We start from the raw sequence: 57,671 nt of genomic DNA, 5'->3' as shown, positions 1-57,671 counted from the left end.
CCGCGCCCTCGGCCGACATGCCGTCGACCGACCTGAGCGTGCGGAACATCGGGCCGTGGAAGAGGACGGCGCTGTCGTACGGGTCGGCGTGCCCGAACGGTCCCGGCTCGGCGAGGGGTGACCAGTCGGTGTACCACTCTTCAGCCACCGCGGGCGTCGTGCGGGCCGCCTGGCACGGTCTGCCCTCCTCGTCGGAAATCCTCAGCTCCGCGCCGCCCGTTCGCTCTTCCACGCTGAGGGTGAGCCGGCGGTCCCGGCCGGGTTCCACGGTCAGCCGCCGGAACACCCGCAGGTCGGTGAGAGCGGGTTCGCGGCGGGACGGGTCGAGCTCCCGGGCGGCGGCGAACAACCGGTCCAAGGTCAGCGCCACCGGCACCACGGGAATTCCGCCGATGGCGTGGTCGCGCAGCGCCGGCTGATCGGCCAAGCCGAACCGGAGAGTGGTCTTCCGGCGCGTCCCGGGGCCAGGCAGGACCCGGGCGCTGTCGGCCGCGACCAGGATGCGCCGGCCGGGCGCGGCCGCTCCCAGCGTCGCGAGGACGGCCTGGCCGCCCGCCTCGACCGGCACCAGGCCGATGCCGCTGTCCCGGAAGTGCCCGGCCAGTTCCGGCGTGACCATCCCGCCTTGCCACGGACCCCAGCCGATCGCCGTCACCGGGCGCTGCGGGCGGCGCGCGGACTCGGCCGCCGCGACCTGGAAGAGCACCTCGTTGGCCATGGCGTAGTCGCTTTGGCCCGGGTTGCCGAACTGCGCGGCCACCGAGGAGAACAAGTACACGAACGACAGGGGGTCTTCGGCGGTGGCGGCCAGCAGCGAACGCAGGCCCCGCACCTTGACGTCGAAGACGCGGTCGAACATCTCGTCCGTCTTCGCTGCCACGTGCTTGTCGGCGAGCACGCCGGCACCGTGCACGAGTCCGGTCACCGGTCCCCATTCCCGGCGAACCCGGGACAGGGCCTCGCCGAGTGCCTCCGCGTCGCAGATGTCCACCGGCAGGTACCGGACGGCACTGCCCGCTTCGGTCAGGGCGGTCACCGTGCGGCGCACCTCGCGTGCGGCGACGATCCGCCGCGCCAAGGCGCCGATCTCGGACGGTGCGGGCATCGGGCCGCCACCCCGCTTCCGGTCGGCCACGATCGCGTGCTTGACGGCCGTCTCGTCGCCGGCCGTCCGCACCAGCGGCGGCTCGTCGGTCAGCGGTGTCCGTCCGATCAGGACGATGCGGGGCCGGTGGGCTCGCGCGATCGCGCGCATGGCGGCGGCCGTGATGCCGCGCGCCCCGCCCGTCGCGATGACGACCGAGTCCCGGCCGACGGCCGGCCGCCCGGGGCCGGCACGCCACCGCGCCACCGGCGTCGGCGTCTGTTCGGCCTGGGTCACCAGTGTCGTGCGCCGCCCGTCGGCGTGCAGGCCCACGTCCGGCAGGGCGCCGCCGTGGCACAGCTCGCCGGCGAGTGCGTCGGCGATCCGGCCGGGGTACCGGCCGCCGCGCTCGCAGTCGATCGCCTTGACCGTCGCGTCCGGCCACTCCTTGGCGACCGTGCGGGCCAGCGCGGCCAGACCACCGAGCCAGGCGCGGCCGGCCTGCCGTCCACTGAGGCCGAAGTCCCCACCGGTGTCCTGGACGAGGACGAACAGCCCGCCGTGCCGGGTGAACCGGGCGGCCACCGACCGGGCGGCCGCGAAGGCCTCCCGGTTGACCGCGATCGCCTCCTCCGGGCCGGCCACGTCGCGCAGCCCGCCGAGGAACACCACGCCGTCCGCGTCGGGCGGCACTTCGCCGGTCACGGCCGCGTCGATGCCCCGGGCGGTGAGCCGCTCGGCGAGCGCGGCCGCGACGCCGCCGCCGTCCTCGGTGACGAGCAGCCGTCCGCGGCCGAGACCCGACGGCGCCAGGCTCGACAGCGCGGCAGGCGCTTCGCGGACGGCATAGCGCATGAGCCGCCCCGTCCCCGGGAGCACGGCGGCCGCCGTGCTCACCCACCCACCTCCGCCGTCAGCCGCTCGGCGATCTCCCCGATCGTCTGCAGCCGGCCGAGCTCGGCGGGGTCCAGCGTCGGCAGGCCCTCGACCCGGTCGCGCAGGGCCGAGAGCACCTCGACCCGTTTGATCGAGTCGACGCCGAGATCGGCCTGCAGGTGCATCTCCGGCCGGAGGATGTCCACCGGGTACCCCGTCTTGTCCGCGACGACCTCCAGCGTCAGCCCGATGAGCCGCTCGGTCGCCGCGTCGCCGCCGCCCGCCTCGGCGTCGTCGGCCGGCACGTCGGGCTGCCGAGCCGGCTCCGTCCGTTCGGCGGCTCGCGCCTCGGGCACCGGCGCCGGATCCCGGTCGGGCTCGGCCGCGTCCGCTGGGCCGGCGGATCGGCCTGATGACCACACGGGCTGGTGATCGTCGTCCGCGCCACCTGCCCCGAACTCGGCGAAGTCCGCGGTGAACGGCCGGCCGGCCGGCCCGGGCGGCGGCTCCATGGGCAGGGCGACCGGGGTGGCCGAAGCCGGAATCCCGTTCGGGCTCACCCCGTTCGCCGGGACCTCACGGCCCGTGGCCGGGCCCGCGGGCTCGTGATCCGCCGGCGGCGGCGGGCCGTCCTCGTGGTTCAGCGACCTGCCGACGGCCGAGAGGTAGGCCAGGTGGCTCTCGGCCGTCGTGCGCTGGTAGGAGGCCTGCGTCGCGGCGGCCAGCCGGTGGACCTCGAGCACGGTCTCCCACCACGCGGCCCGGCCGTCGGTGGAGTCGTCTTCGGGCCGTCCGGTCGGCCCGTTCACTGGCTGCGGCATGACAGGGGATACCTCCGGGTCGGCGACGGGATAGGGCTTGCCGTAATTGGTGCCGCAGATCCGCACGGTGGCGGAGGACTTCGGCGGTGCGGGCGGACTCTCCGGCGCGTGGCCTTCCCACAGGGGCGCGAAGCGCACCGGCACGCCACGGGCGACCAGCCTCGCGAGTCCGTCGTGCAGGGCGGTGAGGCTGTTCTTGCCCCGCTCGTCCAAGGCGATCGCCGCGTGGTCGCGGTGGCCGAGGTTCGCCCGCACCAGCCCGGTCAGGACCGAGCCGGGACCGACCTCGACGAACGTCCGGACACCGTCGGCGTACATCGCGCGCACCTGGTCGGCGAACCGCACCACGGACACCGGCTGCCGGGCGATCCGCTCGGCGATCTTGCCCGGGGCGGACGGGTACGCGGTGGCGTCGGAGTTCGCGTAGACCGGGAACTCCGGCGCGGTGAAGGGCAAGTGGCGGACGTGCTCACCCCACGGACGGGCCATGTCCTGCACGAGCGGGCTGTGGAAGGCCGCCGACACGTTCAGCGGGCGCGCGCGGATGCCGCGTTCGGCCAGCCGGCGCTCCAGCGCGGTGAGGGACCGGCGGCCGCCGGAGACCACCACCTGCTCGGGAGCGTTGTGGTTCGCCGGCCACAGATCGCGGACTCCCAGAGCGCGTATCGCGTTTTCGACGACCGGGGCCGAGGCCGGCACGGCGAGCATGCCGCCGGGTTCACGGGCGGCGTCGCGCATCAGCTCGCCGCGCCGCCGCGCCAGGCGCACCAGGGATTCGTCGTCCATGACGCCGGCGGCGTGCAGCGCGGTCAGCTCCCCGAGGCTGTGCCCCGCCACGCAGTCCGGGCGGATCCCCACGGCGTGCAGGACGGCCAGCAGCGCCGCGCTGTGCGCGGCCACCGCGGGTTGCGCCCATTCGGTGGCCGTCAGCTGCCCGGCCTGCGCATCCCTTTCCTCGTCGCCGAAAGCGGGGGCGGGGAACACGATCCGGTGCAGCGGCCGGTCGCCCATCTCGATGTCCGCGAGCCGGTCCCAGAGCAGGCGCGCCCGCGGCACGTGCAGGGCGACGTCCGTGCCCATCCCCACGTACTGGCTCCCCTGGCCGGGGCACAGGAACGCCAGGCGACCCGGGTCCGCCGGGCCGGTGCCGTAGTGCGTTCCGTCCGGCGTGTCGAACGGTGTTCCGGGGGCACTCCGGACACGCGCGGCGGCGTGCTCCGCCTGGCGCCTCAGCTCGTCGATGCCGGTAGCCACGATCGCGAGCCGCCGGCCGGGAACGCCGCCCGGACCCGGGAGGAACTCCTCCTGGGATTCGCGCGCGATCCGGGACAGCGGCCGAAGGTCCTCGGCCACGGCGCGGCAGCGGTCGAGGAGTTCTTCCGGCGAGGTGGCCGTCAAGACGACCAGTTCCGACGGGGCCGTGCGCGTGCGGTAGGCCCGGCGGCCGCCGTGGCGGGGAACGTACTCTTCGACCGTGACGTGGAAGTTGGTGCCACCGAAGCCGAAGCTCGACACGGACGCGCGCCGCGGGTGGGCCGAGCCCCGGATCCAGGGCCGGGTGGCGGTGTTGACCTCGAACGGGCTGCCGGTGAGCCCCAGCCGGGGATTCGGGCGCGTCACCTTGATGGTCGGCGGAAGCACCCCGTGGTGCACGGCGAGCACGGCTTTGAGCAGGCCGGCGGCGCCGGCCGTGGCCTTGGTGTGGCCGAACTGGGACTTGAGGGATCCCAGCGCGCACCAGGGAACCGGCGACGGCGAAGCCTCGCCGAACACCTGGCGCAGCGCCGCCGTCTCGGCGGCGTCACCGGCCCGGGTCCCGGTGCCGTGCGCTTCCACCAGTTCCACGGTCCCGGGCGGGTACCCGGCCGCCTGGTACGCCCGCCGGAGCGCCCGGACCTGGCCCTCCGGCAGCGGGGTGTAGACGGCCGTGCCGCGCCCGTCGGAGGAAGTGCCCACGCCGCGGATGACCGCGTACACGGCATCACCGTCGCGCTCGGCGTCCACCAGCCGCTTGAGGGCGAACAGCACGATGCCTTCGCCGAGGACCATGCCGTCGGAGTCGGCCGAGAAGGGGCGGCAGTCGCCCGTGGGGGACAGCGCGGGAGTCTTGCTGAAGCAGGTGTACCAGACGATGTCGTTGAGCGTGTCGACGCCGCCGGTGATGACCATGTCGGCCTGCTGCAGCCGCAGCTCGTTGACCGCCGAGGACACCGCGGCGAGCGACCCGGCGCAGGCCGCGTCGGTGACGAAGTTGGTGCCGTGGAAGTCGAACCGGTTGGCCACGCGGCCGGCCACGACGTTGCTCAGCAGGCCCGGCAGACTGGCTTCTTGCCAGGGGACGTAGTGCTCGGCGATGCGATCGCAGAGGGCCTCCACCCGGTCTCCCGGCAGGCCACCCTCCCGCAGGGCCTTGGCCCAGACCGGACGCTGCATGCGGTTGGCCATCGTGGTCAGCAGCTCCAGCGGCCCGGTGCCGAGGATGACGCTCACCCGTTCCCGGTCGTAGGTGGGCGGGCCGTACCGCGCGAGGTCGTCCAGGAGCCGTTGCGCCGTGAGCAGGGTCAGCGTCTGGGACGTGTCGGTGGCGGGCAGGGTGCTGGGCGGCAGCCCGTGAGCCAGCGGGTCGAAGTCCACCGGGTCGAGGAAGGCTCCCCGGTACCCGTAGGTCTTGTCCGGGGCGGCGGGGTCGGGGTCGAAGTAGTCGGAGCGCAGCCAATGCGTCGGGGGAACGTCGGTGACGAGGTCGTGGCCGCGGACCACCGTGCGCCAGAAGCCGTCGGTGTCCGCGGAACCGGGCATCAGCGCACTGACCCCGACGACGGCGATCGGCTGCTGCCGGGGACCGCCGGACGTTTCGGGCGGGGTCATCGGACCGCTCCGCTCTCGGCGAGCCGACGGGGAACGAACCCGAAGCCGGCCGGGGTCACGGGCAGCCCGCAGGTGCGGGCCTGGTGCGCGCGGGTGATCACCGCTGCTCCTTCCATCAGGTTGAGCGCGATCTGCACCACCGTCCGGTGTTCGAGCGCCGCGAGGAAGGACCCCGCGGCCCACCGGTTGAACGCCCCCATGGCCGGACCGCACCAGATCTGGTAGTCGGCCCGGCGCCCGGGGTCACCGGTGATGGCCCACCGGCTCGATCTGCCCAGGTACCACCGGAACACCAGGGCCATCCGGTGCTTCGCGTCCTTTTCCGCCAGCGTCACCTGAGCCGGGTCACGGGAGGCCCAGAACCGGGCGGTCTCCGCCCAGACCGCCTCCAGCGGCATGCGGAAGATCTGCTCCTCCAGCTGCGTACGGCGCCGGGCGGGGATCTCCTCCAGCGAACCGTGGGCCTGGTACAGCTCGTAGAGCAGCCCGGCCCGGCCCGCGAACATGGTCCCGCGCCGCAGCACCTGGAGGCGGACGCCCATCTCGAACATGTCGGCGGCCGGCGCCATCGCCGTGTCGGTGAGGTCGGCTTCGGCCAGCATCCGGCGGCCCTCCGCGGACGTCCCGGACTCGACCGCGGCCTGGTTCACGGAACCGGTGAGGACGTAGTCGGCGCCGAGGGCGAACGCGGCGGCGACCGCGGCGGGCGTGCCGAGCCCGCCGGCGGCCCCGACCCGGACGGGGCGCGGGTGGCCGTAGGACCCCGCGAGCCGGTCACGCAGCGCGCGAATCGCCGGCAGCATGATCCCCAGTGGACGGTTGTCGGTGTGCCCGCCGCTGTCGGCCTCGACCGTGACGTCCTCGGCGACCGGGATGCGGGCCGCCAGTGCCGCCTCCTCCGCCGACAACTCGCCGTCCGCCACCAGCCGGCGAAGCAGCGGCGCGGGGGCGGGGGACATGAACCGTTCGGCGGTCTCCGGCCGCGACACCTTCGCCAGCACCCGGCGCGGCCGGACCACGCCCCCCGAGCGGTCGGTGCGCAGGCCTCGGGCCACGCAGAGCACGAGGGCCGGCGTGAGATCCAGGTACGCCGACGCCGACACCGCCGGGACGCCCAGTTCGACGAGCAGCCGTGCGGTCCGCGTCTCGACGGCGGGTTCGCTGGGGGAGTGCAGGAGGTTGACCCCCCAGTTCTCCCGGCCGCGCAGGGACCGGCCGAGCCGTTGGACGGCTTCCCGGACCACCCGTTCACGCAGGCCGCCCGCGCCGAAAAAACCCATGAGACCCGCACCGGCGAGCTTTTCGACCATTTCCGTCGTGGCGATTCCCGTCGACATCTCGCCGGCCAGGTACGGAAACCGGGTGTGGTGCGCCGCGCAGAACTCGCTGCTCCCCAGCCATTCGGGATAAATGGCCGGAAGTACTCCCAGAAGTTGCGTCGAAGCGTGTGCGGCGCCGTCCGGCCGGAAATGCGGTTCCAGCCGGACGCCCCGACGTCCGGTGGACGGATCCAGCAGCAGGGCGAGCGGCCGCCGGATTTCGGCGACCAACGCGGTGATCTCCTCCGGGGCGAAGCGCGCCGCGGTGTCGTCCGAGGTGGGGGCGGCGCCGTTCGGGGAGAGCGCAATGTGCGGTGTCATGGTCACCATGCCTGTTCGCTTCGCGTACTCGGCGGCGTGGTCGGTCGGTCGTACATTCACTCAAACATGGGCGGCCGGGGGGCGACAGGAGCACTTCGGCCCCGGAAGAAATGCTCTGCGCCAGGCTTTCGGATGGTGCTTGACTTCGCCGAACGTCCTGGCGAATCTGGGTTCGGTTCTCGTTGCCGGATCCGGCAATGTGAAAAAGGTGAGCGGATGGCAAAGTGAACGAAGACGAACTGCTTCGCTGTGTGGGTGAACTGGTGCGGTTCACTCGCCACGGAGCGCAGTATCGCGGTCGCTTGCTCGGGGTCAACTGGAGAATCCAGGACAGTGGCCACCGGGATGTCTACGTCGTCGTGGAACTTCCGGTCACCCTGCTGAAACTGTCGATTCCTTCGCGTGATGTGGCGCCCGTCGAATCGCATCCTTGAGCCGCTGCCGACCGGGATCGAGGGGAGTTCGCGGTCATCGTGGCGAGGTGGTTCCTGCCGTAGCCGGCCGGATTCGTCACGCTGTCCCCGAATGGCCCAAGGCACCTGCCTCGAACGGGCGGTGCCTGTTGCGCTGTTTGCCGGGGCAACTTAACTTCGTCGTGTGGTCGACCCTCGGGACAAGGCGGGTGGTGGCATGCGAACCGACGAACCGGAGCTGGTCGATCACCATTGTCACGGCATCCGGCGCGGCGAGATCGACGCCCGCGCGGTCGGCTCACTGCTCACCGAATCCGACTCCTCTCCGCCGCCGGGGACGTCGTTTTTCGATTCCCAGCTGGGATTTGCCGTACGCCGTTGGTGCGCGCCGGTGCTGGGACTGCCGGAGCGGGCGGGGGAGGCGGAGTACCTCGAGCGGCGGCGGGAACTGGGCAGTGCGGAAGCCGGCCGGGCACTGCTGGCGGCCGCGGGCTTGGCGGTCTTGTGCGTGGACGACGGCTTCCCGGCCGCGGAACTGCTGACGGTCGCCGAGATGGCCGACTTGTCGGGCCGGCCGGCCCGGCGTGTGGTGCGGCTTGAGGCGGTGGCCGAGGCCGTCGCCGCCTCGGGTGGGCCGGCGGCGGGCTTCGCCGAAGCCTTCGCCCGCCGCCTCGCGCACGAGTGCTCGAGCCCGGAGGTGGTCGGGCTGAAGTCGGTGATCGGCTACCGGCTGGGCCTGGACTTCGAGGCGTGCCCGCCTGAACTGTCCGCCGTGGTGACGGCCGCGGGCGAATGGTTGCGGGCCAGTGCGGGAAAAGCCGGGGCAGCGCCGTTGCGATCCGAGGTGCTGCTGCGGCACGTGCTCTACACCGGCGCCCGGCACGGTGCGGAAAACGCCCTGCCGCTGCAGTTCCACACCGGACTGGGCGACACCTCGCTGCACCTGCGGCGGGTGGATCCCCTGCACCTCACCGCTTTCCTCCGTCAGGTACAGCAGCAGGGAACCCAGGTCGTGCTGCTGCACGGCTATCCCTACCACCGGCACGCTGCCTACCTCGCCCACGTCTTCCCCCACGCGTGGGTGGACGTGGGTCTTTCGCTGAACTACGTCGGCGCGTCGGCGCAGCGGGTCCTGTCGGAAGTGCTGGAGCTGGCCCCGTTCGGCAAGGTGCTCTTCTCCACCGACGCCTACGGATTGCCGGAGCTCTACCACCTGGGCGCGGTGCTCTTCCGCCGCGCCATGGCCGGACTGGGCGAGGAAGCCGTCCGTGCGGGCGATTGGAGCGCCGGCGACGCCGAACGCGTCGCGCACCTGGTCGCCGGCGGCAACGCCCGGCGCCTCTACCCCCGTCTCGGATGCTAGGCACGAGGGAGAACGGCTATGGGCGTACTGGCGCTGTGCAACCACACCACCAGCAACCTCGGGTTCCTGGCCGAGCGGTTCGAGCACCACGGGCTGGGCCCGGTCACCACCGTCTTCCGCGAGGATCCGAGCGGCTGGCCCGAGCCCACCGACTTCGACCTGCTGGTCAGCACGGGATCACTGTGGTCGGTGCGGGAGGACGAGCGCGCGGCCAGCCTGCGCCACGAGTGCGAGATGTACCAGCGCGCCCTGGCGGGGGCCGTCCCCGTGCTGGCCATCTGCTACGGCGCACATGCGCTGGGGGCCGCGCTGGGCGCCCCGGCACGGGCGGCGCCCCGGCCGGAAGCCGGGTTCGTGGTCACCAGCACCGCGGACCCGGCGCTGATCCCGCCGGGGCCGTGGCTGACGTGGCACAGCGACCTGCTGTCCGTGCCGTGCGGCGCCACCGTCGTGGCCCGCACCCCCGTCGCGCCCCAGGCGTACACCACGGGTCGCGCACTGGCCGTGCAGTTCCACCCGGAACTCACGGCCGGCGAACTCGTCAACTGGGTCGGCCTGGGCGCCGAGTGGCTGCGGGAGCACCACGTCGACACCGACGATCTTCTGGACCAGGCCGCACGGCACGAATCCGCCCTTCGTGAGCGGGCGCACGCGCTTTTCGACGCATTTTGGTCGGGCGTGGCGCTCACCGCGTGAAGCCCGGACGGGAGGAGCGGCTTGCCCGCGCGCATCACGATTCTTCGAGACGGGTGCCCCGCCGCCAGATCGCGCGGGTGTTGAGCGTGTCGCCGATGTTCGTCGTCGGGTCGCCGTCGACGAGCAGGAGGTCGGCGCGGAGCCCTTCGGCGACGCGGCCCCGGTCGCCGAGGCCGAAGCGGCGTGCCGTGGTCGCTGTCGCGGCGCGCAGCGCTTGGGCGGGTGTCAGGCCGGCGGCCACGAGGTACTGCAGTTCGTGGTGCAGGCTGGCTCCGTGGGCCAGGCCGCCGAAGAAGGTCTCGGCCATGGAGGCGTCGCTGCCCGCCAGGACGTCCACGCCCGCGGCGACCAGGGCTCCTACGGTCTCCAGGACGTCTTCGAGCTTGCCCTGCGGATAGCGGTTGTAGCTGGACCGCAGGGTTTCCTCCCACTTGGCGTCGAGGCGGCGGGCGACCCGGGGGTCGTCGGCGAGGTCGCTGCCGGTGATGCCCATCATCGAGGCGTCGAGGCAGACGCACGGCACGACGAACACGTCCGCGTCGGCGATCAGGTCCACGATCTCCGCGGTGTGCGGCTGGTCCATGAACACGTGGACGACGCCGTCGATGCCGGCTTCGACGGCCATCCGGGTGGCGTCGAGGGTCAGCGTGTGAGCGACGGTGAGGGCGCCGTGCTTCTTGGCCTCGGCGACGCCCGCGTCGAGCGTGGCCTGGTCGAGCATCGGCAGTCCGGGGTGTCCTTCGACGCTGCCGTCGTCGATCATGAACTTGATGTAGTCGGAGCCGCGCGCCAGGAGCTGCGGTACGTACGCGGCGGCCTCTTCCGGGGTGGTGGAGAACGGCATCAGCGGCCTGACCGGCGGCAGGGCGCCGGCCGGCCGGAACCCTTCCGGCATGAGTTCGCTGGGGTGACCACCGGGCGGCGTGATGGCGAAGCCGGACGACCGGATGTCGGCCACCGTGTCGTCCTCGGTGATGTGCGCCCGGTTCTCACGGGTGTTCATGCCCTGCATCTCCAGTTCGGTGGTGACGCCGAACCGCAGGGCCAGTGCCTGGGAGCCGGGACCGGAGTGGACGTGCGCGTCGATCAGTCCGGGCAGCAGGGTCGCGCCCCGGCCGTCGACGACCTCGGCGCCGTCGGGTACCTCGCCGCCGACCTGGCGGATCTTCCGGCCGTCGAGGACGACGGTCTGTACCCCCAGCGTCTTCTCCCCGTCGAAGACCCGGGCGCCGGTGATGGCGGTGGTGGCCATGGCGGCCTCGCTTTCGCTCGCAGTTACATACCCAATGCTATGTAGTTTCCGCCTGGTATGCAAATGCGTGGGGTACTACGATCCCTGAGGTGAGCCCTTCCGCTGAGGATCTCCTGCTGGACCAGATCGGCCCGGCCCTGTCCCGGCTGCGCCGGCGCACCCCGGCCTCGAGTCGTGACCTGTCCCGCAACCTGGTGCTGAACGTGGTCGCGGACGCCCCGGGTGAGATGACCGTCGGGGGACTCGCCGCGGAGATGGGCGTCGCGCAGCCGGTGGCCAGCCGAACGGTCGCGGCCTGCATCGCCGACGGCCTGCTCCGGCGGGCCGCCTCCCAGGCCGACGGCCGCCGGACCGTGCTCGAACTCACCGAACGCGGCGAGGCCGAGCGAACCCGTTTCGCCACCGGCCAGCGCGCGGCGTTCGAAGGCATCACGGCTGCCTGGTCGCCGGAGGAACGCGCTCAGTTCGCGCGGCTGCTCGTCCGCTACGCCGCGGACGCCGCCGCCTGGTCCCGCCGCCGAAGCTCGGACGGCGAATAGCGGCGGCTTCCCTCGGCGGCCGGACCACGGGATGCGGCCGGCGGAGGACCGGGGGCCGGCGAGCCAGGTGCGGGTGTCGACCGGGGATTTCCGGTCCCGGATCGGAGAACCCGGGTCTGACATTCGGTTGTAGGCGACCTGAGCCGGTGCGGCCCACTTCTGCCGGCGTCTCCCGTGCTTCGCGGGCTAGGGAATGCGGGCCACCCCGGCCAGGCCTTGGGCGTGCGGGAGGTCGCCGGCCGCGGGGTCGCCGGCCAGTTCGGGGTGCCAGTCGGGCAGCCAGACCAGGCCGGGCTCGATCAAGGGCAGGTCGCCGAAGAACGCGGCGATCTGCTCGCGGGTGCGCATGATCGCGGCGTGGTTGGTGCGCTGCTGGTAAGCCTGGGCGACCTGCCGGCCGGCCGCCTGGGTGGCGGCGTCGTCGGGGGCGACGTGGATGTGGGAGAGCGCCAGCATGCTCCCCGGCGGAAGCAGTTCCCGGTAGAAGCCGAGCGTGTGGTGCGGGCGCCGGGTGTCCGGCATGAAGTGCAGCAGGGCCACCAGCAGCATCCCGATCGGCTCGGCCGGGTCGATCAACCCGGTTTCGCGCACCTGCGTCCACAGGGCGTCGCGGTCGAAGAAGTCCGCATCCAGCGCCGCGTGACGGGCCGGGTCGGCGGTCTGCTCGAGCAGGATCTGCGCGTGCGCGCGGGCGATGGGTTCGTTGTCGATGTAGACCACCCGGCATTCGCCCGGGGCGACGAGGTCGGCGACCTCGTGCACGTTGCCCTGGGTGGGCAGGCCCGAGCCGATGTCGACGAACTGCCGGATCCCGTGGGCGATCATGTAGCGGACGGCGCGGCCGAGGAACGCGCGGTTGGCGCGGGCGAACTCGCGGATCTGCGGCAGCACCGCCAGCTGTTGTTCGGCGAACGCTTGATCGACGGCGTAGTTGTGGGTGCCGCCGAGCAGGTAGTCGTACACCCGGCCGACCGACACCTTGTCCACCGCCGCGCTCAGCCGGGCCGCCGCGTCATCGCCCATACCGCACCATTCCCCTGCCGGAGCCGGTTCGCATCCGGTGCCGCACCTTACCGCGTTCCGGCCGGTGCCCCGGTGCACCGGCAAGACGTCGTCACCCCTGGTCGAGGCGGGGGTAGAGCACCTCCTCGGCCAGCAGGAGGATCGCGGCGGCGACGGGGATGGCGACCAGGGCGCCGATGACGCCCAGCAGTGCGCCGCCGAGCAGGACCGCGACGACGGTGACCAGCGCGGGGACCTTCAGCACGTTCCCGATGATCTTCGGGACCAGCAGGTAGTCCTCGACCAGCCGGTAGACGATGAAGAACCCGACCGTCGCCAAGGCCACCGGCAGCGACACCGTGAGCGCGACGAGGCTCACCAGCACACCGCCGATCACGGACCCGACGACGGGGACGAGGTCCAGCACGGCGACGGCGATGGCCAGCAACGCCGCGTAGGGCACGCCGAAGATCAGCAGCCAGACCAGGGTGAGGGCACCGGCGATGACCGAGACGGCCAGGTTGCCCAGGACATAACCACCGACCTTGGCGAAGATGTTGTCGCCGATCAGGATCGCCCGCGGGCGGCGGGAGTGCGGGATCAGCCGGTACATCGCGGCGCGGATCCGGGGCAGGTCGGCGACGAAGTAGATGGTGAGGACGATCAGGATCAGCGTGTCGGTCACGATGCCGAAGACCGCTTTGCCGGCACCGAGAACGCCACCGGTGAGGCCGGAGCCCGAGCTGAGGGACGATTCGACCGCCTGCTGCAGGTGGAACCGCTCGTTGAGCCGGCCGAGGAAGGTGTTGTGGTCCTGCGCTTGGCGCAGGTACTGCGGGGCCTTGGTGACGAGCGCGGTGGCTTGTTCGACGATGACGGGGATGGCGGCGGCCAGGAACCCGCCGACGGCGGCGAAGGCGATGACGAACACGGTGGTGACGGCGAGCCAGCGGGGGAAGCGGCGGCGTGCGAGCCACGACACCGCGGGCTCCATGCCGATGGCGAGGAACAGCGCCAGCCCGATCAGGACGAGGATCTGCCCGGCGCCCAGGACGAGCTGGATCAGGCCGTAGGTCACGGCGACGCCGGCCGCGGCGGCCATGCCGACGAAGAACGGCGACCGGCGATCGAGCCGCTTGCCGACCTGGCCCAGCGGCTGTTCGGGGGTGCTGATTTCGGCCGCTTCGGCTTCGGCCTCGGCCACCGTGCCTTCGTCGTCGCTGTGGGGCTGGCCCACGAGCGGGTGGTGCCCCTCGGCGGCGGGGTCGGTTGGTGACGTCATGGGCACCGCACTGTCTCGCACCGGACGGTGCGTGGAGGAAGGCCGGCTCGACCTGGTGACGGATCTGCATCCCGATCGGCTGTGGGCTCAACCGCCCGCAGCGTAGCGGCTGAGGGCCGGACTTGACGCCGCGCGGGGGGCCCGGGCCCGGGTTCCCGGTTGTCCTCGACCCGGCTGCACGATCAGTGCGTCATTTCGCCGGCGGTGGCGGAGCCTGGTCGACGGCCACGAACCGGAGTTCGGCCGTGTACGCCTGGCCCGCGTCGTCGGTCAGCCAGGTCTGGTCGGGTGCCGGCAGCATCTCCGTGATCGTCAGGTGGGCGCCGGGGTCCCGGCGAGCCGATCGGCGGACCGCTTTGGCGAGGATGTCGACGTACACCGGGCTGTCGAAATCGACGTAGAAGGGCCGGGGTTCGGCCGGCGAAACCACGAACACGAACCGGGGCAGCCGGAGCTCCTCGCGCCACTGGCGGGCTCGGACGAACCGGCGGGCCTCGTCCTTGTCGGTGGCGAAGGTCAGGCCGGACGCCGGGGCGCGCCAGGTTTCGCGGGACACCACCATGCGGTCGATCGTGATGCGGGGGGAGTGTCCGGCCTCGGGCAGCAGGCGGAACAGGTCCATCGCCAGCGTCGTCAGCACGTGCGCGAAGACCTCGATGAGCGGGAACCGGGCGCCGTCGGGCAGGACGACCTCCAGGCGGCCGTCGTGGTCCTCCACCGCGACGTCCGCGCCCAGCACCGTGCGGGGGCGGCCCGGGTCGACCGTGTGGTCCACCAGACCCACGTAGTAGTCCTGGTCGCGCACCAGCGCCTGGCGGATCCGCGCGGACAGGCGCGCCTTGTGTTCTTTGGCCAGCACCGGGAACAGCCGCGGTTGCGGGTGGTCACGATCGGTCTCGGCGAGCAGTTCTTCCGGTGCCGGGTGCTGGTTGACGAACACCGAGAAGCTGATCGTGTTGGCCGCCAGGTGCAGTTCGCCGAGGACGACCTCGAAGTCGTTGCGGGCGACGGCTTCGGCGTCGCCGGCGATGAGGAGGTCCGGGCTCAGGTAGCGGGCCGTGCCCCAGCCCGTGCGCGGGGTGGCGAACGCCGTCTCGATCGCCGCCGCGATGTCCTCGCCCCGGCGGCGGATCCGGCTCGCGTCCGGTGGCACGTCGAGGATTTCGCGCCAGCGCCGCTGGAACTCGTGCTGGATCGACTCCGCGTCGGTGACCGCGTCGCCGTGCAGGATGGGCATGCAGGCGAACCAGAGCGCGGCCAGGTCCACCGGGCCCGCCTCGCGAAGCCGGTCGAACACCGGGCGGACCCGCTCCAGCACCCGTCGGCCGAGGGCCGAGGTCATCCAGGCCGCGCTGGTCAGGAGCTGCTCCAGGGGCGCGAACGTGGTGAGCACGTCGGGGCCGAGGCGGGCCCGGGCGGCGCGCACGCAGTCCGAGTAGACCAGCGCGCGGCACGGTGCCGTTCTCGAGCCCTTGGCCCGGGTGCCGGCGGTGTCGGTCAGTTCGGTGAAGTCCTGTTCCAGGGCCGACATCGCCGCGGACAGCGCGTCGGCGTCATTCCCTGCTTCGCGGATGCGCTCCCGGCCTCGTTCGAGCAGGTCGAGGCCGGCCAGGCCGCGGTCCCGTGCCGCGGGGTCGCCGACCTGGTTCAGCCACGTGCGCAGGTAGCGCTCGGGGCGGGCGTCGGCGGGGACCTCCAGCCGCCACACGATCCAGCGGCGACGGGCCAGCTCCGTCAGCTCGGCCTGCGCCTCGGTGCCGAACTCCCGGGCCGGCCGGACGCCGTCACAGGCCTCGAGGACTCGTCGTGCGCTCGGTGACAGGGGCTGGGGCGGGCGGCCGGAGACCATCACGGTGTCGCCCGCGATGCGCACGAACGGCACCCGCCGCGGCGCCGTCCACTCGCGCAACGCCTCGTCCGCGGCCAGGGTCTTGGCCAGGGTGTCGACGGCCCAGCTGGAGAAGTACAGGTTGGCCGTCGTGATCAGGCCCGTCCCCCGGTCGACCTCGACGCCGTGCGCCCCGGGGTCCCACGAACCCCAGCCGACCGGGCCGAAGAAGCCGATGCTGTCGTTCTTCACGCAGAAGCGTTCCCAGTAGTGCGCGACCAGGCCCTCGCGGTCGCGGTGGCGGCTGGTCCGGCCGGCCGCCGGCGTCCAGGCGAGGAACGGGCCGAGCCCGGAGTCCAGGATCGGCCGGTTCTGCCACGCCACGGCGGCCCGGAACGCCGGCTGGGCCGCGATGCGCTGCAGTTCGGCCGAGGTTTCCGTGGCCGCGCCGGCGAATTCGGCGGCGAAGGTGTCCCAGTCCGGTCCGGACAAGGCCGTGCCCCCGGGGAACTTGTCCGCGATCCGGGCCAGGCCGGGCGGGGCCAGGCGGAGCACTCCGTCGGCCGGGAAGCCCGGACCGCGCAGCGCGAACTGGGACCAGAGCCGCCAGCGCTCGCCCAGCCGCACGTCGTTCATGCCCCGCCTCCGACGACCGCGGCCAGTTCGGCGGGGGTCGGGTAGGCGAAGACCAGCGCCACCGGGACGTCGACGTCGAGGGCGTCCTGGACCTGCGCGGCGATCTGGAACGCGGCCAGCGAGTCGCCGCCCGCTTCGAAGAAGTCGCTTTCGGTGTCCAACGTGGCGTCGTCGAGGGCGTCGCGGTAGCCGGCCGCGATCAGTTCCGGGAGGTCGAGCCGGGTCGTGGTCATGGGGTTGCCTTCCTGGTGTGGTTGTTGCCGCCGGAGACGACGACGGCGGCGCGGCCGGTGAAGCCGTGGTGCAGCGCCCCGGCCAGCGCCACGCTGCCGCTGGGTTCGGCCTCGATGCCCGCGCCGTGCAGCAGCCGCATGGCGTGGGTGATCTCCTCGTCGGTGACGCCGACCAGGTCGTCGACGCGCCGGCGGATGATCGGGAACGGCACTTCGCCCGGGTGCTGGGCGCGCAGGCCGTCGGCGATGGTGTCCGGGGGCGGGATCCGCACCGGCCGGTCGGCGGCCAGCGAACGGGCGTACCGCCGCCCGGTGACGGGCTCGACGCCGACCACGCGCACCGGCCGGTCGTGCTGTTCGGCCGCCAGGCACGCCCCGGCCAGCAGCCCGCCGCCGCCGGTGGGGACGAACACGACGTCGGTGTCCGGAGCGTCGTCGAGGACTTCCAGGGTGACCGTCGCCTGACCGGCGACCACCAGTTCGTGGTCGGAGGACGGCACGACCTGTCCGCCGGTGCGCCGGGCGTACTCGCGGGCCTGACGGTCGCGCTCCGCCACCCCGCCGGCGGCGTGGCGGACGCGGGCGCCGAGGGCGCGGATCGCGGCTTCCTTGGCCGCGCTCGCCCCTTCGGCCATCACCACGGTGACACCGACGCCGAGTGCGCGGCCGAGCAGGGCGACCGCGATGCCGTGGTTGCCCGAAGAACCGGTGACGATTTCGGCGGCGCCCAGGCCGAGGAGGGCGTTGGCCGCGCCGCGCGTCTTGAACGAGCCGCCGCGTTGCAGGTGCTCGGCCTTGAGCGCGATGCCGGGTAGTGCGTCGACCCGGAGCAGGGGCGTGGGGAGGACGTGCCCGGCGATCCGGGCGGCCACCGCCCGGAGGTCGGTGCCGGTGGTGGCGGGGCTCATGGCCGGTCTCCCCGGCTCAAGCGGCTCCGGTCGGTTTTGCCCGTCCGGGTGCTCGGCAGCCGGTCCACCCGGCGGATCCGGCGGGGGAGCAGGTGGGGCGGCAGCGTTTCGGCCAGGTGGCGGCGCAGCGCCGCGTCGGTGACCGCGGCGGTCGCGCCCGCGACGTGGGCCACCAGGTGGGCGCGGCCGCGGTCGTCGGTGGCGGCCGTGACCACCGCGCCGTGGATCGCCGCATGGGTCAGCAGGCGGCCTTCGATCTCCGCCGGGTCGACGCGGTAGCCGCGGATCTTGAGCTGGCGGTCCAGGCGGCCGCGGTACTCCAGGGTGCCGTCCGGACGCCGGCGGGCCAGGTCGCCCGTGCGGTACGCGCGAGCCCCGGGTGGCCCGGCCGGGTCGGGCCGGAACCGGTCGGCGGTCAGGCCCGGCCGGCCGTGGTAGCCGCGCGCCACCCCGGCGCCGCCGAGGTGGACCTCGCCCTCGGCGCCCTCGGGCACCGGGCGCAGGTCGGCGTCGAGCAGCCGCACCGACACCCCGGTGCGTGGCGTGCCGACGACGTCCGCCGTGCGGTCGGGCTCGGCGGGCACGTCCAGCCGGGTCGACGTCATCGTGGCTTCCGTGGGGCCGTAGTGGTTGAGCAGCCGGCCTTCGAGCAGGCTCCGGCCGTTCGCGGCGAGGAACGGCCGCAGGGACTCGCCGCTGGACAACGTCAGCCGCAGCGACCGGAGGGCGTGCGCGGCCGCGTCGTGGCGGCTCAGGAACGTCAGCAGGGACGGCGTGATGCTGAGGACGGTGTTGACGCCGTATTCGGCGACGGCCGCGGCGAATCCGCCGGCGCGCAGCAGGGTGGCCCGGGGAACCAGGACCAGCTGCCCGCCGGCCAGCAGCGTGGCGAACACGTCCCGGATCGACGCGTCGTAGCCCAATGGCGCCAGTTGCAGGGTGACGGTGCCGGCGTCGAGACCGCCGTCGTCCACCACGAAACGCAGGTAGGCGTCCAGGCTGCCGCGCTCGATCAGGACCGGGTTGGGGGCGCCGGTCGAGCCGGACGTGTGGCTGACGTAGGCCAGCCCGCCGGGGCCGGGCGGATCCGTGGGTGGGGAATCCCCGGTGGGGAGGCGGTCGAGCCGGATGGCCGGGCCGGGCACCGGCACCGGCGGCTCGGCGGCCGCGGTGACCAGGAAGGCGGCGCCCGCGCTGTCGATCATCCGGGCCAGCCGCGGGCGGGGCTGGTCGAGGTCGAGGGTGAGGAACGCGCCGCCCGCGTGCAGCACGGCCGCCATGGCGACCACAGCGTCCACTCGGGACTCGACGGCGATCGCGCACACCTGCTCCGGTCCGAGCCCCGCGCGCACCAGCGCCGAAGCCAGCCGGTCGATACGGGTGGCCAGTTCGCCGTAGCCGAGCACGGCTTCCGGAGTGCGCAACGCGGGCGCGTCCGGGGCGTGGGCCCGGATCTCGTCGAGGAACCAGCCGGTCACCGTGCACCATCCACAGTAGACTTGTCGACGACGATGAGCCGCAGTTCGGCGGTGTAGGTCGCACCGGTGTCGTCGGTGAGCCAGGTGCGATCCGGCGTGGGCAGCATTTCGGTGATGGTCACCCGGCCGTCCGGGTCCCGGCGGGCCAGCCGCCGTACGGCTTTGGCGAGGATGTTGACGTACACCGGGCTGTCGAAGTCCACGTAGAACGGACGCGGCTCGGTGGGGGAGACCACGAACACGAACCGCGGCAGCTCCAGTTCTTCGCGCCACCGGCGGGCCCGGACGAAGCGGCGGGCCTCGTCGGTGTCGGTGGCGAACTCCAGGGCCCCGGCGGCGCAGCGCCACGTCTCCCGGGCGACGATCAGCCGGTCGATGGTGATCCGCGGGGTGTGCGCGCCGTCCGGGACGAGCGCGAACCGGTCGATCACGCGGTTGGTGAGGGCGCTGCAGAACCCGTCGAGCGCGTCGAACTCGGCGCCGTCGGGCAGGACGGCCACCAGCCGGCCGTCGCGGTCCTCGACCACGGCGTCGGCGCCGAGCACCGTGCGCGGGCGGTGCGGGTCACCGGTGTAGTCGACGAGGGCGACGTGGTAGTCCTCCGGCCGGACCAGGGCGTGCTGGCCGCGGGCGGAGATCCGCGGCGGAGCGGCCTTGGGCAGCATCGGGATCAGCCGCGGCCCGGGGTAGTCGCGGGCGTTCTGCGCGTGCAGCTCGGCCGGGTCGGGGTGCTGGCGGACGAACAGCGAGTGGCCGACGGTGTTCATCGCCACGTGCAGTTCCCCCAGCACCAGTTCGAAGTCGCCGCGCGCCACCGCGGCCGCGTCGTCGGCCACGACGAGCAGGTCCGGGCTGGCGTAGCGGGACAGCGACCAGCTCTTGCCGCCGCGGGGGAACGCCGTCCGCACGCGGTCGGCCAGCTCCGCGCTGCTGCGGTGGACCCGGCGGGCGGCAGCGGGGAGGTCGAGGACGTCCGCCCAGCGGCGGCGCAGCTCGCCCTGGATCGCCGTGATGTCGGCGACCGAGTCGCCGTAGGGTGCGGGCAGGCATTCCAGCCACAGTGCGGCCAGGTCGACCGGGTCTTGGCGGGCCTGAAGCCGCTCGTAAGCCCGGTGAAGGCGGGCGTCGGCCGCCTCGGCGAACTCGCCGGTCATCCAGCGCGCCGCGGTGAGGCACAGGCTCAGGGGCGCCAGTTCGTCCAGGACGGCGGTGCCCACCTCGGCCGTGGCCGACCGCCGGCAGTCGGCGTAGACCAGGGCCCGGCCCGGGGCCGTGCGGGCGCTCTTGGCGCGCTGGGCCGCGACCTGGGTCAGCGAGGCGAATTCGGTTTCCAAAGCGGTCATGGCCGTGGACAGCTCGTCGGCGTCCAGTCCGGCCGCGGCCACCCGGTCGCGGGCCCGTTCGACCGAGTCCAGCATCGCCAGCGCCCGGGTGCGGGCGGGTTCGTCGCCGACGCGGGCCAACGCCGTGCGCAGGTGACGCTCCGGATGGGCGTCGAGCGGGACTTCCAGGCGCCAGACGAGCCAGCGGCGGGCCAGCATCGTCTCCAGCGTGGCGGTCACCTCCGCGGCCGGGATCGAGGTGGCGGCGGTGAGGGCGGCCAGGTCGCGGGTGCCGTCGCAGAGCCGCAGCAGTTCGCGTTCCCGCGCGGTGGCTTCCTGGGCCGGCCGGCCGGGCACGTGCACCAGCTCGCCGGCCGCACGCACGAACGGCACCCGGCGCGGCGGGACCCACGGGCGGACCGCGGGGTCGGCGTCGGCCGTCCGGGCCAGCGCGTCGATCGCCCAGCTGGCGAAGAAGACTTCCGTGGCGCAGACCAGGCCCGTCCCGGGGTCGACGGTCAGGCCACGGCGAGCGGTGTCCCACCGGCCCCAGCCCACCGGGCCGAAGAAACCGATGGTGTCGTTCTTGACGCAGAACCGCTGCCAGTACTGCGCGACCAGTTCCTCGCGCTCCCGCCGTTTGCTGGTGCGGCCTTCGGTGGCCGGGTCCCAGGACAGGAACAGGCCGACGCCGCGGCCCAGTACCGCCGGGTTCTGCCAGGCGACGGCCGTGCGGAACGCCGGGCTCGCCGCGAACCCCTGCAGGGCCCGGGTCGACTCGGCGACGGCGGTGGCGAACTGGGTGGTGAACTCCGTCCACGCCGGACCGGACAGCGCCGTGCCGTCGTCGAACTTGTCCGCCGCCTCGGCGAGCCCGGCCGGGGCCAGCGCGAGCACCCCGGCGGCGGGGAAACCCGGGCCGCGCAGGGCGAACTGGGGCCACAACCGCCATTCGCCGCCGGGCAGCAGCAGGTCTTCCGCCATCAGGAACCTCCTCGGGTCGACCGCACTCCCCCACCGTGCCGCCGCCCGGTCCCGGTCTCCAGGGAAGCAGCGGCAGCACCGGATCGCGGGTCCCGGTGCAGCTTTGTCCCTGGTCCGCACGGGGTGCCGCGGGCAGCGTCGAGGGCCGGTACTGACCGACGACGAAAGGGACAGCCGTGGAGGACGACGAGCGCGCCTACCGCGTCGTGCGCAACGACGAGGAGCAGTACTCGATCTGGGCGGCCGAGCGGGCGGTTCCCCGCGGCTGGCACGCCGAAGGGTTCACCGGGACGCGGCCGGAGTGCCTCGCGCACATCGACGAGGTGTGGGTGGACATGCGCCCGCTGAGCCTGCGCCGGGCGATGGACGCGGCCGGCTGAGCCCGATGCGGATCGACACCGCGGCACTCGCCGTCGTCCGCGACCACTTCGACCGGTCGATGTACCCGCTGCTGGACCACCGGATGTCCCTGGAACTGCGACCGAGCCCGACCGGCTTCCCGAAGTTCGAGGCGCTGCGCCGGATCGTGGGCCGGCTGGCCCCGGGGCAGCGCACGCTGTTCCGCATGTTCCGGCTCGGCGAAACCGTCGACGACACGGCGTTCCACCAGGCGTTCCCGGCCGAAGTGGCCGCTGCGCTGCTGGCGGGCGAGCTCGTCGAGAACGGGCCCCGGGGCTGGCGCAGCGCCGACCTGCTGGTGGTGCCCGCCCAGCGGATGTTGCTGATCACCGGCATCCCCGCCGGGTACCCCACCGCCGTGCGGGCGCCGAAGGCCGTGTTCGACTTGTCGACTTCCTTCGTCGCCGCGGCCCTGCCCGCGTCGCTGGCCGGCTGCCGCGTGCTCGACGTCTGTTCGGGTACGGGGATCCAGGCGCTGCTGTGTGCGGCGAGGGGAGCCCGGGAGGTGCTGGGCCTGGAACTCAACGAGTCCGCCGTGACCATCGCGCGCGCCAACGCGGTGCTCAACGGGCTCGCCGATCGGGTCCGCTTCCGCCGCTCGGACCTGCTCACCGCGCTGGAGCCCGGTGAACGGTTCGACTTCGTGGTGGCCAACCTGCCGTATGCGCCGGCCCTGGACCCGGTTCGCCGTCCGTCCACAGTGGCCGAGATCGGCAACCACCTGCTCTGGCCGTTGCTGGCGGACCTGCCGCCGCACCTGTCCGGCACCGCTCGCGGGATCGTGGCGACCTGGCGGTCGATCGGGTACGCGGGCCGGACCTACCAGCTGGAGTCCATCGCGGCCCGGCTGGCCGAGCACGGGTGCGCGGTCGCCGCGTACGTCGACCCGGTGTTCGACACCGTGGACGGCGTGCTCGACCTGCTGCGCAACGAGGTCGGCACCGGCTCGGACGCGGAACCGCGGATGGCCGGGCTGCGGGCGTTGCTGGAGAGCGACGCCGTGGCGATGGACGGCTTCTACAACCAGCTCGTGCAGTTCCGGCGCACCGCCGGCCGGCCGGTGCTGCAGGAAGCCGTGACCTTCGGGCTGTCCTGAGCGGATCCCGAGGACCGGTGGCCCACGCGGCCACCGGTCCTTTTCAGCGCGCGGCGCGGACCCGGGGCGAGGCCAGGACGCCGAGTGCGGTGACGGCCAGGATCACCGCCGTGCCGCCGAACATGAGCGCGGTGTGGACGCGGGCGAGGGCGCCGCACAGGACCAGCGAGATCGGCGCGACGGCGTAGCCCAGCACCATGTCGAGCGAAAGCACCCGGCTCAGCACCGACTCGTCGATGGTGCGCTGGATCCAGCTCAGGCCGAAGACGCCCTGGAACCCGATGGCGAACCCCATCGCCAGGACCGTCGCGACCGCCGCCACCGTGTTGTGCAGCACGCCGAGCACCGCCGTGCCGACGGCGAGCCAGCCCGCCAGCGCGGCGATCAGCAGCCCGATCCGGGGGCGGCCGTCGATCAAGCCGCCGGTCAGGCCGCCCAGCACGGCTCCGGCGGCGAGCGCCCCGTTGAGGACGCCCAGCGTCGCCGGACCGCCGTCCAGTTCGAAGCGGGCCAGGTCGGCGAAACCCACGGTGAACGCGCCCGCGTAGCAAAACGTCACCGCCGCGTCGATGGCGAGGACCGTGCGGATCCGCGGATCGGCCCACGCGTACCGCAGTCCGGCGCGGATGCGGACGAGCATGCGGTCGGGCTCGGTCGTCTTCGCCGGAGCGTAGCCGCCGCGGGTGCGGACGCCCAGGATGCAGAGCCCGCACAGGGCGAAGCACACCGCGTCGACGAGGAAGGCGACGTCGGCGTCGGCCACGGCCACCACCACGCCGCCCGCGGCCGGGCCGACCATGGCCGCGATCCGGGCGCCCGTGCCGAGCAGGGCGTTGGCGGGGGCCAGGACCTCCTTGTCCACCACGGAGGGCAGGATCGTCATCCGGGCCGGCTGGAAGAACGCGTCCACCGCGCCGAACGCCGCGGCCGCGACGCCGAGAAGGCCGATGGTCAGCGTGCCGGTCAGCCCGATCACGCCGACCGAGGCCATCACCGCGGTCCGGGCCCAGCTGGAGAGCACCATGATCCGGCGGGGCGACCACTTGTCGGCCAGCGAGCCGCCGACCAGGGTCAGCAGGGCCCGCGGGATGGCCTGCAACGCCAGCACGTACCCCAGCGCCAGCGTCGAACCGGTCAGGCTCAACGTGATCCAGGAGAACGCGATGTAGCTGAACCCGTCGCCCAGCAACGACAACGACTGGCCCAGCCAGAGCAGCCGGAACGAGGGCAGCCGGGCCGGGGCCCACATCCGGGTGCCGGCCCGGCTCACCGTTTTCGCCACAGCGACCTCTCTTTCGTCCGGGAGCGGGTCAGTAGCGCACCGGCAACGCCGTCAGGCTCCGGTTGAGCAGGGACAGCTGCCATGCGTGGTCCGGCGCGGCCAGTGCCAGTCCGGGGTAGTCGTGCACCAGCACGCCCAGCACGGCCCGGGCCACCAGCCGGGCGAGGGCGGCGCCGATGCAGAAGTGCGCGCCGTGCCCGAAGCCCAGGTGGGTGGAATCGGTGCGGTGCACCGAAAACCGCGCCGGCTCGGGGAACCGGTCCGGGTCGCGGTTGGCCGCCGCGGTGACCAGGAAGACGCGGTCGCCCGCGCGGACGTCGTGGCCGTCGAGGTCGAAGTCGCGGGCCGCGGCGCGGATGGACATCTTGGACGGGCCGTCGAACCGCAAAGCCTCTTCGACGCTCGCCGGGAGCAGGTCCGGCTGCGTGCGCACCGCGGCCAGTTCCCCGGGGTGGCGCAGCAACGCGCGGACGCCGTTGGCGATCAGGTTGCTCGTCGTCTCGCCGCCGGCGAAGGCCAGCTGGGTGAGCATCCCGACGAACTCGGCCTCGCTGACCGATGCCCCGATCTCGCCGCCCGCCAGCACGGAACTGATCAAGTCGTCCGCGGGCTCGGCCCGTCGGGCCCGGACCAAATCGGCCAGGTAGCGGTCCAGGTTGACCAGCGACTGCAACGACGTGCGGTACTCGCGTTCCTCCTGCGCCGCGCCCAGCACGAGGTCGCCGACCCGGGCGTTCCAGTACCAGAACGACGCGCTGTCCCGCTGGGGGACGCCCAGCCAGCGCGCGAACACCAAGGCGGGCAACGGCTTGGCGATGTCGGTGAGGAGATCGCCGACCCGGCCGGGCTCGGCGCGGCGGGCCAGCAGGGCCCGGGTCGCCCGGGCCACCATGTCCGCGTACCGGCCGACCGCGCGGGCGGAGAACTGCTCCTGGAACACCTTGCGCAGCCGCCGGTGCTCCGGCGGGTCGGTGAACACCATCCAGCGGGACAGGATCGTGAACGCGCGCTCGGCGTCGTCGCGGGCCCCGGCGGGCACGGCGTCCATCAGCGGCCGCACCCGGTCGGCGGTGATCGCGGGTTCGCGCAGGCACCGGGTCAGCGGCGCGTGCCCGGTCACCAGCCACGCGCGGTGCATCGTGCTCCAGTAGACGGGGTCGTGCTCGCGCAGCGCGGCCAGGTAGCCGTAGGGATCGGCGTTGATCGCGGGCTCGAGCAGGTACCGCTCGGTGAAGGTCGCCGGGGCCACCGTGGTCATCGCGCTTCCTTTCGGATCCCGTCCAGCAGCGCGGCGACCTCGCGCACGTTCGGCTCGGTGAGCATGGACATGTGGCTGCCGGGCACCACGTGCACGGTCAGGCCGCCGCCCGCCAGCTCCCGCCAGCGGTCGAGGTAGGTCCGGTAATCCAGGTCCAGGCCGGGCATGGGCTCGCCCGCGGGGCCGTCCGCGGCGTCCTGGCCCACGAGCAGGTGGATCGCACCCGGATACGGCTCGGCCTGGTAGCCGGCCATGGCCGTCAGCAGCGAGTGCCAGACCTCGATGGGCGCGTTCTCGACGAGCTCGGCTTCGTCGGCCCGCATCCCGGCGCCCAGCAGCAACGCGGTCAGCTCGGCGGCCAGGGCGTCCCGCCGCGGCGACGGTGCCATCGCCCGCACCTGGTCGCGCAGCGGCAGCGCGTCGAGCATGTCCTGGCCCAGTCGGGCCAGCCGGCGGGCCGCCTCCGGGTGGGGCAGGTAGGGCTCGATCAGGATCAGCGGGTCCACGTCCCGGCCCTGCGCCCGCAGCTGGGCAGCCATCTCCAGCACCAGGTTGCCGCCGAGGGACCAGCCCAGCACGGCGTGCGGGCCGGGCTCGTCGCGCTCGAGGATTTCGGCGACGTAGTTCGCGGCGATGCCGGGCACCGTGACCGGGTCGACGCCGCCCAGCAGGCCCCGCGCCTGGAACCCGAGCACCGGGCCCCGGTCCAGCGCGCGGGCCAGCGGCACGTACCAGGCGGCGCTGCCGCCGGAGGGGTGCACGCAGTAGAGGGGTTCGCCCTCGCCGTCGCGCAGCCGGACCTCCGACCGCAGCGCGGTGACGTCCCGGTCCGGCCCGCCCGCGTCGACCCGGGCCGCCAGCTGCGCGATCGTGGTCAGCTCCACCAGGTCCCGCACGGTCAGCGGCACTCCGTGGGCGGTCGCCAGCGCGGCCACCCGCACGGTGGACAGCGAACTGCCGCCCACGTGGTAGAAGTCGTCGTGCACACCGACGTCGGAGACGCCGAGCACGTCCCGCCAGACGTCGGCGAGGATCCGTTCGGTCGGGGTGCTCGGCGCGACGTAGTCGGTGCCGGTGTCCGGCCGTTCGGCCGGGGGCAGCGGCAGGGCCCGCCGGTCGACCTTGCCGCTGCCGTTGAGCGGCAGCGCGTCGAGGAAGACGAACCACCCGGGCACCATGTGCGCCGGCACGCGGGTGCGCAGGGCCTGCCGCAGCGACTCGGCGTCCGGCGTCCGGCCCACCACGTAAGCGACCAGCGCGGGCTCACCGGGCAGGTCCTCGCGCAGCAGCACGACGGCCTGGCGCACCTCGGGCAGGGCGCGCAGCGCGTGTTCGATCTCGCCGAGTTCGATGCGGAACCCGCGCAGCTTCACCTGGGAGTCGCGCCGGCCCAGCCACTCCACGGCGCCGTCGGCGCGCTGGCGGGCCAGGTCCCCGGTGCGGAAGAGGCGTTCGCCGGGTGCGCCGTACGGGTGCGGCACGAAGCTCGCCGCGGTCAGGCCGGGCCGGCCGAGGTAGCCGCGGGCCAGGCCCGCACCGCCGAGGTAGAGCTCGCCCGGCACGCCGACCGGCACCGGCTGGAGGTGCTCGTCGAGCACGTAGGACTCGGTGTTGCGGAAGGGCAGTCCCATCACCGGCCGGCCCTGGCCGGGCGCGCACCGGGCGATGTGGGTCCAGACCGTGGCTTCCGTGGGCCCGAAGCAGTTGTAGAACCGCCGGCCCGGCGACCACGTCTCGACGATCGCCTCGGTGGGAGCTTCACCGCCGGTCAGCAGGGTGCGCAGGCCGGGCAGGTCCTCGCCGGAGAGGGTGGTCAGCGCCGTGGGCACCACGGTCGCGGTGGTGATGCCGAGGTCGCGGATGGTGCGGGCCAGGTCCGGTCCGGGACGCAGCTGTTCGGCCGGTGCCGTGCACAGGCGGGCGCCGTTGGCCAGCGCCAGCACGATCTCGTGGATCGACACGTCGAAGTTGAAGGAGGCGAGCTGGAGGATCCGTTCGTCCGGGGCAGTGGCGAACACGTCGCGCTGGGCGTGGATCAGGTTGACCAGACCGCGGTGCGGCACGACCACGCCCTTCGGCACGCCGGTCGAGCCGGACGTGTAGAGCACGTAGGCCGGGTGGCCGAGCTCCGGGCGTACCCGGGCGGCGACCGGGCCGGGCTCGGGTTCGTGCTCGGGGTCGTCCAGGAGCAGCGTGGTTCCGGTGAAGGGCACGGTGCCGTTCACCGCGGACTGGGTGAGCAGCACCCGCATCCCGCTGTCGGCCGCCATGAAGGCCAGCCGGTCGGCCGGGTAGCCGGGGTCCAGCGGCAGGAACGCGCCGCCGGCCTTGAGCACGGCCAGTGCCGCGCGCACCTGGTCCGGTCCCCGCCGGGCACAGATCCCGACGATCACCTCGGGCCCCACGCCGAGCCCGGCGAGCCGGTCGGCCAGTGCGTCGGAGCGGGCGTCCAGCTCGGCGTAGGTCACCCGGGTTCCCTCGTGGGCCACGGCCACCGCGTCCGGGGTGCGGATCGCGTGCTCGTGGACGACGTCGGCGAACAGCGCCGGCGGGTTCGCGGCCACCGGCCCGTGCGCCCACGGCCCGAGCGCCCGGTCCCGGGCGGCCCCGGCGAGCGCCGGCCGGGTGACCGGGCCGTCCGGATCGGCCAGCATCCGCTCGACCATCTCCCGGATCAGGTCCGCGAGCTGGTCCGCCGTCGCCGGGTCGAGGTACTCGGGGTCGACGTCGACGCTGAACCCGTCCACGCTCATGTTGACGTAGAGCGGGAACATGGTCCGCGCGAACTCCTCGGCCTCCTCCCAGTTTTCCGGGGCGAGCTGGTGGAAGTTGACGTAGTTGAAGACGGTGTCGAGCAGGTTCGGCGCTCCGGGACGCAGCCGGGCGATCCGGGCCAGCGGCACGAGCCGGTGCGGCATCAGGTCCTGCTCGGCGGCGAACACCGTGCGGATCAGCTCCAGCCAGCTCGCCGGCTCGCCGGTGATGCCGAAGGGCACCGTGTTGACGAACAGGCCGCGCATCCGGTCCGCGCCCGCGCGTTCCGGACGTCCGTTGGTGGTCAGGCCGATGGCGTGGCCGCGCGTCTGCTCGTCGCGTTCGGCGAACAGTCCCATCGTGTGGTGGAACGCCGCCAGCAGCACCGTGCGCCGCGGCACGCCCGCCCGGGTCGCCAGCGCGCCGATCTCGCCGGCCAGCCCGGCGAAGGAACGGCGCACCTCGTACAGCACCGCGCCGTCGGTGGCGCCGCGGCGGGTGAACCGCACCGGGGCCAGGTCGGCGAGCACCCCGCGCCAGAAGGCCAGTGAATCCTCGGCGGAGGTGGCGGCCCGCTCGGCTGCGACGTACTCGGCGTAGCGCGGCGCCGGCTCCGGGTCGGGCAGGGGCTCCCCGCGCACGATCCGCCCGTGCAGGGCGACCAGGTCGGCGATCATCGACGTCAGGCTCCAGCCGTCGATGGCGACGTGGCAGTCGGTGATCACGATCCGCAGGTCGTGCTCGGTGAGCTGGTGCAGGTGCACCCGGATCAGCGGGGCGCGGGTCAGGTCGAAGCGGTTGGCGAACTCCGTGTCGGCGTACCGCCGTCGTGCCGCCCGCTGCGCGGCCGGGTCGAGCCCGCGCAGATCGCGGTAACCGACCCGCAGCTCGGCGTCGTGGTGCACCAGCTGCAGCGGTTCGCGGTAGGACACCAGGTCGATCGACGTCCGCAAGGTGTCGTGCGCGCGGACGAGCCGGTCCATGGCGGCCTGGAAGGCGGCCCGGTCGAAGCGATCGGCCACGGTGATCTTCAGGTCGGTGACGTTGTGGTAGGCGCCGATCCGGGGCTGTGCCAGCATTTCGTGCAGCATTCCGGCCTGCAGCATGGTCAGTGGGTAGGCGTCGGCCAGGCCTTCCGGGAGCCGGGCCCGGTCGGCCGGGTCGAGCAGCGCGAACGGTTCCACCGGCGCGGGTTCCGCACCGGACGCCTCGGTGGCCAGCCCGGCCAGCTCGCCCAGGGTGCGGGCGCGGAACAGGTCGGCCACGGTGAGCCCGAGCCCGGCCGCGCGGGCCAGCCCGATCACGCGCAGCGCGAGGATCGAGTCGCCGCCGAGGTCGAAGAAGCTGTCGGCGAGCCCGGCGCGGTCGATCCCGAGGACTTCGGCCCACACCGCGGCCAGCGTCGACTCGGTCGCCGTCCGCGGCGGGACGTGCTCGGCCGGCGTCACGACGGCTCCGGCCCGCACGGCGAGCAGCGCGGCCCGGTCGACCTTGCCGTTCGCGGTGACCGGCAGCGCCGGGTGGGCCACGAACAGCGCGGGCACCATGTACTCCGGCAGTCTCGCCCGGAGGGCGGCCCGCAACGCGGGCACGTCGAGGACGCCGTCCGTCACGACGTGGCCGACGAGCCGGGCGTCACGGGCCACGACGGCGGCATCGGCGACGCCGGGGCAGTCCCGCAGCGCGCTCTCGACTTCGCCCGGTTCGACGCGGTAGCCGCGGATCTTGACTTGGTGGTCGGCCCGGCCGACGTAGTTCAGCTGCCCGTCGGGCAGCACCCGCACCAGGTCGCCGCTGCGGTACATGCGGGCGCCGTCGCCGGCGAACCGGTCGGTGGTGAACCGCTGCGCGGTCAGCTCCGGGCGGTTGCGGTAGCCCAGCGCGACGCCGTCGCCGGCGACGTACAGCTCGCCGGCGGTGCCCGGCGGCACGAGCCGGCCGTGCGCGTCCAGGACGTACCCGCGGGAACCGCACATCGGCCGCCCGACCGGGGAGGTCGAGCCGGCGGTCGTGTCCGCGGCGGTGATCAGCCGGTACGTGACGTGCACGGTGGTTTCGGTGATGCCGTACATGTTCACCAGCGCGGGTCGTCGGCCCGCACTGGCGAACCAGTCCCGGTACTCGCGGGCGTCGAAGGCGTCCCCGGCGAAGACGACCGTGTGCAACGCCAGTTCGGCGAAGCCCGAGCCTTCGCGTTCGAGATGGGCCCGCAGGCCGCTGAACGCGGCGTTGGTCTGGGTCAGCACGGTGACGCCCTCGTCCCGCAGCACGGCGTGCACCGCGGCCGGGTCGCGGATCTCGTCCTCGGTCAGCACGACCGAGCGCCCGCCGGCGGTCAGTGCGCCCCACAGTTCCCACACCGACAGGTCGAACGTCGCCGAGTGCACCAGCGCCCACACGTCGTCGGCGCCGAAGCCGAAGCACCGGTCGGCCGCGTCGAACAGCCAGGCCACGTTGCCGTGGGTGACCTCGACGCCTTTGGGCTGCCCGGTCGAGCCCGAGGTGTACATGACGTACGCCGGGGCGTCCCCGGTGCGGGGCTCCGGCACCGTTCCCGCCGGGACGGCGAATTCGCCGCCGGACAACGGGATCGGCTCGATCGGCAGCCCCGCCAGTGCGGCCCGGCCGGCTTCGTCGGTGACCGCGGCCGTGATCCCCGCGTCGGCGACGACGAACTCCAGCCGGCCGCGCGGGTGCGCCGGGTCCAGCGGCAGGTAGGCCGCGCCGGCCCGCCACACGCCGAGCACCGCCACGGCCAGGTCCACCGACCGGGCCAGGCTGATGCCGACGAGGGAATCCACCTCGATCCCCGCCGTCCGCAGTCGCCCGGCGAGCGCGTCGGCCCGGGTGTCGAGTTCGGCGTAGGTCAGGGTGGCGCCGCCACCGCTCACAGCGACCGCGTCCGGCCGCAGCCGGACCTGCTCGGCGAAGCGGTCCGATACCGGGCGGGCGGGCGGCCCGGCGGTTCGGTGCTGCCCGGGTCCTTCGGGGCCGAGCAGCCAGGCGCGTTCGGACTCGGTGAGCAGGTCCAGCTCGCCGAGGCGGGTGTCCGGCCGGTCGGCGAACGCGTGCAGCACGGCCACCAGGTGGTCGCTCATGCGCGTGATGGTCTCGGCGGTGAACAGGTCGGGCCGGTAGAGCCAGGCCAGCCGGATGCGGCCGTCCTGTTCGGCGGTCTCCAGCGCGAGGTCGAACTTGGCCTCGGTGAGGGGCACCGGGAACGCCTCGCCGGTGGCCTCGCCCAGGGTGAACCCGGCCGAACCCGCGCCGGCGTGCGTGAACAGCACGGAGCACAGGGGCGTGCGGGAGAGGTCGCGGTCGGGCACCAAGTCGTCGACGAGCCGCTCGAACGGCACCGCCTGGTGGCCCAGCGCGTCGAGGACCCGCTCCCGGGTGCGTGCCAGCAGGGCCGCGCTCGTCGGGTCGTCGCCGAACTCCGCGCGCATGACCAGGGTGTTGACGAAGAACCCGACCAGGTCCTCGGTCTCCGGGCGCTCCCGGTTGGCGACGATCGTGCCGACGGCGAAGTCGTCCTGTCCACTGTGGAACGCCAGGGTCGCTTGCAGGCCGGCGAGCAGGGTCATGAACGGGGTGGTGTCGGACCGGCGGCCCACCTCGGCCAGCGCCGCCGTGAGCGAGGGGGACAGCTCGGCCCGGTGCACCGCGCCCGCGTGCGAGCGGACCGCCGGGCGCGGGTGGTCGGTGGGCAGTTCCAGGGGGCTGAGCCCGGCGAGCGCGCGGCGCCAGTGGTCGAGATCGGCCTTGGCCGCGTCCGAATCGGCGGATTCCCGTTGCCAGACGGCGTAGTCGAGGTAGTCCACCGGCAGCCGCGGCAGCCGGGCGGGCTCGCCCGCCCGCCGCGCCCGGTACAGCTCGCGCAGGTCGCGCCGCAGGATGTCCGAGGACCAGCCGTCGGTGATGATGTGGTGCATGGCCAGCACGAGCACGTGCTCCTCGGCCGCGACCCGCACCAGCGTGGCCCGGAAGGCGGGCTCGGCCGCCAGGTCGAACGGGGTCGTGGCGAGTTCGTGCACGGTGTCGGCATCGCCGTCGCACACGCGCAGGCAGGAGCCGCGGGCGGGCAGGACCTGTTGCGCCGGAACACCTTGCTCGTCGGGGAAGATCACCCGCAGCTGTTCGTGGCGGGCGACGAGGTCGTCGACCGCCGCGGCGAGGGCCGGCACGTCCAGCGGGCCGCGCAGCCGCCACGCGGCGGGCATCAGGTACTCCGTGCTGCCCGGTTCGAGCTGGTCCAGGAAGTAGAGGCGTTGCTGCGTGGCCGAAAGCGTGGCCCGGTCGCCGGCCGGGTCGCGGCGGGGGATACCGGCCGGTGCGCTCGCGGCGGCGCCGCGCAGGCGTTGTTCGAGCAGGCGCTGTGCAGCGGCCGAAAGGTCCGCCCGCGACGACGGGGCCCGGGTCTCCGAGGTGGTCATGCCGTGTCCTTCCCGTTCGTCAGTTCCGGTGATCCACCGTCAGGGACAGGTCGATCTCGTCGTCGCTCATCGCGGCGATCTCCGCGACGAGCTGCTCCTCCACCCGCGCCGCGAGCCGCGCGACGGTCGGGTTTTCGAACAGGTCGCGCACCGCCACCGGGCAACCGAAGGCGGCCCGCAGGCGGGCGGCCACCGCGACCGCGCGCAGGGAGTGCCCGCCGAGGGCGAAGAAGTCTTCGTGCCGCCCGACCCGCGCGACGCCCAGCACCTCGGCCCAGATCTGCGCGGTGACCGTCTCGGTGGGCGAGTCCGGGGCCTCGAACGCCGTCGCCACCGGAATGTCCGGGGCGGGCAGGGCGGCGAGGTCGACCTTGCCCGGCACGGTCCGCGGCAACGTCTCCATGGCCACGAACACCGGCGGCACCGCGTGGTTCGGCAGCCGGCTCGCGCACCACTCGCGCAAGGGCCCGACGTCGTCGCCGGCCACGTACGCGACCAGCGCGGGCTCGCCCCGGACGTCGCGCACCACCACGGCGGCGTCGGCCACCGCGGGGTGCTCCCGCAGTACGGCTTCGACCTCGCCCGGCTCGACCCGGAAGCCCCGGATCTGGACCTGGTCGTCGACGCGGCCGAGGAACTCCAAGGTCGCGTCCGGCCGCCAGCGCACCAGGTCGCCGGTGCGGTAGAGCCGTCCGCCGGTACCGCCGAAGGCGTCCGGCACGAACTTCCCGGCCGTGGCGCCCGGACGGCCGAGGTAGCCGTGGGCCAGCTCGTCGCCGCCCACCAGCAGCTCGCCGGGCACTCCGGTGGGGACGAGCGCTCCGTGCGGGTCGGTCACGTACAGCCGTCGTCCGCCGAGCGGGCCGCCGATCGGGACCCGCCCGGTGCCCGGGCCGGTGAGCCGGTGGGCGGTCGTGGAGATGACGGACTCGGTGGGGCCGTAGGTGTTCACGACCGGCACCGCGGGCAGCCGGTCGAACCACCGGTCGAGGGTGGCCGTGGGCAGCACCTCGCCGCCGGTGATCAGCAGCCGCAGCCCGGTCAGGAGGCCGGCGACGTCGCCGAGGCTCGCCGTCAGCCGAGCGAGGTAGGACGGCGTCAGCTCCAGGACGGTCACGCCTTCGGCGCGCACGTGCTCGGCCAGTTCGTGCACCGACCACACGTCATCCGGGCGCAGGATCACGCGGGCGCCGACGCCGAGGGCGGGCAGGATCTGCTCGAAGGACGCGTCGAACGAGAGCGAGGCGAAGGACAGCACCCGGTCGGCCGCGGTGATCCCGAAGCAGTCCCGGGCCGCGGCCACGTGCGCGGCGAGGGCGCCGTGGGGCACGGCCACGGCCTTGGGCCGCCCCGACGAGCCCGAAGTGAAGATGACATAAGCGGTCTCGCGAGGATCCGGCGTCCTCGGCCCGACCCGGCCCGCGTGCCCTTCGGTGTCGTCGATGACCCGTTCGACTCCGGCTTCGGCGATCATGAACGCCAGCCGTCGTTCGGGGAACCGCGGGTCCAGGGGCACGTACACCCCACCGGCCCGCCAGATGGCCAGCATCGCCACCACCGGCTGCACGCTCCGCCCCAGCCGCACGCCGACCGCCACGCCCGGCCGGAGCCCGTCGGCGACCAGGGCCGCGGCCAGGCTTCCGACCCGCTCGTCCAGCTCGCGGTAACGCAGTGCTTCGTCCCCGCACACCAGCGCGACGTCGTCCGGAGCGCCGGCGACCAGGAACTGCTCCCGCACGGGGTGCCAGGTGCCGGCCCACGTCAGCAACTCGGCGCGCTCGGCTGCCGGGAGCAGGTCCACCTCGCCGACTCGCACGTCCGGGTCGGCGCACACCGCGGCGAGCGCCCGGCGCATCCACTCGGCGAACCGGTGCACGGTCACTTCGTCGAAGAGGTCGGTGCTGTATTCGAGGTCGAGGTCGATCCGGCCGGGGTGCACGACGACGTTCGCGGTCAGGTCGAACTTGGCCGACCGCCACGGCAACGTGAAGGGCGCGAAGCCGAGGCCGTCGAGCGCGGGCGCCGGGTTCGCCGCCGGCTCGGCCAGGTCGAACATGACCTGGAACAGCGGGTTGCGGGACAGGTCGCGTTCGGGCCGCAGCTCCTGCACGAGGTGTTCGAACGGGACGTCCTGGTGGTCGAACGCGCCCAGTACGCCGTGGCGGACGCGGTCCAGGAACGTGGTGAACGCCGGATTGCCGTCGAGGTCGCCGCGCAGCACCACGGTGTTGACGAAGAACCCGACCAGCCGCTCCAGCTCGGTCCGCCCACGTCCGGCCACCGGGGTGCCGACCGGGATGTCGGACCGGCCGGCCCAGCGGGCGAGGACGACCTGGAACACGGCCAGCAGCACCATGAACCGCGTCGCGCCGCACCGGGCGGCCAGCTCGTCGAGCCCGGCCACCATGGGCCACGAGACGCGCACGGCCGCGCCACGGCCCGAGCGCACCGCGGGCCGGGGCCGGTCGGTCGGCAGGTCCAAAGCCGTCAGGTCGGCCAGCGCGTCCCGCCAGTAGTCCAGCTGGCCGCTGGTGTCCCGTTCTCGTTGCCACACCGCGTAATCGCCGTACTGGACGGGGGGTGCCCCGACCTGGCGTCCGGCGTAGGACTCGGCGAGTTCGGCGAACACGATGTCCGTGGACCAGCCGTCGGTGGCGACGTGGTGGAAGGCGAGCACGACGACGTGGTCCTCGGGGCCCAGCGTCCACACCCCGGCGCGCAGCAGCGGCGGCTCGGCCAGGTCGAACCGGGCGGTGGCGAAGGCGGTCGCCTCGGCTCGCACGGTGGCGGCGTCGGTCGCGTCGGCCCAGTGCAGCGGCACCGCGACGGGGTCGCGGACGAGCTGCACCGGGCGTCCGTCCAGCTCGGCCAGCGCCGTGCGCAGGACTTCGTGCCGGGCCACGACATCGTCGAGCGCGCCCTGCCAGGCGTCGCGATCGAGCGGTCCGCTGACCCGCCAGGAGAACCAGAGCACGTAGTCCTCGCCGAGTTCGGACATCCGGTCGAGGAACCACAGCCGTTCCTGGGCGAACGACATCGGCAGCGGCCCGCGCCGGTCCACCGGCACGATCCCGGTGCCCCCGGCCACGCGGGCGGCGGCGACGCGCGGGGCGAAGTCGCGCAGGCGCGGGTTCTCGAACAGCGTGCGCAGCTCGACGTCCCGGTCGAGCCGCTCGGCGACCCGGGACACGGCCATCGTGGCCAGCAGCGAATGCCCGCCCAGGTCGAAGAAGGAGTCGTCGAGACCGATCGGCTCGACGCCGAGCACCTCGCTCCAGATGGCCGCGACCGTCCGCTCGGTCTCGTCCCGCGGCGCGGCGAACGCGGCGTCCGGCTCGAGGCGGTGCTGATGCGCCTCGGGCAGTGCGGCCCGGTCGAGCTTGCCCGCGGCGTTCACCGGCAACGCGTCCAGCGTCACGATCTCGGTGGGCACGGCGTACGCCGGGAGCCACTGCCCGCACTCGGCGCGCACCCGTTCGGTCTCGCCGACGACGTAGCCGACCAGGCGTTGCCCGCCTTGGGCGTCCCGGCGCACCGCGGCCGCGGCGGCACGCACCCCGGCGCAGCGCGCCAAGGCGGCGTCGACTTCGCCGAGTTCGATCCGGAAGCCGCGCACCTTGACCTGGTCGTCCACCCGGCCGAGGAACTCCAGTTCCCCGTCCGGGCGGCGGCGGACCAGGTCGCCGGTGCGGTAGAGGCGGCCACCGGTGCCCCCGAAGACGTCGGGCACGAAGCACTCCGCGGTCCGCGCGGGCCGGTTCAGGTAGCCCCGGGCGAGTTCCGGGCCACCGATCAGCAGTTCGCCGGTGGGCGCGAGCCGGTCCCGGTCGTCCACGACGTAGGTGCGCCGTCCGCCCAGGGGCCGTCCGATCGGGACCCGCTCTTCTCCGGTTGTTTTGTCCACTGTGGATACGTCGTGGACGGTCGCGGTGACCACGGTTTCGGTGGGACCGTAGGCGTTGCCCACCCGGATCCAGGGCACGTGCCGCCGCCACGCGGCCAGCGCGCCGGGCGGGACCGTCTCCCCGCCCAGGATCAGCAGCCGCAGCGAACGCAGGGCCGGTGCCGTGGTCTCGCCGAGCGCGAAGGCCAGTTCCGACCAGTACGTCGGCGGCAGGTTGAGCACGGTCAGGCCGTGGTCCCGGACGATCCAGGGCAACCGCGACGGCAGCCACGGCTCGTCCGGGCGGACGACCACCGACGCGCCGGTGCTCAGCGCGGGCAGGAGCTGGTCGAACGACGCGTCGAAGGAGAAGGACGAGAAGGCCAGCACCCGGTCGGTCGCGGTGAACCCGAAGTGCTCCCGCGTCGCGACGACGTGCGCCGCGAGGGCGTGGTGTTCGACGCCGACGGCCTTGGGCCGTCCGGAAGAGCCCGAGGTGAAGATGACGTAGGCGAGGTCGTTCGGGTGGGGCCGGACCGGGGCCGCGGGCGGCCCGGTTTCGGTCACCGGCACGACCGGCACCCCGAGCCCGGCGGTCCCGGTGCCCGCGACCACGTGCGTGATGTCCACTTCGGACACCATGAACCGTTGCCGGTCGAGGGGGAGCGCGGGATCCAGCGGAACGTACACGCCGCCGGCCCGCCAGATGGCGAGCATCGCGGCCACCGACCACACCCCGCGTCCGACGCTCACGGCCACCGCGTCTCCGCGGCCCACGCCCCGGGCGACCAGGGCGCCGGCGAGCCCGCCGGCCATCGCGTCGAGTTCGGCGTAGGTCACCGCGCGGTCGGCGTCGACGACCGCCGTCGCGTCCGGATCTCCCGACACCACAACGGAATCAGGTGCGGACTCGGCGTGGCGGAGCGGTCCCAGCCCGTCGGCGAGGTCGGCGACCCGGGCCGTGGGTGCGGCGAGCACCGCGGCCAGCAGCGTCCGGTAGCCCTCGCTGAACCGCCGCATGGTCGCCGCGTCGAAGAGCGCCGTCGCGTACTGCAGCCGGGCGGCCAGCCCGCCGTCGGGACGCAGGTTGAGATCGAGGAAGACGTCCATCGGCGCGCCGACCAACGGCGGCGGCACCAGCTCGGCGTCCAGGCCCGGCAGCCGGATCGGGGCGAGCGCGGTGTTGACGAGCGTGAACGAGGCCTGGGCCAGCGGGTGGCGGGACAGGTCCCGCTCGGTGCTGACCGCGCCGACGACCTGCTCGAACGGCGCCTCGGCCGCGGAGAGGCCGCTCAGCACGGTGTCCCGGACCCGGCCCAGCAGCTCGGTGAACGTGGGGCCGCCGCCGAGGTCGGTGCGCTGCACCACGGTGTTGACGAAGGGGCCGATCAGTCCGGCCAGCTCGGGCCGGTTGCGGTCGGAAAGCGTGGTGCACACGGCGATGTCGTCGCGCCCGCAGTAGTGCGCCAGCAGCGCCTGGTAGACGGCCAGCAGCAGCATGTACCGCGTGACGCGGTGGGTCTTCGCCAGCTCGTCCGCCGCGCCGACCAGTTCGGCGGGCACGGTGAACCGCACGACGTCGCCCGCGCCGTCCCAGAACGCCGGTCGCGGCCGGTCGGTCGGCAGGTCGAGGGGAGCGAGCCCGGTCAGCCGGGTGCGCCAGTGCGCCAGGAGGCGTTCCAGCCGGGGGCCGGTCAGCCGGTCCCGTTGCCGCCGGGCGAAGTCGGCGTATCGCGCGGCGGGGGCGGCCACCGGCTCGCCGCGGTAACCGGCTGCGAGTTCGTCCAGCAGGACGTCCCACGAGCGCCCGTCCACCGCGATGTGGTGCACCACCACGAGCAGCAGGTGCTCCCCGGAGTCGAGGCGGGCCAACGTCATCCGCACCGGGGGCGCGGCCGCGAGGTCCATCGGGCGGCTGAGTTCCCGGTCGAACAGCTCGGCCGCGTTCCGTGCCCGGGTGCGGTGCACCCGCGTCCGGCCCGGCGGTTCGACCAGGGTCCGGGGTTCGCCGTCGACGGCGGCGAACCGGGTACGCAGCACCTCGTGCCGGTCGGCGATCCCGGTCAGCGCCTCGACGAGCGCGTCCGTGTCCAGCTCGCCGGACAGCCGCAACGCCAGTGGCAGCAGGTAGTCCGCCGAGTCCGGGTCGAGCTGCTGGGCGAACCAGAGCCGCCGCTGTGCGAACGACACCCGCGTGCCGTCGTCCTTGACCCCGTCATGCACTGTCGGCCTCCCGCGCTGTTGTCCCCGGCCGAGTCTCCGTCGCCGGCGACGGTCGTCACCAGGGAAGCGGCGGCACCGCCCGGGTGCGGCCGGTTCTGCGCGTTCTACCCATGCCGCGCCGGTCAGATCAGCCCGGCGCGCACGCCGGCGGCGACCGCGTGCGCCCGGTTGCGCGCCTGCAGGCGGCCCATCAGGTCGTAGAGCACGTTCTTCACCGTGTGCGCCGAGCACGACAGGGCCCGGGCGATGGCGACGTTGTCCAGTCCGTCGGCCACCAGCCGCAGCATGACCAGCTGGCGGGCGGTCAGCCGTGGTGGCTTGCGCCGGGCGCGCCGGTCGGTGCCCAGCAGCCGCAGGAGCGCCTCGTGCGGCAGCCGGCCGTCGCCGTCCTGCGCGGAACGGACCGCCGCGGCCAGCCGCGCCGGGGTCGCCTGGGCGGACTGGACGAGCACCGCGACCCCGGCCCGCACGGCCCGGCGCACGCCCTCCTCCGGCAGCCGGTCGGCCACGACCACGATCCCGGTCCGGTCGCCTCCGGGACAGTCTCGAAGAGCCTCGTCCACGGTGGGGGCCGCGGTCAGCAGGACCGGGCCGGGCGATTCCCGGACCGGCACCCCCGCCCGGCCGAGTGCGGTGTGCACGTTCTCCCGCAGGGTGTCGTCGGCCGCGGTGACCTGGACCTGCACTGCGGAGCCGGGCGGCGTCACAGCAGTCCCGCCCGCAGCACGTAGGCCACCGCGTGGGCGCGATTGCGCAGCCGGAACCGGTTGGTGACGTCGTGCACGACCCCGGCGACGGTGCGCTGCGAATAGCTCAGCTCGCGCGCGATCTCCCCGGTTTCGCGGCCGTCGGCCACCAAGCGGAACACCTCCCGCTCGCGGTCGCTGAGCCCGAGCCCGCCGGTCGGGCCCGTGGCGTCGTCCGCGGCGGTGTGGTCGAGCAAGTGGTCGAGGAGGTCCGGGGGCAGCGCGGCGTCCCCGGCCGCGGCGGCCAGCACGGTGCGGGCCAGCCGGTCGGGGTCGGTTTCCCGGCGGCGCAGCAGACCACGGGCGCCCGTGGCGATCGCGTGCAGGGCCTGGGCGGGCGTCAGGTCGGTGGTCACCAGCACCACCTCCGGGCGGTGCTCCGCGGTGCGGGTGGCCCGCACCAGGTCCAGTTCCTGCTCGCCCAGCTCGTCGACGATGACGACGGTGACCGCGGGCGGCACCCCCGGCGGCGAGACGGCGACGTCGGGACAGCCGTGCACGGCCACGGTCACCCCGGCTTCCAGCATCGGGTCCTGCGCGACGACGCTGACGGGAATGGGTTCGCCCATGGGTCCTCCTCGGTCCGGGTGGTCACTTCCACCCTCGGCCGTAACGGACGGTCGCGCTTCGGTCACGGACACCCAGGTTCCCGCGGCGCCCCGCGCACACCCGGAAACACGCCGCCGACCTGAGCGGATGTCTCCGGCGGGGAACCCGGATCGCCGGTCGTGGCCGCCCCGCGGCCGGGTGGCGAACGCGAAACATGCGGGTCCGCCCCGCATGACGGCGCAGGCCCGGGCCGGTAGGCTCCCCGGTCGGTTCGGCCGCCGTTTCCGGCCGGCTCTTCCGTGGAAATTCCAGATCACCTTTTTGCCGCTACGCCGATCGGTTGCGGTCAAAAGTGTCGGCAGAGTTTCACGGTGGTCGATTAGAATCATTTCCATGGATTACCGCTCACTCGTCGTGGTGGGTCGAAGCGAAGAGTCACGAGCGGTGGACGAAGCGCTGGAAGCAGCCCGGGATGGGCGGGGTGGCGTGGTCTTCGTCGTGGGTGAAAGCGGAATCGGAAAGTCCCGGTTGATCAACGCGGGCATCGAACGGGCGACCGCGGCCGGCATGGCGCTGCTGCGGGGCCGGGCCAGCGCAATCGGACCTTCGGTGTCGTTCCGTCCATTCACCGAAGCAATTCTGCACCTTCTTCGAACGGAATCGATCGAGCCGTCCGCACTCGGCTCCTACGCACCGGTTCTGGGCCGGCTGGTCCCGGAGTGGGGCGATCCGCCCGCCGGGCCCGCCGCCGAGTCGCCGGTCACCCTCGGCGAGGCCGTGCTGCGGCTGGCCGGGGTGGTCGGGGCCGGCCGCGGCTGCCTGCTCGCCCTCGACGACCTGCACGACGCGGACACCGCGACGCTGGCCGTGCTGGAGTACTTGATCGACAACGTCGACCGCCAGCCGGCCATGCTCCTGTGCGGACTGCGCGACACCGACGGCGCCGCGCTGACGATGGTGCGCGAAGCGGCGCAGCGCGGCCGCGGCCGGCTCCTCGAGCTGGGCCGGCTGACCCGGGCCGACCTGCGGCCGCTGGTGGCCGCGGTCCTCGGCACCGAGCCGGAGCTGGTGCCGGCCGAGGCGCTGGACCTGGTGTGGGCGGGCAGTGCCGGCCACCCGTTCCTGGCCGAAGAGGTCGTCGCCGCGCTGGTCCAGGAGGAGGTCGTGGTCCGCGAGGGCCCGGTCTGGGTGCCCGCCGACCGGCCGGACGCGGCGCTGCCGCCCGCACTGGCCCGCCCGCTGGCCACCCGGATCGCCGGGCTGCGCGACCGCACGCGCGAGGTGCTGTCCGCCGCGGTGGTGCTGGGCCCGCGGTTCCCGGTCGCCGTGCTCGCCCGCACCACCGGGTTGACCGAGGACGACGTCGTGGGCCTGTTGCGGGACGACCTGGCCGGCACGCTGGTCGAACCGGACGAGGAGACCGGCTGGTACGCCTTCGTGCACCCGCTCGGCCGGGCGGCCGTGCTGGCCCAGCTCGGCGACGACGAGCGGGAACGGCTGGCGGCTCGCGCGGCCGGCGCCGTCGACGCGGTGCACCCCGGTTTGCCCGGGCAGTGGTGCGAACTCGCCGCCACCCTGCGCTTGGCGGCCGACGAGCGGCCCGCCGCCGGACGGCTGTTCGCCGAGGCCGGACGGCGGGCGCTCGGCCAGGGCGCGACCACGGCGGCGGTCGACCTGTTGAGTCAGGCGTGGGAGCTGCTCGCCGGCGACCCGGCGGCGCGGGCGGACACCCTGGAACAGCTGCTGCTGGCGCTGGCCGAGGACGGCCTGGTGGACCGGGCCCTGTCTTCGGTGGCCGTGTTCGACCGGCTCGACGGGTTGGCGCCGGCTCGGCGGGCCGCGCTGCACACCCGCCTGGCGTGGGCGCTCGAGGTGGCCGGGCGGGTGGACGAGGCGCTGGCCCAAGTGGACACGGCGAGAGCCCTGCTCGGTCCGGACGCGGCGGCGGCCGACCAAGCCGCGATCGACGTCGTGGCCGCGCACCTCGCCTACGACCAGGCGGGTCCTGGCCGGCGCGACGCCGCCGAAGAGCTCGCCCGGCGGGCCGCGTCGGCCGCGGAATCGGTGCCGCTGCCGGTGGTGGCCTGCCAGGCCTGGCAGCTGCTGGCCGCGATCGTTCGCCAGCGCGACGTGGCCGAGGCCACCGGCTACCTGGAACACGCGCATTCGCTGGCCGTGCTGCACCGGTTGCCGCTCTGGGAGCTGCACGCGCTGGTTCGCCTGGGCAACGACGACGCGTTGCGCACCGGGGACCTGACCCGGCTGCACCGGGCCCGCGAGCAGGCGAGCGCGGCCGGCTCGGTGACCGCCCGCTACCAGGCCGAGACCAGCCTGGCGCTGCACGCCATCCTGCGCGGGAACCTGGCCGAGGCCCGCGAGCTGCTCGACGCCGCCCTGGCCGCGACGGTGCGGTTCCGCCAGTCCGAGACCATGCGCTACGCCTTGCTGCTGCGGGTGGTGCTCGCCGGGCACCGCGGCGACCGCGCGGGGATGACCGAGGCGCTGACCGAGTTCGGGCACCACCGCGGAGATGTCACGTTGCACGCCCCCCGCATCCATGGCCTGGCCGGTGCGTTCTGCGCGTTGCTGGAGGAGGACCACGGCCGCGCCCGGGAGGACCTCGCGCTGGCCGTGCACCACCAGGACGCCGGCGGCGACGTCGACCACCTCTCCGGCAAGCTCGGGCTGCACCTGCTGATGGGGGTGCTCGACGGAACGGCGGGGTGGCCCGAGTGGCGGGCCGTGCACGCCGATCCGGCGGCCACCCTGCGCTGGGACCGGCAGTTCGCGCTCTTCGCCCGGGCAGTGCTCATGGGCCGGGAGGGCAAGCGCCGACGCGCCGAACGGGCGATGGTCGAGGCCCTCCGCGTCGCCGAGCCGTATGCGATCAGCCGCCACCTCGCCCTGCGCCTGGTGGGCGAGGTCGCACTGGACGACGGCTGGGGCGACCCGGTCGGCTGGCTCCGGGCCGCCGAACGGTTCTTCCACCGGAGAAAGGTCCCCGCGGTGGCCCGGGCGTGCCGGGCCCTCCTGCGGCGCACGGGCGTCCGGGTGCCGCAGCACCGGACGGGCACCGACGACATCCCGGCCCGGTTGCGCTCGGCGGGAGTCACCGCCCGGGAGTACGAGGTGCTCGGGCTGCTGGCCGGCAGGCTGAACAACCAGGAGATCGCGGACCGCCTGCACGTGTCGCCACGCACGGTGGAACGCCACGTCGGCAACCTGATCACCAAGACCGGCTTGCCCAACCGGATCGCCCTGAGCGGCCTGGCGCTCGACGTCCTGGGCGACAAGGAGCCGAGCCTGCGCAGCACGATGCTGGACCTGGCCCACGAGATCACTGCCGAACCCCGGCCCGTCCCGATCGACGACCTTCGGCCCGGCGGCTGACCCGGGGCACGCCGTACCGGGCGGACGTCACGGCGGCTCTGCGCCCGGGCCGCGCCAAGGTACGGGTGCGGGTGACCAATACGGGCGTGCCCGGCTGGTCCAAGGCGACGACACCCGCCACTGCGAGCCAGTAACGGCCCGCGAGCGGAACGCCGATCAGCCACACCTGATCCGGGCGGAGCTGACGACGGGGCACCCGCTCATCATGCCGGAACACCCGGAGGCGTCAGCCGTGGTGATCGACGAACGTGGCTCCCCGGCGCCGACCGCTCGGCGCACCGGGCCGGCCGCGTTCGCCGATCCTGCCCGCCGCGGCCCACAGACGGGCGCCTGAGCTCAGGCGTGGGCGTCGAGGACGACGCGGAAGCGGGCGTCGCCGGACATCATCCGTTCGTAGGCCTTCGGGGCTTCCGACAGCGGCATGATTTCGTTGCGGCTGCGGATTCCGCGGTCGTGGGCCAGCCGCACGCCGTCCTCGTTTTCGATGGCGGATCCGGTGAGGGCGCCGACGACCGAGCGCGTGCCGAAGATCAGGTCCGGCGTGCGGACCTCGATCGGGTCGGGAGCCGCCCCGACGACGAGCAGCTGCCCGCGCGGGCCGAGGCCGGCCACGAGCGGGGACATCGACGCGCCGCTGGACGCCGTGGCGACGATCGCCGCCGCGCCACCGAGCCGGGCGAGTTCCCGGCCGGGATCGACGGCCGTGCTGTCGAGGTACTCGTCGGCGCCGAGTTCCGCCGCCAGTTCGGCTTTGCCGGTGCCGCGGGCGATCGCCGCGACGCGGTAGCCGAGCGCCTTGGCGTACTGGATCCCGAGGTGGCCGAGGCCGCCGATGCCCTGGATGGCGACCAGCGAGCCGGGCCGCGCCCCGGCCGTCAGCAGGGCGCGGTAGACCGTGAGCCCCGCGCACAGCAGCGGCGCGACGTCCAGGGCCTGCGCGCCGTCGGGCACGCGGACCAGGCCGCTGGCGCGGGCGTAGGCGACTTCGGCGTAGCCGCCGTCGGTCGTGGTGCCGGTCTGCGGCTGGTCGGTGCAGTTGACGAAGTCGCCGCGCCGGCAGGGCTCGCACTGGCCGCAGTGCCCGTTGAGGTAGCCGACCCCGACCCGGGTACCGGGCTGCCACGCCGTCACCCCGGGGCCGACGGCGTCGATCACGCCGACGATCTCGTGGCCCGGGACGACGGGCACCGACGGGTCGGGGCGCAGGCCTTCGACCGCGAAGGCGTCGGTGTGGCAGACCCCGCAGGCTTCGACGCGCAGGCGCACCTGGCCCGGCAGGGGGTCGTGGACCTCGCGGTCGACGAGGGCGAACCGGCGCGAACCGGTGACTTCGAAGGCACGGTAGGACATTGCTGACTCCAACAGGTCGGAAGGGGGATCAGGAGTTCGGGTGCTGCGCCATGTACTGGGCGTACCAGTTCGGCCATTCCTCGTCGTACTGCCCGGTCTCCTTCTCGTGCTCGCCGTGCGCGGCGGCCGCGTCGCGCAGCGCCCGCTCCAGCTCGGCCGCCGAGCGGTACGTCACGCCGTCGACCCGGCCGGGGAACCGGGTGGTGATCTCCTGCAGCAGCCAGGTGTTGCCGTCGGGGTCGCTGAAGGAGGCGAACGACGAGTACGTGCCCCGGTCCGGGTGCACACCGGGAGCGAACGCGCCCGTTTCGTCGCGGTGGAACACCTCGCTGACGGCGACGCCGTTCCCGGCGAGCTCCGCACGGGCCGCCTCGATGTCGTCGACGACGAGGTAGGTGCCGCGGACCGAGCCGGGGGCGGCGTCGGTGATGCCGGTGCCGAAGTGGACCGACGTCGGCGAACCCGGCGGCGTCAGCTGCACGACCCGGGAGGTGGCGAACACGATGTCGGCGTCCTCGCGCCAGCCGAGGGCCTTGTAGAAGTGCTTGGTCCGGTCGACGTCGGTGACGGGCAGGACCACGACCTCGAGCTTCATGTCCATGATCGGAATTCCTCTCCTGCGTGGCGGCCGGATCGGTAACAGACTCGGTGCCGCTCACCACCACAGTCGTCCGCCGGCGGCTCGTTCGCCCCCGTGAGACACCCTGGTCCGCGCGATCCCCGGGCCCCGGGACCGCGCTAGGGTTGCGGATCATGTCGGGTCGGGAGCCGGAGCTGGTGGGCCGCGGCGACGAGCTCGCCGCGCTCGACGGCGTGCTCGCCGCGGCGCGGGCGGGCCGGAGCGGGGTGCTGGTGCTGCGGGGCGAGGCGGGGATCGGCAAGACCGCGCTCCTGGACCACGTCGCGGCGCGGGCGGCCGGCAGCCGGGTCGCGCGGGCGGCCGGCGTCGAGTCGGAACGCGAGCTGCCCTACGCCGGCCTGCAGCAGCTGTGCGCTCCCTTCCTCGACCGGCTCGAGCACCTGCCGGTCCCGCAGCGGACCGCGCTCGGCACCGCGTTCGGCGTGACCGCGGGTGCGCCGCCGGACCGGTTCCTGGTCGGGCTGGCGGTGCTGACCCTGCTCGCCGAGGTCGCCGAGGACCGGCCCCTGGTGTGCCTGGTCGACGACGCGCAGTGGCTCGACCGGGTGTCGGCGCAGACGCTGGCGTTCGTCGCGCGGCGGCTGCTGGCCGAGCCGATCGCCCTGGTCGTCGCGGTGCGGGAACCCGCGGAGCAGCTCGACGTGGCCGGACTGCCGGAGCTGACCGTCCGCGGCCTCGGCGAAGCGGCCGCCGTCGCTTTGCTGGACACGGTGCTCAAGGGCCCGCTGGACGTCCGGGTGCGCGACCGGATCGTCGCCGAAACGCACGGCAACCCCCTCGCGCTGGTCGAGCTGCCCCGGTGGTGGACCGCGGCCGAGCAGGCCGACGGGCTGCTCCCGCCGGACGGTGACGCGCTGGCCGGCCGGCTCGAGCGGTGCTTCCTGCAGCAGCTGGCCCCGCTGCCGTCGGACACCCGGCGGTTGCTGCTGATCGCGGCCGCGGAGCCGCTGGGTGACGCGACGCTGCTCTGGCGCGCGGCCGGTGAGCTGGGGCTGGGGGCCGACCCGGCCGCCGCGGCCGAGGCGACCGGGCTGATCGGCTTCGGGTCCCGGATCCGCTTCCGGCACCCGTTGGTGCGGTCGGCGGTGTACCGGTCGGCGTCCGCCGGGGAGCGGCGGGAGGTGCACCGGGTGCTGGCCGAGGTGACCGACGCCGGCGCCGATCCGGATCGGCGCGCGTGGCACCGCGCGCAGGCGACCGTGGCTCCGGACGAGGAGGTCGCGGCCGAGCTGGAGCGCTCCGCGGGCCGGGCCCAGGCGCGCGGGGGTCTCGTCGCCGCCGCCGCGTTGCTCGAACAGGCGGCCGCGCTCACCCCCGATCCGGCGCTGCGCGCCCGCCGCGAGCTCGCGGCGGCCCGGGCGAAACGCGGCGCGGGCGCGCTCGAGGCGGCGCTGGGCCTGCTGGGCGCGGCCGAGGCCGGGCCACCGGACGCCGCGCGGGACGCGGAGGTCGAACGGCTACGCGGCCAGATCGCGTTCGACCAGCGGCGCGGCCGCGACGCGGCGGAACTGCTCCTGCGCGCGGCCGGGCGCCTCGACGGTGACCAGGCCCGCGAGACGTACCTGGAGGCGCTCGGCGCCGCCGTGTGGGCGGGATCCGGTGTCGTCGAAGCCGCGAAGCGAGCGCGTGCGGCGCCCCCGGCCCAGGTGCCGCCGAGCGCCGTCGACCTCGTCCTCGACGCATTCGCCACCCGGCTCACCGACGGCTACCCGGCCGCGGCCCCGCTGCTGATCGAGGCGATCGACGCCGTCCGCGCGCTGGACACCGGCGGCGAAAACCCCGGGCGCGTGCTGTGGCTGCTGGGCAACCGGGCCGGCGGAACCCTCGCGACCGAGGTGCTCGACTACGCCACCGGGCGCGCGTTCGCCGAACGGCAGGTCCGGCTGGCCCGCGACACCGGCGCGCTCGTCCAGCTGCAGTTCGGCCTCAACTTCCTCGCCAACCACGAGTTGCTGGCCGGAGACCTGACCGCGGCCCAGGCGCTCGTCGAAGAGGACCGCCTGCTCGCCGGCCTCACCGGCGGCCGGCCGGTCGGCTACAGCGCGATCCTCCTCGCCGCCCTGCGCGGCCGGGAAGCCGAAGCCACCGCGGTCATCGCGGCCGCGGCGGCGGAGGCGGCCGAACGAGGTCAAGGCCGGGTCGCGCGCTTCGCCGACTACGCGAACGCTGTGCTCGGCAACGGCCTCGGCCGGCACGACGTCGCCCGTGACGCCGCTTACCGTGTGTTCGAACACGACACCGTCGGCCACCAGGCGCTGGCCACCGCCGAACTGGCGGAGGCCGCGTCGCGAACCGGGGACGACGAGCTCGTCGCCGTGGCGCTGAACCGGATCTCCGAACGCGCCCGGGCGACCCCGACGGCGTGGACGCGGGCGCTCGAAGCCCGCGTGCGAGCATTGGCCGGCGACACCCCCGGCGAGTGCTACGCCGACTCGATCGCGCTGCTCGCCGGGACGCCGTTGCGGGTGGAGCTGGCCCGGGGCCACCTGCTGTTCGGCGAGTGGCTCCGGCGCGAGGGCCGCCGTGTCGAAGCCCGGGAGCACCTGCGCCCCGCGCACGCCATGGCCTCCGTGATGGGCCTCGAAGCCTTCGCCGACCGCGCGCGCCGCGAGCTGCTGGCCACCGGCGAGACCGCGCGCAAACGCACCGGTGGGACCACCGAAGAGCTGACCGCCCAGGAGTTCCAGATCGCGCGGCTCGCCCGCGAAGGACTGTCCAACCCCGAAATCGGCACCCGGCTCTTCCTCAGCCCGCGCACCGTCGAATGGCACCTGCGCAAGGTCTTCGGCAAGCTGGGGATCAGCTCGCGGCGTCAGTTGCGCGAAACCCGCGCTTTCGACGCGGTCGGTGCGCCGCAGGCCTGACGACGAGCCGGGTCGCGTTCAGCCGCCCGCTCTGTTCGCGTCATCCGGAGTTAAGGCGGTGCTGATTGACTTCGCACGTCACGAACTTTCTGGCGACGAGGACAAATTGACCCAGTCAGTGCCCGCCGGCGACCCGCTGGCCGCGTTCACCGTCGAACTCGAGGAAATCCGGGCGAAAGCCGCCGAAGCCGAAGAAAAACTGCGATCCGCCGTCGCCACCGTGCAGGCGCCGGACGGCGCGGTCTCGGTGACCGTCGGCCCGAGCGGAATCCTGCAGGACCTCCGGTTCGGCCCCCGCGCCTACGAGCGCCCCCCGCAAGCCCTGTCCCGCCTGGTGATGCAGCTGATCGGCCGTGCGCAGCAGAAAGTCTCGGCCGAGGTCGCCGACGCGTTCGGCGGCATGGTCGGCGAGAACTCGGCCGCCCGCGAACTGCTGGAGGAGTTCCTGCCGGCACCCGAACGGGGCGAGGAAGCGCACCCGGACGACGGCGGCCCGTTCACGCCGCGGCCGGAAGCCGGGGAGGGACCGCCCTCGCCACCGCAGCACCGGCCGCCGAGCCCACCGCAGCCCCAGCGTGGTCAGCCGCGTCGCCGTCCCCGGCCCGAGCCGGAAGAGGACGCCGGCGAGAGCAACCCCTGGTAGCAGGAAGGAAAATCAGTGGCTTCCGGAGCAGGTTTCTCGGTCGACCCGGCCGAGCTGCAGAAGTTCAGCCAGTTCCTGTCGGGATCCACGCAACCGGCGGTGCAGGACGCCGCGAACCGGATGCAAGCCGCCAACGGGTTCGGCAACGCCGCGTTCGGCGTCCTGCTCGCGCAGGTGCTCGCCGTGCCCTCGCGGGTCACGATGGCCGTGATCACGGGGGAGATCACCAAGCTGGCCGGTGACCTCGCCAAGTCCGCCACCGACGTGAAGAAGGCTGCCGAGGTGTACACCTCCCACGACTCCGACACCGCCCGGAGCTTGAGCACCTTCGAGACGGAGCTGGGCAAGTGACCGTTCCCCTCACCGCATCGAACTCCACGACCGGGGCCGGCGTCTTCGACAGCTGGAAGCAGGTGGGCGACTCGATCGGCAAGGTCCGGACCGAACACGGCGGCGATCTCGCGGCCGTCAGCGTGGAGCTGGGCATCAACATCATCAGCGCCGCGCTCGACACCGTCGCGTTCGTCATGGACCCGCTGGCCAAGCTGATCGCCGCGGGCCTGGGCTGGCTGATCGAGCACGTCTCGTTCCTGAAGTGGCCGCTGGACCAGGTCGCGGGCAACCATGCCGAGGTCACGAAGCTCGCCAACGAGCTGCACAAGATCGGCGAGTCGCTGCGCAACACCGGGACCGAGCTCGACGACACGCTCAAGTCGACGATCACCCAGTGGCAGGGCAAGGGCCACGACAGCTTCGTCAAGTCGATCGACGACCGGAAGGGCTGGATCGACTCGAACGCCAAGGCGTCGGACGTCGCGGGCTACCTGGTCGAGACCACCGGGGCGCTGATCGCCGCGGTCCGCACGTTGCTGCGCGACATCATCACGACGATCCTCGGCGACATCATCGCCACGATGCTGATCGCCCTAGCGATGGCCGCGTTCACCTTCGGCGCGTCGATCGCGGTCGGGGTGACCAAGTGCGTCGTGACGGTCTCGGTGCAGGTGGCGGCGATGCTGGCCAAGCTCGCCAAGGTCGTCGCCTATGCCGGCCGCACCACGGCGCGGCTCACCCAGCTGTCGAAGCTGGTCAAGCCGAAGCCGGGGGCCGCGAACGCGGGCCACGAAATGACGCCCGTGCCGCCGCCGGGTACCGCGCTCACCCACAACGGCCCGCCCACCACCGGAGGTGCGACGCCCAGCACCCGGCCCCCGGGCGACGGCACGACCCCGAACTTCTCGCGGCCGCTGCCCCCGCCGGGCACCGCGGTCACCCACGACGGCCCGCCCGGCACCGGGGGCGCCACGCCCAGCGCCCACCCCGGGGGTGACGGCACCACGCCCAACTTCTCGCGGCCGCTGCCGAAGCCCGCGGATCCGCCGCCCGCACCCAAGCCGCCGCCGAAATCGCACCTGAGCGACCACGACATCTCGACGATCAAGAAGCACGAAGACTGGCTGAAGACCAAGTTCGGGGACAGCTACGGGAAGATGAAGTGGGTCGACGACTGGCTGAAGAACAACAAGCCGGACTACTACCCGATGCTGAAAGCCCTCTCCGACGCCAAGAGCTCCAAGAACTTCGCCGGCTGGGTCGGCAAGGACATCGTGCAGGTCGACCGCGGCCTCACCGACATCCAGTCGCAGGCCGAGGCCGCGTGGGCCGAGGAGGACCAGAAAGACCGGCAACAGCCGCACTGAAACCCCGTCGAATCGTCCTGACGGGACAGTCCGAACAGGACTCCTGACGAATGTGCGGCCCCGGCATCCGTCCGATGTGGATGATTCCGGTGGCCCGACGCCGGCAGCTTCCGGTGCCTACCCGGCCGGTCGCGTGGATCGCGGTGGTGGGGCCGCGATGCCGTCAGCGGGTTCGAGTCCGAGAACGGCGAGCAGCAACGCGCAGTCCTCGGCGTCGTTCGCGGCCGAGGCCACCATGCGGGCGCCGTGGTAGCGCTGTTCGGCGGTGAGCTCGAAGCCGGTCTCCTCGATGGGGGGTGCCGTGGCGCGCTTCATCGAGGCGGGGACGGGCGTGGGCGACCCGGTTCCCGGGCTGTCGCAGTGGTCATCGGTCCTCCGCCGGCATCGGCTGCTTGCGAGCAGCGCCGGCGGTCGACGCGGCGTCACCCGTCGTACGCTGCAGCGTAGTCCTCCCGGTGCGCGGCGTGGGGTGAAACGGTGCGGAAGGTCCCCGGGATCACCCGCTTGGCTGGCTCCTTCGCGCCCCGGCGGACTTTAGGCTGGGCGATCTGGCAGTGCGAGGTGTCGGGCCGGGTGCTGCTGTTCGCCGGCTGGTTCCCGCCCGCCTGGTTCGGCGGGCTCGCCGCGCTGGCGTTGTCGAAGGTCCTCGACAACATGGAGATCGGCCACAACGTCATGCACGGCCAGTACGACTGGATGAAGGATCCGGCGCTGAACTCGCGGACCTTCGAGTGGGGATCCGCAACCTCTGGGCGTTCGCGATCATCTTCTGCGGGCACTTTCCCGACGGCGCCGAGGTGTTCGCCGAGCAGGACAGCGAAGACGAGACCCGCGGGAAGTGGTACCTGCGGCAGATGCTCGGCTCGGCGAACATCACCGGGAGCCCGTTGTTCCACCTGTTGGCGGGAAATCTCAGCCACCAGATCGAGCACCACCTGTTCCCGGACCTGCCTTCGCGCCGCTATCCGTAGATCGCCGCGGAAGTGCGCGAGATCTGCGAGCGGCACAACCTGCCGTACAACACGGGTTCGCTGTCCCGCCAGCTCGGTTCGGTCGTCCGGAAGATCTTCCGCCTGGCGCTGCCTCGGGCCCGGACCACCCGGCCGGAGCTGTCGGCGCGCCGAAACTCCCGCGTACGGTGGGAACAGGCCCCGGACCCCGGCTGAACATCGTCGATCACCGACCGAGCCGGGGGTGTGCTGTGGATTCGGCGCTGGACGATCTGTACGACGAGTACCCGGTCGGCTGGGTCCTCACCTACCGGCACCGACGGACGCCCGGCCCGCCGTTCGGCGGCTACGCGGCCGGGGTGGTCCTCGGGCCGCCCGTGCGGGACGCCCGCACCGGCCTCGAATCGATCCCGCTCGCCTCGCTCGGCGACGGCCCCACCGTCTGGGTCGCGGACCGGGACGTCATCGGCATCGAGCCCCGCCGGCCACCGGACGACGGGTCTGCGGCCGGCTGACCGGTGTCCACACAGGACGCTCGGGCAGAGACCACCCACCTGGCTGACGACTTTGCGTCCCGGCCGGGCTTACGGTGGGTGCGCGCCCCGGGACCGCGGCGCCCGACCTTCGAAGGAGCGGGGTGGTGCCATGGGCACGGCCGAGGGCACCGGATCCGGCACGGATCGTGCCTGGTCGGCCGGGCACGACGGCTACCCGCGGGGTTGGCAGGTCCGGTACCGCGGTCGCCGGGAGCGGACCGCTCCCGGCTGGGCGGGACCGCGCGCGGCGCAGGAACGGATCGGGACGATCGCGGGCCCCGAACTCCGTGACGAGCACACCGGTACCACCTGGGTGCCGGTCCGGCCCTTCCGTGCGGCTCCGGGCACGCCGGTGAAGCTGGTGCGGGCGAACGACATCGTCGTGGCTCGCCCGCCGGGCGAACCCGCGCCCACGGAAACCGCGGACGACGATGACCGGATCCCCGCGGTGGTCGTCGAGCTGCCCGGACGCGGCCCCGGCGGCCACCCGGCGACGGAGGGAGCACGCGGACCGGCAGCGCCAGGTGAATGAGTGCGGTGAGTTCCGGCCGGCCTGCCGGTGCGGCCGTCGCCGTCCCGCCACCGGTCGAACACCACGCGTGCCGGCGGTGGAGCGGGACCTTCCGGAGACGTGCCGTGCTACCGGCCGAGGTCGAGGGCCGGCCGGCCGCGCCGCGCCAGCACGGCCCAGACGACCTTGCCCCCGGCCAAGGACCGGCTGCACCCCCAGCGCCGCGCGGTCTGGGCGACCAGGATGAGCCCGAGCCCGTGCTGACGGTGGTGCGGCCGTTCGCGCAGCACGGCGGGCCGCGGGTCGTCGTCGGCCACCGCGACGGTGAAGACGCCGCGGCGCAGCTCCAGCCGCAGCCGCGGGTTCGACGTCGTGTGCAGGACCGCGTTCTCCACCAGCTCGGTCGCGATCGTGAGAGCGTCGTCGATGTGCTCGGGCACCTTCCACGCCGCGCAGACCCGCTGGACGAACGCCCGGCTGACCGCGGAGGAGCCGGGGGAGGCGGCCAGCAGCTGCACCGCGCGCCGGCGGGCCGGGCGGTCCCATGCTCGCTCGGCCGCGGCGACGTCGGCGTGCACCGGGACGAACCGGACCGTGTGCTGGTCCGCCAGCCGGGCCAGGTGGTCGGCGCGGTCGGTCACCACGGCGAACGGTATTCCCGGCCACTGGCCGATCCGCCCGGCGATGACCGGGAACACGGTCATCGCGGTGTCGTCGTCGATGTCGAGGCCCCGGATGTCGGCGATGAGGCTCTCCGGCGAGTCGGTGGCCACCTTGAGCACGGTGTCGCGCAGCTCGGGGCAATTGGCCGGCGTCAAGGTTCCGGTCAAGGTCGCCACGGTCGACTCCGCCCGGTACTTCAGCACCAGGCGCAGACCGCTGTCGGTGGTCACGTGCGCGCCTCGGTCGCCCGGGACCGGCGCGGCGTTTCGGCGGCGCGGGGGCAGACCCGTGCCCCTGGTGACGTGGTGATCATCGTAGCCCTCCGACCGGTTCGGCCACGTTGTGTGGCACCGCCGGGGTCTGGGGCGACATACCGAGGATAGCCCGCCCCGGGCGCCGGCGACGGGTGGATCCGATGTCCGGCCCGTCGACGGCCTCCGGTTCGGGCGGTGTCCCGCCGTTGTCACGGACTCGCGTGGCTCGCGGGCACCGGTGTCTCGGTGGGGATCACGGGTGGGGGGTCGCCGGGTTCGTCGCCGCCGGTGTCGAGGCGGAACGGCGGGTAGCGGTCGGTCATGAGCGCGGCGTAGGCGGCGACGCGCAGGCCCCAGCGCTGGATGCCGACGATGAAGTCGAACAGCGGGCGGGGGTAGCGGCCGGTGAACGTCAGGGTGATCGCCGCGATGAGGACGAGCAGGCCGACGAGGCTGCCGCCCCAGGCCCAGCTGCGGTCGCCGAGGCCGAACGCGGCGCCGGTCCCGCCGCCGAGCAGGATCGCGAGGACGAGGTAGTGGGGAATGGCCAGCAGCCACCACTTGACCAGGACGAGCCCGCGCGAGAGCTGCTCGGGGTATTCGACGGTGAGGGTGGCGGGGTAGCCGGGTGCTTCGCGGAGGGTGAACGGCGGGTAGCGGTCGGTGCCGAGGGCGCCGTAGCCGTAGTAGGCCACCCGCCAGCTCCAGCGCAGGACCCCCACGTTGAAGTCGAAGATCTTCCGCGGGTACCGGGCGGTGATCAGGATGGCGAAGAACGCGACGACGCCGAGTACCCAGAACGCGGTCCACAGGGCGATGAGCACCAGTACGTGCGGGACGAGCAGGAGCCACTTCACCAGCCAAAGCCCGCGTGAGACGGGGGTGTCGAGCACGGCCCGCACGTGGACCGGGTAGGACCGGTCCGGCGTGGCGGGATTGCGGGGTTGCGGAGGAACGGTTCCGCTCATGTCATGGCCTCGAATCTGTACGATGTACAAAAACTGTACGCTGTACAGAGGCCTTCCGATACGGCCATACGGGAGGAGAAGTGGACAAAAGGGGCCGCCGGCGGACGCTGAGTGAGCAAGCCATCCTCGACGCGGCCCTCGGCCTGCTCGCCGAACGCGGTGCGGACGCGGTCACGGTCCGGGGGATCGCGGCCCGGGTCGGTGTCGCGCCGAACGCGGTGTACACGTATTTCCCGGACAAGGCCGCGGTGGTGCGAGGACTGGCGGAGCACCTGCTCGGCCGCGTCGACCACGACCGGTTCGCCGATGCGTCGCAGCCGTGGCGGGACCGCGTCCGGGCGCTCGCTCTCGAACTGCGGGCGGAGTTGCTGGCTCATCCCGGGTCGGTGCACCTCATGCTCGGCCACCCCCCGGACGGGCCCCACACGCAGGCCGTCCGCGAAACGCTGCTGGCCGTCCTGGTCGACGCCGGTCTGGGGCCGTCGGACGCCGCCGAGGCGTCCTACCTGGTCAACGTGCACATCCTCGGTGCGGTCGCGTTCGAAGCCGCCGCACCACCGGAGGATTCCGACGTCGCGGCCGGCCGGTTCCGCTGGGGCCTCGACCGGCTCCTCGACGGCCTCGCCGCCCGCGTCGCAACCGGCGGCGCCGAACCGGCCGCCGGGAACGCGCCCTGAGCCGGGGGGCCGGGGGAGGGAACCCCTTCGCCTCAACGGGTTCCGGCGCCCAGCTTTCCGCTCTTGCTGAACACCGGGTGAACGGACCGTGCGGTGGACATGGCCCGCGGGGAAATGGGTACCCGGGGGTTTTCGCGCGCGAGCGGAGGAGCAGACATGCAGCAACCGAACCCCACCGCCACGGCTTCGCCGCTGTTCGACGAGGTCACCGGGGCGCTCGAAGCCCTCACCGCGGTCCTGCATGAGGACGAGGACGACTTCCGGGTCCTGGTGCGGCACGTGTGCCTGCAGGTGGGACACGCCGTCCCGGGAGTCGACGAAGCGTCGGTGACGCTGGTGACCGGGGAAGTGCCGCACACGGCGACCGCGACGAGCGGCGTGGTGGGCGACCTCGACGGCGAGCAGTACCGGATCGGCGACGGCCCCTGCCTCGAGGCGATGCGCAGCGGCAAGATCGTCCGCACCACGGTGTCCGACGCGCTCGAGCGCTGGCCGGACTTCGCCCGCGGGGCACGGGAGGCGGGCTTCGGGAGCTTCCTCGCCGCGCCCCTGGTGGCCGACGACCACTTCTCCGGCGCGATCAACTGCTACGGACGGCAGGACGACGGCTTCGAGGAGGTCGAAGCGCAGTTGCTGGAGCTCTACACGACCGCGGTGGAAGCGATTCTCCGCGTGTACCACCGGTACTTGCGGGCCCGGGAGACGGCCGAGCACCTGCGGACGGCGCTGACGTCTCGCGCGGTCATCGACCAGGCCAAGGGCATGCTGATGGCGATCCGCCAGGTCGATGCCGAAGATGCCTTCGCCCTCCTGGTGGAGCAATCGCAGCGGGAGAACACCAAGCTGCGCGAAGTGGCGGAACGGTTCGTCGAGCGGGTGCTCTCCGGGCGCGTCCTGCCGCGGTAACGTGGGGCTGTGGCGGGGAGCCGGATCACGGTGCGGGTCGGCGAGCGGCAGCTGACGCTTTCGAACCTCGAGAAGGTGCTCTACCCGCGGCACGGCTTCACCAAGGGCGAGGTGCTCGACTACTACACGCGGATCGCGCCGGTGCTGCTGCCGCACATCCGCGACCGGGCGATGACGTTCGTGCGGTTCCCCGACGGCGTCGCCGGTGGCTCGTTCTTCGAGAAGGACGTCTCCCGGCACGCCCCGGAGTGGGTCCGCACCGCGCGCCTGGCCGTCGGCGGCCGGGGCAAGGACGCCGAGCTCGTCTCGTACCCGCTGATCAACGGCCTGCCCGAGCTCGTCTGGGCGGCCAACCTCGCCGCGCTGGAACTGCACGTCCACCAGTGGACCGTCGGCCCCGGCGGCGAGCGCGGCACCCCGGACCGGCTCGTGTTCGACCTCGACCCGGGGCCCGGCGCGACGGTGGTCGACTGCTGCCGGGTCGCCGAGCGGCTCCACGACGTCCTCACCGGAGACGGGCTCACCCCGGTGGCGAAGACCAGCGGCTCGAAGGGCCTGCAGCTGTACGCGGGCATCGTGACCACGGACGGCGGTGAGCCGTCGCGGTACGCGAAAGCGCTGGCCGAGCGGCTCGCCGCGGAGACGCCGGACCTCGTCGTGGCGCGGATGACGAAGAACCTGCGCCCGGGCAAGGTCTTCATCGACTGGAGCCAGAACAACCCCTTCAAGACCACCGTGGCGCCGTACTCGCTGCGCGGGCGCGACGAGCCGACCGTGTCGGCCCCGGTCACGTGGGACGAGGTCCGCGCCTGCCGGCACGTCACGCACCTGAGGTTCACCGCCGGCGAGGTCCTGGCGCGCGTCGAGGACCGCGGAGATCTTTTCGCGGACCTGGAGCGCACCCGGGTGCCGATTCCTGCGTTCGGCTGAACTTCCGGACCCGGAATTCCGCCGTCTGCTCGCGCCGGTTTGACGAAAATAGCGGGAAAACGATTTCACCTGGGGATTTGATCGTCCACAATGGATCGTTGCACGTGCAGACGGTCGCGTCGCTGCACAGTCCGCGAGGGGGAAATCCGGCGGTGGGCCGAAGTCGGCGAACTCGGTACGGTCTACGCACGAAGCGCGACAGCCGTCGCGGTGGCGAACGACAATGATGTGGCGGCCGTCGCCGGTCTTGTCGAATGCGACGAAAGGAAACGGGTGTCCGGCCTGATCGACACCGATCTCGAATTCTGGTTCCAGCGCGGGTTGCGCGCGTATCTGGGCGAGGTGGCACGTGCGCTCGGCTTCGGTCTCGAGTCGTGCACCGTCGACGTCGACGTCCCGGTGTCGGCCTACGTGGCGGTGGACTGGCGGCTGCACCGGTTCCCCGAGCGCGACGTGGCGCTGCTCTGGGACGAGGTGCACGGCTGGGCGGTCGCGGTCGAGGCGGCGTGCGGGGAGGAGATGATCGTGCTGGCCTACCTCGGCGGGGAGGACATCCTGCCGCCGCCACCCGTGGTCGTGCGGTTCCTGGCCGCGCTGCGGGCCGGTGCCCGGGAACCGGACGGACTGGGCTCGCCCGTGCTGCGCCGCGCCGGGCGCCACCAGGAGCTCCTGCCGCTGTTGCCGGCCCGGTGACGGCCTGACCCTCCACAGTGGACGCAGCGGTGGGGGGGCGGGCCCGCCCGGCCCCCCCCGGGGCCGGGGGGCGGGGCGCCGGACACGCGCCAACAAACGCAACCCGGGGCGGGCGGAGAGGCGGGCGGGGAGAAAAGCACCCGCCGAG

38 protein-coding genes and 2 pseudogenes (1 of these 40 running past the window's edge) are annotated in these 57,671 nt (G+C 73.5%); 18 read left to right on the top strand and 22 right to left on the bottom strand.

What is annotated here, in order from left to right:
* The 3 genes in view from AB0M80_RS36420 to AB0M80_RS36410 are tightly spaced (each overlapping or abutting the next) and all read right to left on the bottom strand, a layout consistent with a single transcriptional unit that may run on beyond the window.
* Positions 1 to 1,981, bottom strand: partial view of an SDR family oxidoreductase gene (locus tag AB0M80_RS36420; RefSeq protein ID WP_364574040.1) — the 5' portion only. 311 nt of this gene lie to the left of the window's left edge; only the first 1,981 of its 2,292 coding nucleotides appear in the window; its start codon is at positions 1,979 to 1,981; the stop codon falls past the left edge of the window.
* A complete protein-coding gene (locus AB0M80_RS36415; protein WP_364574038.1) occupies positions 1,978 to 5,649 on the bottom strand; it encodes a beta-ketoacyl synthase N-terminal-like domain-containing protein in 3,672 nt (1,223 codons plus the stop codon). Before AB0M80_RS36415 ends, AB0M80_RS36420 begins: the two co-directional genes overlap by 4 nt.
* Positions 5,646 to 7,289, bottom strand: a complete 1,644-nt coding sequence (locus AB0M80_RS36410) for a PfaD family polyunsaturated fatty acid/polyketide biosynthesis protein (protein WP_364574036.1) — start codon at positions 7,287 to 7,289, stop codon at positions 5,646 to 5,648. Before AB0M80_RS36410 ends, AB0M80_RS36415 begins: the two co-directional genes overlap by 4 nt.
* 224 nt (positions 7,290 to 7,513) lie before the next feature.
* On the opposite strand from AB0M80_RS36410, the gene AB0M80_RS36405 reads away from it, so the two are divergent.
* The 3 genes from AB0M80_RS36405 (at position 7,514) to AB0M80_RS36395 (ending at position 9,761) form a co-directional block, all read left to right on the top strand.
* The gene (locus tag AB0M80_RS36405) at positions 7,514 to 7,723 is read left to right on the top strand and encodes a hypothetical protein (RefSeq protein WP_364574034.1); all 210 of its coding nucleotides are present in this window, start codon (positions 7,514 to 7,516) and stop codon (positions 7,721 to 7,723) included.
* A gap of 196 nt (positions 7,724 to 7,919) precedes the next feature.
* The gene (locus AB0M80_RS36400) at positions 7,920 to 9,065 is read left to right on the top strand and encodes an amidohydrolase family protein (protein WP_364574032.1); all 1,146 of its coding nucleotides are present in this window, start codon (positions 7,920 to 7,922) and stop codon (positions 9,063 to 9,065) included.
* 18 nt (positions 9,066 to 9,083) lie between these two features.
* On the top strand, positions 9,084 to 9,761 hold the full coding sequence (locus AB0M80_RS36395) for a hypothetical protein (protein ID WP_364574030.1): 678 nt from the start codon (positions 9,084 to 9,086) through the stop codon (positions 9,759 to 9,761).
* Positions 9,762 to 9,795: 34 nt separating this feature from the next.
* Here the strand turns inward: AB0M80_RS36395 and AB0M80_RS36390 are convergent, their stop codons facing one another.
* Entirely contained in the window at positions 9,796 to 11,013 is a 1,218-nt protein-coding gene (locus tag AB0M80_RS36390) for an amidohydrolase family protein (protein WP_364574028.1), read from the bottom strand.
* An 89-nt stretch (positions 11,014 to 11,102) separates the two neighbouring features.
* On the opposite strand from AB0M80_RS36390, the gene AB0M80_RS36385 reads away from it, so the two are divergent.
* Positions 11,103 to 11,552 (top strand): MarR family winged helix-turn-helix transcriptional regulator, encoded by a 450-nt coding sequence (locus tag AB0M80_RS36385; protein ID WP_364574026.1) that lies wholly within the window; start codon positions 11,103 to 11,105, stop codon positions 11,550 to 11,552.
* Between the two features lie 186 nt (positions 11,553 to 11,738).
* On the opposite strand, the gene AB0M80_RS36380 is transcribed toward AB0M80_RS36385, so the two are convergent.
* The 7 genes from AB0M80_RS36380 to AB0M80_RS36350 form a co-directional block, all read right to left on the bottom strand.
* Positions 11,739 to 12,575, bottom strand: a complete 837-nt coding sequence (locus AB0M80_RS36380) for an SAM-dependent methyltransferase (RefSeq protein ID WP_364574024.1) — start codon at positions 12,573 to 12,575, stop codon at positions 11,739 to 11,741.
* A 91-nt stretch (positions 12,576 to 12,666) separates the two neighbouring features.
* Positions 12,667 to 13,791 (bottom strand): AI-2E family transporter, encoded by a 1,125-nt coding sequence (locus tag AB0M80_RS36375; protein ID WP_364574143.1) that lies wholly within the window; start codon positions 13,789 to 13,791, stop codon positions 12,667 to 12,669.
* Positions 13,792 to 14,026: 235 nt separating this feature from the next.
* Entirely contained in the window at positions 14,027 to 16,300 is a 2,274-nt protein-coding gene (locus AB0M80_RS36370; RefSeq protein WP_364574022.1) for a lantibiotic dehydratase, read from the bottom strand.
* Positions 16,297 to 16,533, bottom strand: coding sequence for an acyl carrier protein (locus AB0M80_RS36365; protein WP_364574020.1), 237 nt, complete (start codon positions 16,531 to 16,533; stop codon positions 16,297 to 16,299). Before AB0M80_RS36365 ends, AB0M80_RS36370 begins: the two co-directional genes overlap by 4 nt.
* Positions 16,530 to 17,441, bottom strand: coding sequence for a pyridoxal-phosphate dependent enzyme (locus tag AB0M80_RS36360; protein WP_364574018.1), 912 nt, complete (start codon positions 17,439 to 17,441; stop codon positions 16,530 to 16,532). The genes AB0M80_RS36365 and AB0M80_RS36360 overlap by 4 nt, the downstream gene beginning before the upstream one ends.
* Positions 17,438 to 18,919, bottom strand: coding sequence for an amino acid adenylation domain-containing protein (locus tag AB0M80_RS36355; protein WP_364574016.1), 1,482 nt, complete (start codon positions 18,917 to 18,919; stop codon positions 17,438 to 17,440). Before AB0M80_RS36355 ends, AB0M80_RS36360 begins: the two co-directional genes overlap by 4 nt.
* Positions 18,916 to 21,225, bottom strand: a complete 2,310-nt coding sequence (locus AB0M80_RS36350; protein ID WP_364574014.1) for a lantibiotic dehydratase — start codon at positions 21,223 to 21,225, stop codon at positions 18,916 to 18,918. The genes AB0M80_RS36355 and AB0M80_RS36350 overlap by 4 nt, the downstream gene beginning before the upstream one ends.
* A 176-nt stretch (positions 21,226 to 21,401) precedes the next feature.
* Here AB0M80_RS36350 and AB0M80_RS36345 point away from each other — a divergent pair, with 176 nt between their 5' ends.
* Complete coding sequence (locus AB0M80_RS36345; RefSeq protein ID WP_364574012.1) at positions 21,402 to 21,605, top strand: MbtH family NRPS accessory protein; 204 nt, start codon at positions 21,402 to 21,404, stop codon at positions 21,603 to 21,605.
* A 5-nt stretch (positions 21,606 to 21,610) separates the two neighbouring features.
* Positions 21,611 to 22,720: a methyltransferase domain-containing protein gene (locus AB0M80_RS36340; RefSeq protein WP_364574010.1), complete on the top strand. Its 1,110-nt coding sequence runs from the start codon at positions 21,611 to 21,613 to the stop codon at positions 22,718 to 22,720.
* A gap of 43 nt (positions 22,721 to 22,763) precedes the next feature.
* Here the strand turns inward: AB0M80_RS36340 and AB0M80_RS36335 are convergent, their stop codons facing one another.
* The 6 genes from AB0M80_RS36335 to AB0M80_RS36310 form a co-directional block, all read right to left on the bottom strand.
* Positions 22,764 to 24,002 (bottom strand): MFS transporter, encoded by a 1,239-nt coding sequence (locus AB0M80_RS36335; protein ID WP_364574008.1) that lies wholly within the window; start codon positions 24,000 to 24,002, stop codon positions 22,764 to 22,766.
* Between the two features lie 28 nt (positions 24,003 to 24,030).
* Entirely contained in the window at positions 24,031 to 25,260 is a 1,230-nt protein-coding gene (locus tag AB0M80_RS36330; protein WP_364574006.1) for a cytochrome P450, read from the bottom strand.
* On the bottom strand, positions 25,257 to 32,447 hold the full coding sequence (locus AB0M80_RS36325) for an amino acid adenylation domain-containing protein (protein WP_364574004.1): 7,191 nt from the start codon (positions 32,445 to 32,447) through the stop codon (positions 25,257 to 25,259). Before AB0M80_RS36325 ends, AB0M80_RS36330 begins: the two co-directional genes overlap by 4 nt.
* A gap of 19 nt (positions 32,448 to 32,466) precedes the next feature.
* Positions 32,467 to 38,553: an amino acid adenylation domain-containing protein gene (locus AB0M80_RS36320; protein ID WP_364574002.1), complete on the bottom strand. Its 6,087-nt coding sequence runs from the start codon at positions 38,551 to 38,553 to the stop codon at positions 32,467 to 32,469.
* Between the two features lie 122 nt (positions 38,554 to 38,675).
* A complete protein-coding gene (locus AB0M80_RS36315; protein WP_364574000.1) occupies positions 38,676 to 39,260 on the bottom strand; it encodes a LuxR C-terminal-related transcriptional regulator in 585 nt (194 codons plus the stop codon).
* Entirely contained in the window at positions 39,257 to 39,868 is a 612-nt protein-coding gene (locus AB0M80_RS36310; RefSeq protein WP_364573998.1) for a LuxR C-terminal-related transcriptional regulator, read from the bottom strand. Before AB0M80_RS36310 ends, AB0M80_RS36315 begins: the two co-directional genes overlap by 4 nt.
* A 373-nt stretch (positions 39,869 to 40,241) precedes the next feature.
* Here AB0M80_RS36310 and AB0M80_RS36305 point away from each other — a divergent pair, with 373 nt between their 5' ends.
* Entirely contained in the window at positions 40,242 to 43,238 is a 2,997-nt protein-coding gene (locus AB0M80_RS36305; protein ID WP_364573996.1) for an AAA family ATPase, read from the top strand.
* A gap of 336 nt (positions 43,239 to 43,574) precedes the next feature.
* On the opposite strand, the gene AB0M80_RS36300 is transcribed toward AB0M80_RS36305, so the two are convergent.
* Positions 43,575 to 44,588 (bottom strand): alcohol dehydrogenase catalytic domain-containing protein, encoded by a 1,014-nt coding sequence (locus AB0M80_RS36300; RefSeq protein ID WP_364573994.1) that lies wholly within the window; start codon positions 44,586 to 44,588, stop codon positions 43,575 to 43,577.
* Positions 44,589 to 44,616: 28 nt separating this feature from the next.
* Positions 44,617 to 45,189 carry a VOC family protein gene (locus AB0M80_RS36295; protein ID WP_364573992.1) on the bottom strand — a complete coding sequence of 191 codons (573 nt, stop codon included), beginning with the start codon at positions 45,187 to 45,189 and terminating at the stop codon, positions 44,617 to 44,619.
* A gap of 152 nt (positions 45,190 to 45,341) precedes the next feature.
* On the opposite strand from AB0M80_RS36295, the gene AB0M80_RS36290 reads away from it, so the two are divergent.
* The 4 genes from AB0M80_RS36290 (at position 45,342) to AB0M80_RS36275 (ending at position 50,435) form a co-directional block, all read left to right on the top strand.
* Entirely contained in the window at positions 45,342 to 48,092 is a 2,751-nt protein-coding gene (locus tag AB0M80_RS36290; RefSeq protein WP_364573990.1) for an AAA family ATPase, read from the top strand.
* Between the two features lie 106 nt (positions 48,093 to 48,198).
* On the top strand, positions 48,199 to 48,735 hold the full coding sequence (locus AB0M80_RS36285; RefSeq protein WP_364573988.1) for a YbaB/EbfC family nucleoid-associated protein: 537 nt from the start codon (positions 48,199 to 48,201) through the stop codon (positions 48,733 to 48,735).
* 15 nt (positions 48,736 to 48,750) lie between these two features.
* Positions 48,751 to 49,086: a hypothetical protein gene (locus tag AB0M80_RS36280; RefSeq protein WP_364573986.1), complete on the top strand. Its 336-nt coding sequence runs from the start codon at positions 48,751 to 48,753 to the stop codon at positions 49,084 to 49,086.
* Entirely contained in the window at positions 49,083 to 50,435 is a 1,353-nt protein-coding gene (locus AB0M80_RS36275; protein WP_364573984.1) for a hypothetical protein, read from the top strand. Before AB0M80_RS36280 ends, AB0M80_RS36275 begins: the two co-directional genes overlap by 4 nt.
* 117 nt (positions 50,436 to 50,552) lie before the next feature.
* On the opposite strand, the gene AB0M80_RS36270 is transcribed toward AB0M80_RS36275, so the two are convergent.
* Positions 50,553 to 50,750: a hypothetical protein gene (locus AB0M80_RS36270; RefSeq protein ID WP_364573982.1), complete on the bottom strand. Its 198-nt coding sequence runs from the start codon at positions 50,748 to 50,750 to the stop codon at positions 50,553 to 50,555.
* Positions 50,751 to 50,939: 189 nt separating this feature from the next.
* Between AB0M80_RS36270 and AB0M80_RS36265 the strand changes: the two are divergent.
* The 3 genes and pseudogenes from AB0M80_RS36265 to AB0M80_RS36255 all read left to right on the top strand — a co-directional run bounded on the left by AB0M80_RS36265 (position 50,940) and on the right by AB0M80_RS36255 (position 52,453).
* A pseudogene (locus AB0M80_RS36265) lies at positions 50,940 to 51,601 on the top strand (fatty acid desaturase).
* 35 nt (positions 51,602 to 51,636) lie between these two features.
* Positions 51,637 to 51,900 carry a hypothetical protein gene (locus AB0M80_RS36260; protein WP_364573980.1) on the top strand — a complete coding sequence of 88 codons (264 nt, stop codon included), beginning with the start codon at positions 51,637 to 51,639 and terminating at the stop codon, positions 51,898 to 51,900.
* Positions 51,901 to 52,030: 130 nt separating this feature from the next.
* On the top strand, positions 52,031 to 52,453 hold the full coding sequence (locus tag AB0M80_RS36255; RefSeq protein ID WP_364573978.1) for a hypothetical protein: 423 nt from the start codon (positions 52,031 to 52,033) through the stop codon (positions 52,451 to 52,453).
* 107 nt (positions 52,454 to 52,560) lie between these two features.
* Here AB0M80_RS36255 and AB0M80_RS36250 read toward each other — a convergent pair whose 3' ends face one another.
* Together AB0M80_RS36250 and AB0M80_RS36245 are read right to left on the bottom strand one after the other, a co-directional pair.
* A complete protein-coding gene (locus AB0M80_RS36250; RefSeq protein ID WP_364573976.1) occupies positions 52,561 to 53,325 on the bottom strand; it encodes an ATP-binding protein in 765 nt (254 codons plus the stop codon).
* A 293-nt stretch (positions 53,326 to 53,618) separates the two neighbouring features.
* Positions 53,619 to 54,317, bottom strand: a pseudogene (locus tag AB0M80_RS36245) (DUF4389 domain-containing protein); the annotation flags it as partial.
* Between the two features lie 80 nt (positions 54,318 to 54,397).
* On the opposite strand from AB0M80_RS36245, the gene AB0M80_RS36240 reads away from it, so the two are divergent.
* From AB0M80_RS36240 to AB0M80_RS36225, 4 genes are all read left to right on the top strand, one after another.
* Positions 54,398 to 54,994: a TetR/AcrR family transcriptional regulator gene (locus tag AB0M80_RS36240; RefSeq protein ID WP_364573974.1), complete on the top strand. Its 597-nt coding sequence runs from the start codon at positions 54,398 to 54,400 to the stop codon at positions 54,992 to 54,994.
* Positions 54,995 to 55,150: 156 nt separating this feature from the next.
* The gene (locus AB0M80_RS36235) at positions 55,151 to 55,900 is read left to right on the top strand and encodes a GAF and ANTAR domain-containing protein (protein ID WP_364573972.1); all 750 of its coding nucleotides are present in this window, start codon (positions 55,151 to 55,153) and stop codon (positions 55,898 to 55,900) included.
* Positions 55,901 to 55,909: 9 nt separating this feature from the next.
* Positions 55,910 to 56,830, top strand: a complete 921-nt coding sequence (ligD, locus tag AB0M80_RS36230; RefSeq protein WP_364573970.1) for a non-homologous end-joining DNA ligase — start codon at positions 55,910 to 55,912, stop codon at positions 56,828 to 56,830.
* Positions 56,831 to 57,103: 273 nt separating this feature from the next.
* Positions 57,104 to 57,523 carry a DUF6292 family protein gene (locus AB0M80_RS36225; RefSeq protein WP_364573968.1) on the top strand — a complete coding sequence of 140 codons (420 nt, stop codon included), beginning with the start codon at positions 57,104 to 57,106 and terminating at the stop codon, positions 57,521 to 57,523.
* Positions 57,524 to 57,671: the final 148 nt, after the last annotated feature.

Origin of the sequence: Amycolatopsis sp. NPDC051045 (genome assembly GCF_040682955.1) — a bacterium.
In the GTDB taxonomy this organism is placed as follows: domain Bacteria; phylum Actinomycetota; class Actinomycetes; order Mycobacteriales; family Pseudonocardiaceae; genus Amycolatopsis.
This window is presented reverse-complemented; position numbering and strand designations above follow the sequence as displayed.

Excerpts from the sequence above, each read along its gene's own strand:
- AB0M80_RS36295 (WP_364573992.1), bottom strand. The coding sequence starts at position 45,189 with ATGGACATGAAGCTCGAGGTCGTGGTCCTGCCCGTCACCGACGTCGAC.
- AB0M80_RS36415 (WP_364574038.1), bottom strand. The coding sequence starts at position 5,649 with ATGACCCCGCCCGAAACGTCCGGCGGTCCCCGGCAGCAGCCGATCGCC.
- AB0M80_RS36400 (WP_364574032.1), top strand. The coding sequence starts at position 7,920 with ATGCGAACCGACGAACCGGAGCTGGTCGATCACCATTGTCACGGCATC.
- AB0M80_RS36310 (WP_364573998.1), bottom strand. The coding sequence starts at position 39,868 with ATGGGCGAACCCATTCCCGTCAGCGTCGTCGCGCAGGACCCGATGCTG.
- AB0M80_RS36270 (WP_364573982.1), bottom strand. The coding sequence starts at position 50,750 with ATGAAGCGCGCCACGGCACCCCCCATCGAGGAGACCGGCTTCGAGCTC.
- AB0M80_RS36255 (WP_364573978.1), top strand. The coding sequence starts at position 52,031 with ATGGGCACGGCCGAGGGCACCGGATCCGGCACGGATCGTGCCTGGTCG.
- AB0M80_RS36305 (WP_364573996.1), top strand. The coding sequence starts at position 40,242 with ATGGATTACCGCTCACTCGTCGTGGTGGGTCGAAGCGAAGAGTCACGA.
- AB0M80_RS36365 (WP_364574020.1), bottom strand. The coding sequence starts at position 16,533 with ATGACCACGACCCGGCTCGACCTCCCGGAACTGATCGCGGCCGGCTAC.
- AB0M80_RS36360 (WP_364574018.1), bottom strand. The coding sequence starts at position 17,441 with ATGAGCCCCGCCACCACCGGCACCGACCTCCGGGCGGTGGCCGCCCGG.
- AB0M80_RS36370 (WP_364574022.1), bottom strand. The coding sequence starts at position 16,300 with ATGAACGACGTGCGGCTGGGCGAGCGCTGGCGGCTCTGGTCCCAGTTC.
- AB0M80_RS36290 (WP_364573990.1), top strand. The coding sequence starts at position 45,342 with ATGTCGGGTCGGGAGCCGGAGCTGGTGGGCCGCGGCGACGAGCTCGCC.
- AB0M80_RS36340 (WP_364574010.1), top strand. The coding sequence starts at position 21,611 with ATGCGGATCGACACCGCGGCACTCGCCGTCGTCCGCGACCACTTCGAC.
- AB0M80_RS36390 (WP_364574028.1), bottom strand. The coding sequence starts at position 11,013 with ATGGCCACCACCGCCATCACCGGCGCCCGGGTCTTCGACGGGGAGAAG.
- AB0M80_RS36410 (WP_364574036.1), bottom strand. The coding sequence starts at position 7,289 with ATGACACCGCACATTGCGCTCTCCCCGAACGGCGCCGCCCCCACCTCG.
- AB0M80_RS36325 (WP_364574004.1), bottom strand. The coding sequence starts at position 32,447 with ATGACCACCTCGGAGACCCGGGCCCCGTCGTCGCGGGCGGACCTTTCG.
- AB0M80_RS36350 (WP_364574014.1), bottom strand. The coding sequence starts at position 21,225 with ATGGCGGAAGACCTGCTGCTGCCCGGCGGCGAATGGCGGTTGTGGCCC.
- AB0M80_RS36330 (WP_364574006.1), bottom strand. The coding sequence starts at position 25,260 with ATGACCACGGTGGCCCCGGCGACCTTCACCGAGCGGTACCTGCTCGAG.
- AB0M80_RS36380 (WP_364574024.1), bottom strand. The coding sequence starts at position 12,575 with ATGGGCGATGACGCGGCGGCCCGGCTGAGCGCGGCGGTGGACAAGGTG.
- AB0M80_RS36235 (WP_364573972.1), top strand. The coding sequence starts at position 55,151 with ATGCAGCAACCGAACCCCACCGCCACGGCTTCGCCGCTGTTCGACGAG.
- AB0M80_RS36300 (WP_364573994.1), bottom strand. The coding sequence starts at position 44,588 with ATGTCCTACCGTGCCTTCGAAGTCACCGGTTCGCGCCGGTTCGCCCTC.
- AB0M80_RS36395 (WP_364574030.1), top strand. The coding sequence starts at position 9,084 with ATGGGCGTACTGGCGCTGTGCAACCACACCACCAGCAACCTCGGGTTC.